The sequence below is a fragment of the Telluria sp. ZT3P25 genome, assembly GCF_059685895.1.
In genome coordinates this window covers 225,632-283,302 of record NZ_JCASIJ010000001.1, presented here as the reverse complement: position 1 = coordinate 283,302, position 57,671 = coordinate 225,632, and the positions used below count along the sequence as shown (strand labels likewise).

The 57,671-nt window shown below is 64.7% G+C and carries 49 protein-coding genes and 1 other RNA gene (2 of these 50 running past the window's edge); 14 read left to right on the top strand and 36 right to left on the bottom strand.

The features are described from left to right. The 3 genes from AC56LY_RS01325 to secA form a co-directional block, all read right to left on the bottom strand. A protein-coding gene (locus AC56LY_RS01325) for an ATP-binding protein (protein ID WP_499575822.1) crosses the window boundary here: on the bottom strand, positions 1–877 show its 5' portion. It extends 14 nt beyond the left edge of the window; the window shows 877 of its 891 coding nt (coding positions 1–877); its start codon is at positions 875–877; the stop codon falls past the left edge of the window. Continuing rightward, a complete protein-coding gene (gene argJ / locus AC56LY_RS01320) occupies positions 877–2,115 on the bottom strand; it encodes a bifunctional glutamate N-acetyltransferase/amino-acid acetyltransferase ArgJ (RefSeq protein ID WP_499575819.1) in 1,239 nt (412 codons plus the stop codon). The genes AC56LY_RS01325 and argJ overlap by 1 nt, the downstream gene beginning before the upstream one ends. A 129-nt stretch (positions 2,116–2,244) precedes the next feature. Continuing rightward, the gene (gene secA, locus AC56LY_RS01315) at positions 2,245–5,031 is read right to left on the bottom strand and encodes a preprotein translocase subunit SecA (protein WP_499575816.1); all 2,787 of its coding nucleotides are present in this window, start codon (positions 5,029–5,031) and stop codon (positions 2,245–2,247) included. A 280-nt stretch (positions 5,032–5,311) separates the two neighbouring features. Between secA and AC56LY_RS01310 the strand changes: the two genes are divergently transcribed. Then, a complete protein-coding gene (locus tag AC56LY_RS01310; RefSeq protein WP_499575813.1) occupies positions 5,312–5,803 on the top strand; it encodes a DciA family protein in 492 nt (163 codons plus the stop codon). A 28-nt stretch (positions 5,804–5,831) separates the two neighbouring features. Here AC56LY_RS01310 and lpxC read toward each other — a convergent pair whose 3' ends face one another. The 18 genes from lpxC to mraZ form a co-directional block, all read right to left on the bottom strand. Beyond that, complete coding sequence (gene lpxC / locus AC56LY_RS01305; RefSeq protein ID WP_499575810.1) at positions 5,832–6,767, bottom strand: UDP-3-O-acyl-N-acetylglucosamine deacetylase; 936 nt, start codon at positions 6,765–6,767, stop codon at positions 5,832–5,834. Between the two features lie 51 nt (positions 6,768–6,818). After that, entirely contained in the window at positions 6,819–7,661 is an 843-nt protein-coding gene (locus tag AC56LY_RS01300; RefSeq protein ID WP_499581908.1) for a DMT family transporter, read from the bottom strand. A 110-nt stretch (positions 7,662–7,771) separates the two neighbouring features. Continuing rightward, positions 7,772–8,275, bottom strand: a complete 504-nt coding sequence (locus AC56LY_RS01295) for a peroxiredoxin (protein WP_499575808.1) — start codon at positions 8,273–8,275, stop codon at positions 7,772–7,774. Between the two features lie 127 nt (positions 8,276–8,402). Beyond that, on the bottom strand, positions 8,403–9,602 hold the full coding sequence (gene ftsZ / locus AC56LY_RS01290) for a cell division protein FtsZ (RefSeq protein ID WP_482897502.1): 1,200 nt from the start codon (positions 9,600–9,602) through the stop codon (positions 8,403–8,405). A gap of 163 nt (positions 9,603–9,765) precedes the next feature. Beyond that, entirely contained in the window at positions 9,766–10,998 is a 1,233-nt protein-coding gene (gene ftsA, locus AC56LY_RS01285; protein ID WP_183557224.1) for a cell division protein FtsA, read from the bottom strand. A gap of 13 nt (positions 10,999–11,011) precedes the next feature. Then, positions 11,012–11,848: a cell division protein FtsQ/DivIB gene (locus AC56LY_RS01280; RefSeq protein ID WP_499575804.1), complete on the bottom strand. Its 837-nt coding sequence runs from the start codon at positions 11,846–11,848 to the stop codon at positions 11,012–11,014. A 5-nt stretch (positions 11,849–11,853) separates the two neighbouring features. Continuing rightward, positions 11,854–12,843: a D-alanine--D-alanine ligase gene (locus tag AC56LY_RS01275; protein WP_499575801.1), complete on the bottom strand. Its 990-nt coding sequence runs from the start codon at positions 12,841–12,843 to the stop codon at positions 11,854–11,856. Between the two features lie 2 nt (positions 12,844–12,845). Continuing rightward, complete coding sequence (gene murC, locus AC56LY_RS01270) at positions 12,846–14,234, bottom strand: UDP-N-acetylmuramate--L-alanine ligase (protein ID WP_499575797.1); 1,389 nt, start codon at positions 14,232–14,234, stop codon at positions 12,846–12,848. Then, positions 14,231–15,316, bottom strand: a complete 1,086-nt coding sequence (gene murG, locus AC56LY_RS01265) for an undecaprenyldiphospho-muramoylpentapeptide beta-N-acetylglucosaminyltransferase (RefSeq protein WP_499575794.1) — start codon at positions 15,314–15,316, stop codon at positions 14,231–14,233. Before murG ends, murC begins: the two co-directional genes overlap by 4 nt. Then, complete coding sequence (gene ftsW / locus AC56LY_RS01260) at positions 15,313–16,530, bottom strand: putative lipid II flippase FtsW (protein WP_499575792.1); 1,218 nt, start codon at positions 16,528–16,530, stop codon at positions 15,313–15,315. Before ftsW ends, murG begins: the two co-directional genes overlap by 4 nt. Beyond that, positions 16,530–18,023: a UDP-N-acetylmuramoyl-L-alanine--D-glutamate ligase gene (murD, locus tag AC56LY_RS01255; protein WP_499575791.1), complete on the bottom strand. Its 1,494-nt coding sequence runs from the start codon at positions 18,021–18,023 to the stop codon at positions 16,530–16,532. Before murD ends, ftsW begins: the two co-directional genes overlap by 1 nt. Beyond that, a complete protein-coding gene (gene mraY / locus AC56LY_RS01250) occupies positions 18,023–19,192 on the bottom strand; it encodes a phospho-N-acetylmuramoyl-pentapeptide-transferase (protein ID WP_482897495.1) in 1,170 nt (389 codons plus the stop codon). The genes murD and mraY overlap by 1 nt, the downstream gene beginning before the upstream one ends. Position 19,193: 1 nt before the next feature. Beyond that, positions 19,194–20,564, bottom strand: a complete 1,371-nt coding sequence (locus AC56LY_RS01245; protein WP_499575789.1) for a UDP-N-acetylmuramoyl-tripeptide--D-alanyl-D-alanine ligase — start codon at positions 20,562–20,564, stop codon at positions 19,194–19,196. Continuing rightward, positions 20,564–22,099: a UDP-N-acetylmuramoyl-L-alanyl-D-glutamate--2,6-diaminopimelate ligase gene (locus AC56LY_RS01240; protein WP_499575786.1), complete on the bottom strand. Its 1,536-nt coding sequence runs from the start codon at positions 22,097–22,099 to the stop codon at positions 20,564–20,566. The genes AC56LY_RS01245 and AC56LY_RS01240 overlap by 1 nt, the downstream gene beginning before the upstream one ends. Continuing rightward, on the bottom strand, positions 22,099–23,874 hold the full coding sequence (locus AC56LY_RS01235) for a peptidoglycan D,D-transpeptidase FtsI family protein (RefSeq protein WP_499575784.1): 1,776 nt from the start codon (positions 23,872–23,874) through the stop codon (positions 22,099–22,101). Before AC56LY_RS01235 ends, AC56LY_RS01240 begins: the two co-directional genes overlap by 1 nt. After that, positions 23,871–24,143, bottom strand: a complete 273-nt coding sequence (gene ftsL, locus AC56LY_RS01230; protein ID WP_499575782.1) for a cell division protein FtsL — start codon at positions 24,141–24,143, stop codon at positions 23,871–23,873. Before ftsL ends, AC56LY_RS01235 begins: the two co-directional genes overlap by 4 nt. After that, positions 24,140–25,099, bottom strand: coding sequence for a 16S rRNA (cytosine(1402)-N(4))-methyltransferase RsmH (rsmH, locus tag AC56LY_RS01225; protein WP_499575778.1), 960 nt, complete (start codon positions 25,097–25,099; stop codon positions 24,140–24,142). Before rsmH ends, ftsL begins: the two co-directional genes overlap by 4 nt. A gap of 7 nt (positions 25,100–25,106) precedes the next feature. Then, on the bottom strand, positions 25,107–25,535 hold the full coding sequence (mraZ, locus tag AC56LY_RS01220) for a division/cell wall cluster transcriptional repressor MraZ (protein ID WP_499581906.1): 429 nt from the start codon (positions 25,533–25,535) through the stop codon (positions 25,107–25,109). A gap of 502 nt (positions 25,536–26,037) precedes the next feature. Here mraZ and AC56LY_RS01215 point away from each other — a divergent pair. The 4 genes from AC56LY_RS01215 to udk all read left to right on the top strand — a co-directional run bounded on the left by AC56LY_RS01215 (position 26,038) and on the right by udk (position 28,471). Then, positions 26,038–26,673 carry a response regulator gene (locus tag AC56LY_RS01215; RefSeq protein ID WP_499575776.1) on the top strand — a complete coding sequence of 212 codons (636 nt, stop codon included), beginning with the start codon at positions 26,038–26,040 and terminating at the stop codon, positions 26,671–26,673. Positions 26,674–26,824: 151 nt separating this feature from the next. Continuing rightward, positions 26,825–27,214: a response regulator transcription factor gene (locus AC56LY_RS01210; protein WP_499575773.1), complete on the top strand. Its 390-nt coding sequence runs from the start codon at positions 26,825–26,827 to the stop codon at positions 27,212–27,214. 283 nt (positions 27,215–27,497) lie between these two features. Continuing rightward, positions 27,498–27,755, top strand: coding sequence for a hypothetical protein (locus tag AC56LY_RS01205; RefSeq protein ID WP_499575770.1), 258 nt, complete (start codon positions 27,498–27,500; stop codon positions 27,753–27,755). A 74-nt stretch (positions 27,756–27,829) separates the two neighbouring features. Beyond that, positions 27,830–28,471, top strand: coding sequence for a uridine kinase (udk, locus tag AC56LY_RS01200; protein WP_499575767.1), 642 nt, complete (start codon positions 27,830–27,832; stop codon positions 28,469–28,471). A 39-nt stretch (positions 28,472–28,510) separates the two neighbouring features. Here udk and AC56LY_RS01195 read toward each other — a convergent pair whose 3' ends face one another. Together AC56LY_RS01195 and AC56LY_RS01190 are read right to left on the bottom strand one after the other, a co-directional pair. Further along, the gene (locus AC56LY_RS01195; protein WP_499575765.1) at positions 28,511–28,921 is read right to left on the bottom strand and encodes a response regulator; all 411 of its coding nucleotides are present in this window, start codon (positions 28,919–28,921) and stop codon (positions 28,511–28,513) included. Positions 28,922–29,073: 152 nt separating this feature from the next. Beyond that, on the bottom strand, positions 29,074–30,609 hold the full coding sequence (locus tag AC56LY_RS01190; protein WP_499575763.1) for a sensor domain-containing diguanylate cyclase: 1,536 nt from the start codon (positions 30,607–30,609) through the stop codon (positions 29,074–29,076). A 296-nt stretch (positions 30,610–30,905) separates the two neighbouring features. Between AC56LY_RS01190 and AC56LY_RS01185 the strand changes: the two genes are divergently transcribed. Next, positions 30,906–33,200, top strand: a complete 2,295-nt coding sequence (locus AC56LY_RS01185) for a putative bifunctional diguanylate cyclase/phosphodiesterase (RefSeq protein ID WP_499575761.1) — start codon at positions 30,906–30,908, stop codon at positions 33,198–33,200. Between the two features lie 19 nt (positions 33,201–33,219). On the opposite strand, the gene AC56LY_RS01180 is transcribed toward AC56LY_RS01185, so the two are convergent. The 6 genes from AC56LY_RS01180 to rnpB form a co-directional block, all read right to left on the bottom strand. Next, the gene (locus AC56LY_RS01180) at positions 33,220–34,233 is read right to left on the bottom strand and encodes a Csu type fimbrial protein (protein WP_499575758.1); all 1,014 of its coding nucleotides are present in this window, start codon (positions 34,231–34,233) and stop codon (positions 33,220–33,222) included. Between the two features lie 4 nt (positions 34,234–34,237). Then, positions 34,238–36,691 carry a fimbria/pilus outer membrane usher protein gene (locus AC56LY_RS01175; RefSeq protein ID WP_499575755.1) on the bottom strand — a complete coding sequence of 818 codons (2,454 nt, stop codon included), beginning with the start codon at positions 36,689–36,691 and terminating at the stop codon, positions 34,238–34,240. A gap of 14 nt (positions 36,692–36,705) precedes the next feature. Further along, the gene (locus tag AC56LY_RS01170; protein ID WP_499575752.1) at positions 36,706–37,461 is read right to left on the bottom strand and encodes a fimbrial biogenesis chaperone; all 756 of its coding nucleotides are present in this window, start codon (positions 37,459–37,461) and stop codon (positions 36,706–36,708) included. 12 nt (positions 37,462–37,473) lie between these two features. Further along, on the bottom strand, positions 37,474–37,986 hold the full coding sequence (locus tag AC56LY_RS01165; protein ID WP_499581905.1) for a Csu type fimbrial protein: 513 nt from the start codon (positions 37,984–37,986) through the stop codon (positions 37,474–37,476). A gap of 176 nt (positions 37,987–38,162) precedes the next feature. Further along, complete coding sequence (gene glpK / locus AC56LY_RS01160; RefSeq protein WP_499575750.1) at positions 38,163–39,656, bottom strand: glycerol kinase GlpK; 1,494 nt, start codon at positions 39,654–39,656, stop codon at positions 38,163–38,165. 58 nt (positions 39,657–39,714) lie between these two features. Continuing rightward, an RNA gene (gene rnpB / locus AC56LY_RS01155) (RNase P RNA component class A) lies at positions 39,715–40,062 on the bottom strand. Positions 40,063–40,208: 146 nt separating this feature from the next. On the opposite strand from rnpB, the gene AC56LY_RS01150 reads away from it, so the two are divergent. The 6 genes from AC56LY_RS01150 to yghU all read left to right on the top strand — a co-directional run bounded on the left by AC56LY_RS01150 (position 40,209) and on the right by yghU (position 47,351). After that, entirely contained in the window at positions 40,209–41,906 is a 1,698-nt protein-coding gene (locus AC56LY_RS01150) for a thiamine pyrophosphate-binding protein (RefSeq protein ID WP_499575746.1), read from the top strand. 99 nt (positions 41,907–42,005) lie between these two features. Beyond that, positions 42,006–43,145, top strand: coding sequence for a signal recognition particle-docking protein FtsY (ftsY, locus tag AC56LY_RS01145; RefSeq protein WP_499575744.1), 1,140 nt, complete (start codon positions 42,006–42,008; stop codon positions 43,143–43,145). A gap of 15 nt (positions 43,146–43,160) precedes the next feature. Further along, a complete protein-coding gene (locus AC56LY_RS01140; protein WP_183557109.1) occupies positions 43,161–43,832 on the top strand; it encodes a cell division ATP-binding protein FtsE in 672 nt (223 codons plus the stop codon). After that, positions 43,829–44,749: a permease-like cell division protein FtsX gene (ftsX, locus tag AC56LY_RS01135; protein WP_499575742.1), complete on the top strand. Its 921-nt coding sequence runs from the start codon at positions 43,829–43,831 to the stop codon at positions 44,747–44,749. Before AC56LY_RS01140 ends, ftsX begins: the two co-directional genes overlap by 4 nt. 598 nt (positions 44,750–45,347) lie before the next feature. Next, the gene (gene rpoH, locus AC56LY_RS01130) at positions 45,348–46,238 is read left to right on the top strand and encodes an RNA polymerase sigma factor RpoH (protein ID WP_499575740.1); all 891 of its coding nucleotides are present in this window, start codon (positions 45,348–45,350) and stop codon (positions 46,236–46,238) included. A gap of 270 nt (positions 46,239–46,508) precedes the next feature. Next, entirely contained in the window at positions 46,509–47,351 is an 843-nt protein-coding gene (gene yghU / locus AC56LY_RS01125; protein WP_499575738.1) for a glutathione-dependent disulfide-bond oxidoreductase, read from the top strand. Positions 47,352–47,438: 87 nt separating this feature from the next. Here the strand turns inward: yghU and AC56LY_RS01120 are convergent, their stop codons facing one another. The 6 genes from AC56LY_RS01120 to pstS all read right to left on the bottom strand — a co-directional run bounded on the left by AC56LY_RS01120 (position 47,439) and on the right by pstS (position 54,564). Beyond that, positions 47,439–47,948, bottom strand: a complete 510-nt coding sequence (locus AC56LY_RS01120) for a hypothetical protein (RefSeq protein WP_499575736.1) — start codon at positions 47,946–47,948, stop codon at positions 47,439–47,441. Further along, on the bottom strand, positions 47,942–49,387 hold the full coding sequence (locus tag AC56LY_RS01115) for a hypothetical protein (RefSeq protein ID WP_499575735.1): 1,446 nt from the start codon (positions 49,385–49,387) through the stop codon (positions 47,942–47,944). Before AC56LY_RS01115 ends, AC56LY_RS01120 begins: the two co-directional genes overlap by 7 nt. A gap of 5 nt (positions 49,388–49,392) precedes the next feature. After that, the gene (locus tag AC56LY_RS01110) at positions 49,393–49,962 is read right to left on the bottom strand and encodes a hypothetical protein (protein WP_499575734.1); all 570 of its coding nucleotides are present in this window, start codon (positions 49,960–49,962) and stop codon (positions 49,393–49,395) included. Between the two features lie 108 nt (positions 49,963–50,070). Continuing rightward, entirely contained in the window at positions 50,071–52,731 is a 2,661-nt protein-coding gene (locus AC56LY_RS01105) for a bifunctional diguanylate cyclase/phosphodiesterase (protein ID WP_499575732.1), read from the bottom strand. 51 nt (positions 52,732–52,782) lie between these two features. Next, positions 52,783–53,445: a winged helix-turn-helix transcriptional regulator gene (locus AC56LY_RS01100; RefSeq protein ID WP_499575730.1), complete on the bottom strand. Its 663-nt coding sequence runs from the start codon at positions 53,443–53,445 to the stop codon at positions 52,783–52,785. 90 nt (positions 53,446–53,535) lie between these two features. Continuing rightward, positions 53,536–54,564: a phosphate ABC transporter substrate-binding protein PstS gene (gene pstS / locus AC56LY_RS01095; protein WP_183557097.1), complete on the bottom strand. Its 1,029-nt coding sequence runs from the start codon at positions 54,562–54,564 to the stop codon at positions 53,536–53,538. 177 nt (positions 54,565–54,741) lie between these two features. Here pstS and AC56LY_RS01090 point away from each other — a divergent pair, with 177 nt between their 5' ends. After that, the gene (locus AC56LY_RS01090) at positions 54,742–55,170 is read left to right on the top strand and encodes a hypothetical protein (protein WP_482897471.1); all 429 of its coding nucleotides are present in this window, start codon (positions 54,742–54,744) and stop codon (positions 55,168–55,170) included. Then, positions 55,171–56,937 (top strand): gamma-glutamyltransferase, encoded by a 1,767-nt coding sequence (gene ggt / locus AC56LY_RS01085; RefSeq protein WP_499575728.1) that lies wholly within the window; start codon positions 55,171–55,173, stop codon positions 56,935–56,937. Between the two features lie 156 nt (positions 56,938–57,093). Here the strand turns inward: ggt and AC56LY_RS01080 are convergent, their stop codons facing one another. After that, a protein-coding gene (locus tag AC56LY_RS01080) for a PAS domain-containing protein (protein WP_499575727.1) crosses the window boundary here: on the bottom strand, positions 57,094–57,671 show its 3' end. Its footprint extends 2,269 nt past the window's final position; 578 of the gene's 2,847 nt are visible here — the last part of the coding sequence; its start codon lies beyond the right edge, outside the window — the gene reads right to left on this strand; the stop codon is at positions 57,094–57,096.

Sequence of the window (57,671 nt, the reverse complement as noted above, 5' to 3'; positions counted from 1 at the left end):
CCGGCAGCTTGCCTGCGTAGTCCTTCGCGAACTGCCAGGCCACGCGGCCCGAGCGCGAGCCGCGCTGCAAGGCCCACTGCAGCGCTTCGGGCCGCGCCGCCGCGATCTGCTCCGGCGTGCAGCCGAAGCTGGCCAGCCAGTGGCCGGCGATCGCGAGGTAGTCGTCCTGGCGGAACGGATAGAACGACAGCCACAAGCCAAACCGCTCGGACAGCGAGATTTTCTCTTCGACCGTCTCGCCCGGATGCAGGTCGCCATCCGTGCCATGCTGGTAGCCGGCGTTGTCCGACATTTTCTCGGGCATCAGGTGGCGCCGGTTGGACGTCGCGTAGATCAGCACATTGTCGGACTGCGCCGAGATGCTGCCATCGAGCGCCACCTTCAGCGCCTTGTAGCCGGCCTCGCCCTCTTCGAACGACAGGTCGTCGCAAAAGATCACGAAGCGCTCGGGCCGGCCGGCGACCAGGTCGACGATGTCGGGCAGGTCGGCCAGATCGGCCTTGTCGACTTCGATCAGGCGCAGGCCCTGGTCGGCGTAGCCGTTCAGGCAGGCCTTGATCAGCGACGATTTGCCAGTGCCGCGCGCGCCGGTCAGCAGCACGTTGTTGGCCGGGCGGCGCGCGACGAACTGGCGCGTGTTCTGCTCGATCTGGCGCTTTTGCGCGGCGACGTGGTGCAGGTCGTCCAGGTTGATGGTGGACGCGTGCAGCACCGGCTGCAGGTAGTTGCCGGCACCGCCCGCGCGGCGGCGCCAGCGGAAGGCCGTGCTGCGCTTCCAGTCCGGCTCGCGGGCATGTGCGGCCGGCAGCACCGCCTCGAGGCGCTCGAGCAGGCCTTCGGCGCGGCGCAGGAACTGGTCCAGTGGCGACGTCACCATCAGGACCGGTAGTCGGCGTTGATCGTGACGTAGTCGTGCGACAGGTCGCAGGTCCAGACCGTGGCCGTAGCGTCGCCGCGCGCGAGCTTGACGCGCACCGTGATCTCGGACTGCTTCATGATGCGCTGGCCGTCTTCTTCCCTGTAGTCGGGATTGCGGCCGCCCGCCTTGGCGACCCAGACGTCGTCCAGATACAGGTCGAGCTTCGTGACATCCAGGTCGTCCACGCCGGCATAGCCGACGGCGGCCAGGATGCGGCCCAGGTTCGGGTCCGACGCGAAGAACGCGGTTTTCACCAGCGGCGAATGCGCGATCGCATAGGCGATCTTGCGGCACTCGGCCACGTCGGCGCCTTCGTCGACCGTGATGGTCATGAACTTGGTGGCGCCCTCGCCGTCGCGGATGATCTGCTGCGCCAGGTTGCGCGAGATGTCGGTGACGGCTTCCTTCAACGCTTCATAATCCGCGCCTTCGGCCTTGTCGATCACGAGCGAACCGGCGCCGGTGGCGACGATGATGAACGAGTCGTTGGTCGACGTGTCGCCATCGATCGTGATCGCATTGAACGAGTGGTCGGCTGCATGCTTGACCAGTTCATCGAGCACTGGCTGCGCGACCTTGGCGTCGAACGCCAGGTAGCCCAGCATCGTGGCCATGTTGGGCTTGATCATGCCGGCGCCCTTGCTGATGCCGCTCATCGTGACGGTGTGCCCGCCGATGGTGACGGTGCGCGACGCGGCCTTCGGCTGGGTGTCGGTGGTCATGATCGCCTCGGCGGCGTTGTACCAGTTGTCCGCCTTCAGGTTCGATACTGCGGCCGGCAGGCCGGCGACGACTTTCTGCAGTGGCAGCTGTTCCAGGATCACGCCGGTCGAAAACGGCAGCACCTGGCCCGGCTCGATGTCCAGCAGCTTGGCCAGCTCGGCGCAGGTGGCCTGCGCATTGGCCAGGCCCTCTTCGCCCGTGCCCGCATTGGCGTTGCCGGTATTGACCACCAGCGCGCGGATCGGCGCGCCGCCATGCTTCACGGCGGCCAGGTTGGCCTTGCTGACCTGGACCGGCGCAGCGCAGAAGCGGTTCAGCGTGAACACGCCGGCGACAGTGGCGCCTTCGGCCACGCGCATCACGAGGATGTCCTTGCGGTTGGGCTTCTTGATGCCGGCTTCGGCGAAACCGATCTCGATGCCGTTGACGGGTTTCAGGTCGGCTGCGATTGGCAGGGGGGAATTGACGGCCATGGTGATCTCGTTGGAAAAATTGCGAATCTCTTATTGTAACGGCACCGTCATCCGGTACGAAATTGCGGGCCAAAATAAAAAGCGGCCGGGTTTCCCCGGCCGCTTCTACATGCTACCTGCATGCTGCGCTTACGCCAGCTTGCCGTGGCACTGCTTGAACTTCTTGCCGCTGCCGCAAGGGCATGGATCGTTACGGCCGACCTTCACGCCCATATAGCTGCTGTGGTCTTCCGCCGAAACCGCGTCGCCTTCGCCGTCCTTGTTCGGGTTCGGATTGAACAGCTCTTCCGGCGCGGCCGACGGGTTGTAGTCGGCGTGCTGGTAGTTGACGTTCTCGAGCTGGGCTGCCTGCGCTGCCATCGCCGCTTCGGCTGCTTCGACTTCTTCGCGCGACTGGATGTGGACCGTCATGACCGTGCGGATCACTTCGTTCTTGATCAGATCCAGCATGTTCGAGAACAGCTCGAACGCTTCGCGCTTGTATTCCTGCTTCGGGTTCTTCTGTGCGTAGCCGCGCAGGTGGATACCCTGGCGCAGGTGGTCCAGCGCCGCGAGGTGTTCGCGCCAGTGGGTGTCGACGCTTTGCAGCATGACGTTGCGCTCGAAACCGCCGAACGATTCACGGCCCACGATGCCGACCTTGCTGTTGTACGACGTTTCGGCCGCCGTCAGCACGCGCTCGAGCAGTTCGTCGTCGTTCAGGTTCGGCTCGTCCTGCAGCATCTGCTGCAGTGGCACGTTCAGGCTCCACTCGCCTGCCAGCGTCGTTTCCAGCGCCTTGACGTCCCACTGTTCTTCGACCGATTCGGCCGGCACATGGATGCGCACCTGGTCGGTGAACACGCCCACGCGCAGCGAATTGATCATCTCGCTGATGTCGGTCGCTTCGAGCAGTTCGTTACGCTGGGTGTAGATCACCTTGCGCTGGTCGTTGGCGACGTCGTCGTACTCGAGCAGCTGCTTACGCACGTCGAAGTTGCGGGCCTCGACCTTGCGCTGGGCCGACTCGATCGAGCGCGAGACGATGCCTGCTTCGATCGGTTCGCCTTCCGGCATTTTCAAGCGGTCCATGATCGCGCGCACGCGGTCGCCCGCGAAGATGCGCAGCAGCGCGTCGTCCAGGCACAGGTAGAAGCGGGATGAGCCCGGATCGCCCTGACGGCCCGAACGGCCGCGCAGCTGGTTGTCGACGCGGCGCGATTCGTGGCGCTCGGTGCCGATGATGTGCAGGCCGCCTGCATTGACCACGTGGTCGTGCAGTGATTGCCATTCGTCGCGCAGCGTCTGCGACTGGGCCGCTTTTTGCTCCGGGCTCAAGCTGCCATCGGCTTCGATGAGCTGGATCTGCTTGCCCATATTGCCGCCCAGGACGATGTCGGTACCACGGCCAGCCATATTGGTGGCGATGGTGATCATCTTGGGACGACCCGCCTGCGCCACGATCTCTGCTTCGCGTGCGTGCTGCTTCGCGTTCAGGACGTTGTGCGGCAGATTCGCCTTGGTCAGGATGCCTGACAGGAGTTCGGAGTTCTCGATCGAGGTGGTACCCACCAGGACCGGCTGGCCGCGCTCGTAGCAGTCGCGGATGTCCATGACCATCGCGTTGTACTTCTCGTCGGACGTCTTGTAGACCTGATCCTGGCGGTCCTTGCGCTGCGACGGCCGGTTCGGCGGGACGACGACGGTTTCGAGGCCGTAGATTTCCTGGAATTCGAATGCTTCGGTGTCGGCGGTACCGGTCATGCCGGCCAGCTTGCCGTACATGCGGAAGTAGTTCTGGAACGTGATCGAGGCCAGTGTCTGGTTCTCGTTCTGGATGCGCACGCCCTCTTTCGCTTCGACGGCCTGGTGCAGGCCATCCGACCAGCGGCGGCCCGTCATCAGGCGGCCGGTGAATTCGTCGACGATGACGACTTCGTTGTTCTGCACCACGTAGTGCTGGTCCTTGTGGTACAGGACGTGGGCGCGCAGCGCCGCGTACAGGTGGTGGATCAGCGTGATGTTGCCGGCGTCGTACAGCGACGCGCCTTCAGGCAGCAGGCCCATCTCGGTCAGGATCGCTTCGGCGTGCTCGTGGCCCGATTCGGTCAGCAGCACGGTGTGCGCTTTTTCGTCCTTCAGGTAGTCGCCCGGGACTTCGATCTTGCCCTTGCCGTCCGGCGTTTCTTCGCCGATTTGCTGGACCAGCTGTGGCGGCACCGCGTTCAGGCGGATGTACAGGTCGGTGTGGTTCTCGGCCTGGCCCGAGATGATGAGCGGCGTACGCGCTTCATCGATCAGGATCGAGTCGACTTCATCGACCACGGAGAAATTCAGGCCGCGCTGAACGCGCTCGCGCAGGTCGTAGACCATGTTGTCGCGCAGGTAGTCGAAGCCGAATTCGTTGTTGGTGCCGTACGTGATGTCCGAGCTGTAGGCTTTCTGCTTGCTGTCGTGGTCGAGCTGCGACAGGTTGACACCGGTCGTGAGGCCCAGCCAGCCGTAGAGCTGGCCCATCTGGTCGGCATCGCGCTGCGCCAGGTAATCGTTGACGGTAATGACGTGCACGCCCTTGCCCGACAAGCCGTTCAGGTAGACCGGCAGCGTGGCCATCAGGGTCTTGCCCTCGCCCGTGCCCATCTCCGCGATCTTGCCCTGGTGCAGGACCATGCCGCCGATCAGCTGGACGTCGAAGTGGCGCATCTTCATCACGCGCTTGGCAGCTTCGCGGCAGACGGCGAATGCTTCCGGCAGGATCTCGTCGAGGGTCGTGCCCTTGGCCAGCCGGTCCTTGAATTCAGGCGTCTTGGCTTGCAGTTCCGCGTCCGAGAGCTGCTCCATCTGTGGCTCGAGCGCGTTGATGACACGCACGGTCTTTTGATATTGCTTGAGCAGTCGCTGGTTGCGACTGCCGAAAATCTGGGTCAGGAATGACATGCTTGGTTTCTAGTATTAAATACGCCGCAATAGACGCCAATGAGGGAGCCAAGATGATATCAAACAGATTTCACCAAAGACCGCGTTAGGCAAATAACCACTGATTTTATCATGCGATTCGGCCACACTTGGGGATCGTGGGCAGGATAACAAGTCCCGCAGGGACAGAAACGTTATCAGACTGCCTCGTATGGCGTGCAAAATCCCACCCTGCATTGCCCGCGACCCGGCGCTGCGCCGGGGTTTCCCCATCTGCCGCGCGCTGTGGTATGTTCCGAGCATGCAGCAACCTCCCCCAAAGCGCCCGGTCCATATCTTCGGCACCAAGAACCGGCAGACCTCGCACGCCGCCACCGACTTCCTGCGCTCGAACGACCGCCTGGCCAGCCTGATGCCGGCCATCACGCGCATGGCGCGCCTGCAGTCCGATTGCGCCGCAGCGCTGCCGGCCGTGTTTCACAACTGCGATGTGCTGTCGTTCCAGGAAGGGGTATTGATTCTGGCCGTGCCCAGCTCGGCGCTGGCGGCGCGGCTCAAGCAGATGCTGCCCAAGCTGCAGACTACGCTCATCGGGCGTGGCTGGCAGGTGGAATCGACCCGCATCAAGGTGCAGGTCACGCGCGCGCTGCCCGACAAGCCCGAGATGCGCACGTTGGAGCTGCCACCGACGGCGGTGCGCGCGTTCGAGGAACTGGCAGCATCACTGCCGGACGACAAGCACAACCGCGACCTGGTGGCCGCGCTCAGGGCGCTGGCAGCAAAAAGAAAATGAGAGAAAATAAACGCAGGTAAAGCTGAGATCAGCTCTGCGCCCACTCGCGCGTCATCTGCTTGACGTACGACGGCGGCGCGGTATCGAGCGCATCGAAGCTGACGATTTCGTACGCATCCGGCTGCGCCAGCAAGGCGCGCAGCAGGTCGTTGTTGAGCGCGTGGCCCGACTTGTGGGCCGTGTAGCTGGCCAGCAGCGGATGGCCGACCAGGTACAGGTCACCGATCGCGTCGAGAATCTTGTGGCGCACGAATTCATCTTCGTAACGTAGACCGTCGGCATTGAGGATGCGGTATTCATCCATCACGATCGCGTTCTCGAACGAGCCGCCGCGCGCCAGGCCCATCCCGCGCAGGCTTTCCACGTCCTGCATGAAGCCGAACGTGCGCGCACGCGCGACGTCGCGCACATAGGTGATGTCGCCGAAGTCCACGCTCGCGCGCTGCATCGTGCCATCGACCGCCGGGTGATTGAATTCGATGAAGAAGTCGAGCTTGTAGCCATTGTGCGGCGACAGGCGCGCCCACTTTTCGGCCGCGCCGCTGCCCTGGCGCACTTCAACATCCTTCAGCACGCGGATGAACTTGCGGGCCGACGGCTGCTCTTGCACGCCCGCCTGCTGCAGCAGAAACACGAACGACGACGCCGAACCGTCCATGATCGGGATTTCCTCGGCCGTCACGTCGATGACGAGGTTATCGATGCCCAGACCGGCGCAGGCCGACATCACGTGTTCGACGGTCGAGACGCGCGCATCGTCCTTGATCAGGACCGACGCCATGCGCGTATCGCCCACGACGTGCGCGGAGCTGGGAATGGACACGATCGGGTCGAGATCGACCCGGCGAAACACGATGCCCGTGTCCGGACCGGCCGGGCGCAGCGTGAGTTCGACCTTGCGGCCCGAGTGCAGTCCGACGCCCGTGGCGCGGACCAGTTCCTTGATGGTTCGTTGTTTCAGCATGGATCGATTATAGCCCAGCGTCTCGGGCGCTGCTGCGGCCTCCCCTGCTCATCAAGGATGCTCGGCTTCGACGTGCTCTTTCTCGTGGCGGATCAGATACAGGCCGCTGCCGATGATGATCGCCGCGCCCAGCAGCGTGTAGCTGTCGGGCAGCGCGCGCCACAGCAGCCAGTCCAGGCCCACGCCCCAGGCCAGTGCCGAGTATTCGAACGGCGCCACGCTCGACGCTTCGCCGCGCGAAAACGCTTCGGTGATCGCCAGCTGGCCGATGAAACCCGAGACCGCCAGTCCGCACAGGATCGGAATGTCACGGGCCGACAGCGGCACCCAGGCGGGCGCCGCCAGGGCACCGGCGCCAATGGCGATCAGCACCATCAGCCAGAACACCGTGTGCTCGCTGCGGTCGGTCCGTGACAGCACGCGCACCGTGATCGCGGAGACGGCGTAGCAGGCCGCTGACCCCAGCACCGCCAGGCCGCCCACCGTCAGGAAGCCCGCGCCGCTGGGGCGCAGCACGACCAGCACGCCAATCAACCCGACACCGATCGCGACCCAGCGCGCCAGGTCGACGCGCTCGCGCAGCAGCAGCACCGACAAGGCCGTGATCAGGGCCGGCGCAATGAAGAAGATCGAATAAGCTTCGGCCAGCGACAGCTTCTGCAGGCCGAACGCGAACAGCGCCAGCATCAGGATGCCCAGCGCAGCGCGCAGCAGATGCATCGGCCAGCGCACGCGCAGGATGCCGGCAAACGCGCCGCGCCAGGCCACGTACAGCGCAATCAGGGGCAGCGAACAGATGGCGCGCAATGCGGCGACCTGCAGCGCCGGATAGCGCGCCGACAGCAGCTTCATGGTCGTGTCCATCAGCGCGAACATGAAGACGGCAAGCAGCATCGCGTAGATGCTGTACAGGTTTCCGGATGGGCGCGTCACGGTGAGTTGTCCTGGTTGTCGGTAAAAAAAACGGCGCCGCAGCGCCGTTCGTCATGCAGGTATTGGCGAAATCAGCCCAGCTTTTCCAGCATCGCTTCCGCGCTCGACGCTTCGACACCCTTGGCATCCAGGTCCAGCGTCTTGACCACGCCGTCCTCGACCAGCATTGCGTAACGCTTCGAGCGCACGCCCATGCCGTGGGCCGAGTAATCGTTGTCCAGGCCCAGCGCCTTGGTGAACGTGGCGTTACCGTCAGCCATCATGCGCACGATGCCGGTGGCTTTCTGGTCGCGGCCCCAGGCGCCCATCACGAACGCGTCGTTGACCGAGATGCACCAGATTTCATCGATGCCCTTGGCTTTCAGTGCGTCGGCGTGCTTGACGTAACCCGGCACGTGCTGCACCGAGCAACCCGGCGTGAACGCGCCCGGCAGGCCGAAGATGACGATCTTCTTGCCCTTGACCAGATCGGCGACCTGGAACGTGTTCGGGCCCAGGCTGCAGCCTGCGGTTTCGTTCTCGATGAATTCGGCCAGCGTGCCGTCGGGCAGGCGTTCGCCAATCTGGATGCTCATGTTCGCTCCTGTGAAGGTTGTGTGAATCCGGCCATTATCGCCGATCCGGGCCCCGGACGTAAAAAGGGCCAGCTCACGCCGGCCCCTTCAATCGCGGCCGGCGTGCGCCGGCCGTCATGCGTGCAACTCAGTCCGCCTGCTTGCGCAGGAACGCCGGAATGTCGTAGGTCTCGACGCCATTGCGCTGCATCGCCTGCACCTGCTCGGATGCCTGCTCGCGGCGCCACACGGCCGGCTGCTTCATGCCGCCCAGCGCGTCGGCGCTGGCCTTGCCCGCGGTCAGACCGCCGGCCACCGCTGCGGCGCCCTGCATCACTGGCGCATCGTAGGTACCGGTGCGCATGACTTGCTGCGGCTGGACCAGCTGGATCGACTTCTTGTTCTTGCCCAGGCCCGTCGCGACCACGGTCACGCGGATCTCGTCGCCCATCGCGTCGTCGTAGGCGATACCCTGTGCGATCGACGCGTCCGGCGCGGCGAAGGCGCGCACGGCGGCCATGACTTCCTTGATCTCTTTACCTTTCAGGCCACGGCTTGCGGTCACGTTGACCAGCACGCCCTTGGCGCCCGACAGGTCGATACCGTCCAGCAGCGGCGAAGCGACAGCCTGTTCGGCGGCGATGCGCGCGCGGTCGACGCCAGCGGCGGTCGCGGTGCCCATCATGGCCTTGCCCTGCTCGCCCATGATCGTCTTGACGTCGTTGAAGTCGACGTTGATATGGCCTGGCACGTTGATGATCTCGGCGATACCGGCCACCGCGTTGTTCAGGACATCGTCGGCGTGCTGCATCCAGTCGAGCATGCTTTCGTCTTCGTAGATGTCTTCCAGTTTTTCATTCAGGATAACGATCAGGGAGTCGACGTGCTTGGTCAGTTCTTCGAGGCCCGCTTCGGCCACGTCCATGCACTTCTGGCCTTCGTACGAGAACGGCTTAGAGACGACTGCGACGGTCAGCGCGCCCAGCGACTTGGCCACTTCGGCCACGATCGGTGCGGCGCCGGTACCGGTGCCGCCGCCCATACCGGCAGCGATGAAGACCATGTGCGCGCCGCGCAGTGCGTCTTCAATGCGCGAGCGCGATTGTTCGGCGAGCTGGCGACCGACTTCAGGACGCATCCCTGCGCCCAGGCCCGAGTCACCGATCTGGATGATGTTGTTCGCGCCCGATACTGCCAGCGCCTGAGCGTCCGTGTTCGCGGCGATGAACTCGACACCGGATACACCTTTATTGATCATGTGCTGAACCGCGTTGCCGCCGGCGCCACCGACGCCAACGACCTTGATCACGGTCCCCAGTGCTGCGTTATCGACCATATCGAACTCCATGATGTGCTCCCTAATTTTCAAAGTGCAGTTCCGGGAACGAGGCCTGTGCGTATCTGGTTCGCCGCCTCAAACCGGTATCTGCGATTGTATGTAAAAAACTGTAATTGGTGATGAAATTTCGCTACCTAATTTGTTACCAAGTGCTAGTGCGATTGCATGTGCGTCAGAAGTTCCCCGCGATCCACTCCTTCATGCGTTGCCAGACTGCCTTCACCGAACCATCCTGGCGCGTGACGATGTGTCCGCGCAGGTACTGTTTCTTTGCTTCGAGCAGCAAGCCAAGCACGGTGGCGTAGCGGGGGCTGCGCACCACATCGGCCAATTGCCCGCGGTAGTCCGGCGTGCCGAGGCGTGCCGGCTTGAGGAAGATGTCTTCCGCCATTTCGATCATGCCAGGCATGATCGCGCTGCCGCCAGTCAGGACGATGCCGGACGACAGCACGCCTTCGTAGCCCGATTCGCGCACGGCCTGGTGCACCATCGCGAACAGCTCCTCCACCCGGGGCTCGATCACGGCCGCCAAAGCCTGGCGCGACAAGGCGCGCGGGCCGCGGTCACCGAGACCTGGCACTTCGAGTGTCTCGCCCGGGTCGGCCAGTACCTGCTTGGCCACGCCGTAGCGGATCTTGATATCTTCGGCTTCGCCGGTCGGCGTGCGCAGTGCCATCGCGATGTCGCTGGTGATCTGGTCGCCCGCGATCGGGATCACGGCCGTGTGGCGGATCGCGCCGTCCGAGAACACCGCGATGTCGGTGGTACCGCCGCCGATGTCGATCAGCACCACGCCCAGTTCCTTTTCGTCGACCGTCAGCACCGCGTCGGCGGACGCCATCGGCTGCAGGATCAGGTCCGAGACCTCGAGACCGCAGCGGCGCACGCACTTTACAATGTTTTGTACTGCGGAGACCGCACCGGTGACAATGTGCACCCGCACTTCGAGGCGGATGCCGCTCATGCCGATCGGCTCGCGCACGTCTTCCTGGTTGTCGACGATGAATTCCTGCGGCACCGTGTGCAGCAATTGCTGATCGGTCGGGATGTTCACCGCCTTGGCCGTCTCGATCACGCGCGCCACATCGGTCGCCGTGACTTCCTTTTCCTTGATCGCCACCATCCCGCTCGAATTGAACGAGCGGATATGGCTGCCGGCGATGCCCGCGTAGACGTTGCGGATCTTGCAATCCGCCATCAGCTCGGCTTCTTCCAGCGCGCGCTGGATCGATTCGACGGTGGCCTCGATGTTGACGACCACGCCTTTCTTCAATCCCCTGGACTCGTGCTGACCCAGCCCGATCACCTCGTGGCGTCCGTCGGACATCACTTCGGCGACCACGGCCACCACCTTGGAGGTGCCGATGTCGAGACCGACGATCAGGTTTTTCGCGTCTTTTGTCATTGCTGTAGCCTGCTCAGATTTGCTTGGTTGTTGTATTGGTTTTTGTATTCGGTGCGGCTTTGGGCTTCTTGGCTGCCTTGACCGGCTTCGTCGCATCCAGCGGCACGTTCAGCGCCGCCGACGACAAGGCCAGTCCGTTCGGATAGCGCATATCGATCGTATCGATACGGCCCTCCTGCAGCCGGGCCACCAGCTGCGGGTACACGCCGACCAGACGCGCGACGCGCTTGTTCAACGTGTTGCGATCCTGTTCGCGTCCGAGTTCGACGCTCATGCCATTATCCAGCTTCACGGTCCATGCATAGCGATTCGATAGCGACAACGCGTGCGGCACCAGTGCCACCTTGGCAAACGACGTGCGCAATTCATTGAAGCGCGCCAGCACGTCCTTCTCGCTGCCCACCGGACCATCAAAGGCCGGCAGCGTCTGTTCATCGTCGGCTTCGGCGATATTGGCCGTAAACACGTCGCCCTTGACCGACAGCAGGCGGCCTTCGTCGCCCCAGGTGCCGAGCGCCTCGTGTTCTTCGACCTCGACCACTAGCGCGTTCGGCCACTCGCGGCGCACCGTGGCGCGGCGCACCCAGGGCACGGTCTCGAACGTCGCGCGCACCTGTTCCAGGTCGGCGGTAAAGAAGTTGCCGCGAATCTTGCCGACCACGCCGTTACGCACGGTCAGTTCGTTCACGTGTTTCAGGTCGATCGCGTACATGCTCTCCACCGTCACCGAGCCCAGTGCGAACATCGGGCGCTGCGACAGCCACCAGACGCCGGTCACCAGCGCGGCGAGCACCGTCAGCGCCGTCAGAAAACTGGCGGTTGCATTCAGGGAGCGGACGTCATGCCACATTGCTATCAGTCCTTCACGTCGGGTTTCGCACCCCGGTTGCCCATCTTGAGCCGCGCCGAGCGCAGGATCTCGACGCACAGGTCTTCGTAGCCGATGCCCACCGCGCGCGCCGCCATCGGCACCAGCGAGTGCGTCGTCATGCCCGGGGACGTGTTCACCTCGAGCAGGAACGGACGCATGTCGCTCTCGCGCACCAGCACGTCCACGCGCCCCCAGCCTTCGCAGCCCAGCGCGCGGTAGGCGTTCACGGCGTGACGCTGAATCTCCTGCGTCAGTTCGTCGGGCAGCGGCGCCGGGCAGTGGTATTGCGTGTCGTCGGTGAAGTACTTGTTCTGGTAGTCGTACTTGCCTTCGGGCGCGACGATCTCGACGATCGGCAGCGCGCGGGCGCCGGCGCCCTGCCCCAGCACGGCGACCGTGAATTCACGGCCGGTGACGAACTGCTCGATCAGCACCGCATCGTCCATGCTGGCCACGAGCGCGATCGCGTCCGCCAGCTGCGCACGGTCGGTGACCTTGGTGATGCCGATGCTCGAGCCTTCGAGCGGCGGCTTGACGATCAGCGGCAGGCCCAGTTCGGCCACCAGCGCATCCAGATCGGTGTCGGCGTCGACCGTCGCGTACTTCGGCGTCGGCACACCTTCCATCAGCCACAGCTTCTTGGTGGTGATCTTGTCCATGCCGACACTCGAGGCCATCACGCCGCTGCCGGTGTACGGAATACCGAGCTGCTCGAGGGCGCCCTGCAGGCTGCCGTCTTCGCCGTAGCGGCCGTGCAGCGCAATGAAGACGCGGTCAAAACCCTGCGCGGCCAGGTCGGCCAGGCTGTGCGTGCCCGGATCGAACGGGTGCGCATCGATGCCGCGGCTTTTCAGGGCCTGCAGCACGCCTTCGCCGGAAATGAGCGAGATTTCGCGCTCGGCCGAACGGCCGCCGAACAGGACGCCGACCTTGCCGAAGACGGTGGCATCGAGAAGTTGAATGGTCGTCGTCATGGTCAGCCTTTCGCTGTGGTCAGTTGTTGCGGAATGCCGCTGATCGAGCCGGCGCCCATGGTCAGCACGACGTCGCCGTCACGTGCCACGTTCAGGATGGCGTCGCGCATGTCGGCGATCGACTCGACGAAGATCGGCTCCAACTTGCCGGAAGTGCGCAGTGCACGCGCCAGGGCGCGCCCGTCGGCGGCCACGATCGGCGCCTCACCGGCCGGATACACGTCGGCCAGCAGCAGCACGTCCGGCGTGGCCAGCACCTTCACGAAGTCTTCGAACAGGTCGCGCGTGCGGCTGTAGCGGTGCGGCTGGAACGCCAGCACGAGGCGACGGCCCGGGTAGGCGGCGCGTGCGGCGGCCAGCGTGACTTCGGTTTCCACCGGGTGGTGGCCGAAGTCGTCCACCAGCGTGAAGCTGCCGCCGGACGCCAAAGCCACGTCGCCGTAGCGCGTGAAGCGGCGGCCCACGCCGCGAAATTCCAGCAGGCCCTGCGCGGTGGCCGCGTCGTCGATACCGATTTCGCGCGCGATGGCAATCGCCGAGCAGGCATTCAGAACGTTGTGCATGCCGGGCTGGTTCAGCACGAACTTCGTGTCCGGATAGCCTTCCTGGCGCACGGTGAAGTGCATGTGCGTGCCGTCGGCGTAGGCATCCAGCGCGCGCACTTCGGCATCGATCGAAAAACCGTAGGTGGTGACCGGCTTGGTCACCTGCGGCAGGATCTCGCGTACATGCTTGTCGTCGATGCACAGCATCACGCGGCCGTAGAACGGCAGGCGGTGCGTGAAATTGACGAACGCGCTCTTGAGCTTCTCGAAGTCGTGCTCGTAGGTTTCCATGTGATCGGCGTCGATGTTCGTGATCACTTCGATCATCGGCGACAGGTTCAGGAACGACGCATCCGACTCATCGGCTTCGGCCACGATGTAGTCGCCGCTGCCCAGCGCCGCATTGGCGCCGGCGGCGGTCAGGCGGCCACCGATGACGAAGGTCGGATCGAGCCCGCCCTGCGCCAGCACCGACGCGACCAGGCTGGTGGTCGTCGTCTTGCCGTGCGTGCCCGCAATCGCGATGCCGCGCTTCAGGCGCATCAGCTCGCCCAGCATGATCGCGCGCGGCACCACCGGCACTTTATTTGTGCGGGCGGCAACCACTTCCGGGTTGGCTTCGTTCACGGCGGTCGAGGTCACGACCACATCGGCGCCCGCCACATTGTCTTCGTGGTGGCCCAGGTGCACGGTCGCGCCCAGGTCGGCCAGGCGCTGGCTGGCGGCATTGCTGCCCAGGTCCGAGCCCGACACCTGGTAGCCGAGATTGAGCAGCACTTCGGCGATGCCGCTCATGCCGCTGCCGCCGATGCCCACGAAGTGGATGTTCTTGATCTTGTGTTTCATGCTGCTTTTACCCTTGCTGCCAGTTGTTCGAGTTCGCGCGCGATCGCCTCATTGGCGTCGCGCTGGCCGACGCGCGCCGCCGCCTGCGCCATGGCCAGGCATTGTTCGCGCGTCGTTTGCAGCAGACTTTTCAGTCGCTGTGGATTCAATTCACCCTGCGGCAGGTGCACGGCCGCGCCTTGCCCGTCCATCCAGATGGCGTTGTCGCGCTGGTGGCTCGTGGTGCTGGCCACGAACGGCACCAGCACGCTGGCCACGCCGGCCGCCGTCAGTTCGGACACCGTGATCGCGCCGGCGCGGCAGATCACCAGATCGGCGTCGGCATACGCCGCCGCCATATTGTCGATGAAGTCGACCACATTGGCCTGCACGCCTGCCTGCGCATACGCGGCGCGTAGCGCATCGATGTTCTTCTTGCCCGACTGGTGCGTGACGACCGGCCGCGCAGCCGGGTCGATCAGGGCCAGGGCTGCCGGCACGCCATCGTTGAGCACCTTGGCGCCCAGGCTGCCGCCCACGACCAGCACGCGCAGCACGCCCGTGCGACCGGCGAAGCGTTCGGCGGGCGCTGGCAGATCGAGGATCTGCTGGCGCACCGGGTTGCCGGTGACGACCGCTTTGCCGGCCGCCTTGCCGAAATCGGCCGGGAAGCCGAACAGCACGCGCTGCGCCAGTGGTGTGAGCGTTTTGTTCGAGAGCAGCAGCGCGGCGTCGGCATTGATCAGGGCCAGCGGGATGCCGGCGGCGCGCGCCATCACCCCGCCCGGCACCGTGACGTAACCGCCCATGCCCAGCACCACGTCGGGCCGGCGCGCGGCCAGGTAGCGCCGGCAGGTCGCAAAGGCAGCCGCCATCTTGAACGCGCCCTTGAGCGTGTGCGCCAGGCCCTTGCCGCGCAGGCCGGCGAAGTCGATCGTGTCCATCGCGATGCCGGCTTTCGGCACCAGATCGGTTTCCATGCCATGCGCGGTGCCCAGCCAGCTCACTTCCCAGCCGCGCGCGCGCATCGTCTGCGCAATCGCGATGCCGGGGAAGATGTGGCCACCGGTACCGGCAGCCATGATCATCAGTTTTTTGGTCATGTGCGGCCCCCGCGCATGCGCACGCGATTCTCGTAATCGATGCGCAGCAAAATCGCCAGGCCGACGCAGTTGAACAGCACGCCAGAGCCGCCAAAGCTCATCAGCGGCAAGGTCAGGCCCTTGGTTGGCAACAGGCCCAGGTTCACGCCCATGTTGATGAAGGTCTGCACGCCGATCCAGATACCGATGCCTTTCGCAGCAAGACCAGCAAACACCTGTTCGAGCGCAATCGCCTGGCGGCCGATGTCGAAGGCGCGCTTGACGAGCCAGTAGAACATCGCCACCACGACCAGCACGCCGACCAGGCCCAGCTCTTCGCCAATCACGGCCATGATGAAGTCGGTGTGCGCTTCGGGCAGGTAGAACAGTTTTTCGACCGAGCCGCCCAGGCCCACGCCGAAAAATTCGCCGCGTCCGAACGCGATCAGCGAGTGGGTCAGCTGGTACGCCTTGTCCAGTGCATTGCCCTCTTCCCACGGGTTCAGGTAAGCAAACATGCGCGCACGGCGGAATGGCGACAGCGCGATGATCGCGCTGAAGATCACGACCAGCAGCGCGCCAATGCCGCCGAACCAGATGATGTTGATCCCGCCCAGGAACAGGATGCCCATCGCGATGCAGACGATCACGCCGAAGGCGCCCAGATCCGGCTCCATCAGCAAGAGGCCGCCCACCAGGCCAATGGCCACGACCATCGGCACGAAGCCCTTGGTCAGCTTGTGCATGTACTCTTGCTTCCTCACCGTGAAGTCGGCCGCGTACAGCACCACGGCGATCTTCATGATTTCGGACGGCTGCACCATGAACACCTTCAGCGACAGCCAGCGGCGCGCGCCGTTGACCGACACGCCCAGGCCCGGAATCAGGACCAGTACCAGCAGCACCAGCGTGCCAATAAAAATCATCGGCGCATGCCGCTGCCAGACCGCGATCGGTACGCGGAACACGATAGCGGCGGCCACCATCGAGACGAGGATGTAGACCGCCTGGCGGTACAGGAAGTATTCGTTGCGGTCCTGCAGGTAGCGGAATTTCGGCGAATCGGGCAGCGCAATCGACGCCGAGTACACCATCACCATCCCGAACAGCATCAGGAGCAGCGTGACCCAGACCAGCGGCTGGTCGTAGTCCATCATTTTGGACGGCCGGCTGCGCCCGTCGACGGTGGCGTCGACGGCATTGCCGGAAAACTTGAAGGGCAGCTGGAAGGCCATCAGATCTCCTGCCCTTTATCGAGTGCGATGTCGCGTACGGTCTCGACGAACACCTGCGCGCGATGCGCGTAGTTCGTGAACATGTCCAGGCTGGCGCATGCAGGGGAAAGTAATACTGCATCGCCAGAACGCGCCAGACCCGCCGCGCGGCGCACTGCCTGCGGAAGGTCGTCGAGGTCGAACGCCGGCACGCCGGTCGCATCGATCGCGGCGCGCACGGCCGGCGCATCGCGGCCGATCAGCAGCACGGCGCGGGCATACGCCGCCACGGGCTGGGCCAGTGGCGAAAAGTCCTGCCCCTTGCCGTCGCCACCGGCGATCAACAGGATCTGCTGGTCGGCGCCGGCAAACGCCTTGCCCAGGCCCTGCAGCGCAGCGACGGTGGCGCCGACATTGGTGCCCTTGCTGTCGTCGTAATAGTCGACGCCGTCGATGGTGGCGACCAGCTCGACGCGGTGCGGTTCGCCCGCATACTCGCGCAAGCCATGCAGCAGCGGCGCGAGCGGCAGGCCGCAGGCGCGACACAGGGCCAGCGCAGCCAGCGCGTTGGCAGCATTGTGCAGGCCGCGAATCTTCAAAGCATCGGCCGGCATCAGGCGGTTCACGATGGCGTCGACCTGTTCGCGGATTTCGCCGCGTTTGAGTTTCCTGTCGCTCGCTTCGCCCGCCACGGCATTGGCCAGCCACAGCACGCCGCGCTCTTCGATCAGGCCGAAGCTGTCGGCATCCTTCGGTTCATCGGTACCGAAGGTGAACAGCGGCGCATCGACCGCCATGCGCATCACGCGTGCATCGTCGCGATTCAAGACGCGCACGGTATCCGGGCCGAAGATGCGCGCCTTGTCCGCTGCGTAGGCATCCATCGTGCCGTGCCAGTCGAGGTGGTCCTGGGTCAGGTTCAGCACCGTCGCAGCGTCGGCCTTGAGACTGAACGTTGTGTGCAACTGGAAGCTGGACAACTCCAGCACCCAGGCTTGCGGCAGTTCATCGGCATCGATCGACTCGCGCAGCACGTCCAGCGCGGCCGGGCTGATATTGCCGGCCACGCGCGCGGTCAAACCCGCGCGGCGGCACAGCAGGCCGGTCAGGCTCGTCACCGTCGTCTTGCCGTTGGTGCCTGTGATCGCGATGACCTTCGGCGCGTAGCCGCTCGTCTCGCGCAGGTGCGCCAGCGCCTGGGCAAACAGTTCGATCTCGCCCCAGACGGGGATATCGCGCGTAGCAGCGGCAGGCATGATGGCGGCCAGTTCGCGGCTAGGTGCCAGGCCCGGGCTGACGGCGACAAAGTCGACGCCATCGAGCAGGTCCGCGCCAAATTCCCCAGCAACGAACTGCGCATCCGGCGCGGCCGCGCGCAGCGCCGGCAGGCGTTGCGGCTCAAGCCGCGTATCGGCCACGCGCACGCGTGCGCCGCCCCGCGCGAGCCAGTGCGCCATCGCGAGCCCCGATTCACCGAGGCCCAGTACCAGTGCGAGTTTGCCGTCGTAGTTCATTAACGCAGTTTCAATGTAGAGAGGCCAACCAGGATCAGCACGATGGTCACGATCCAGAAGCGGACCACGACCTTGGTTTCGTTCCAGCCCTTTTGTTCAAAGTGGTGGTGCAGCGGCGCCATCAAAAATACGCGGCGGCCGGTGCCATAGCGCTTCTTCGTATACTTGAACCAGGTCACCTGGATGATCACCGACAGCGTTTCGGCCACGAACACGCCGCCCATGATGAACAGGACGATTTCCTGGCGCACGATGACGGCGATGGTGCCCAGCGCGCCGCCGAGGGCCAGCGCGCCGACGTCGCCCATGAACATCTGGGCCGGGTGCGCGTTGAACCACAGGAAGGCCAGGCCCGCGCCAGCCATCGCGCCGCAGAAGATCAGCAGTTCGCCGGCGCCCGGGATGTACGGGATCAACAGGTATTTCGAGAACGTCACGCTGCCGGTGAGATACGCGAACAGGCCCAGGGCCGCGCCGACCATCACGGTCGGCATGATCGCCAGGCCATCGAGGCCGTCGGTGAAGTTCACGGCGTTGGATGCGCCCACGATCACGCAATAGGTCAGCGCGATGAAGCCCCAGACGCCCAGCGGATAGCTGATGGTCTTGAAGAACGGGACGATCAGGTCGGCCTTTGGCGGCAGGCTCATCGAGAAGCCCGACTGCACCCAGGCGTAGAACAGTTGCGCGACTTCCCACGGGTTGGCGGCCGAGACCGAGAACGCCAAATAAAGAGCAGATGCGATGCCGATCAGCGACATCCAGAAGTATTTCTCGCGCGAGCGCATGCCTTCCGGGTCCTTGTAGACCACCTTGCGGTAGTCGTCGACCCAGCCGACGGCGCCGAAGCCCATCGTCACGACCAGCACCGGCCAGATCAGGCGGTTCGACAGGTCGCACCACAGCAGCGTCGAGATGCCGATCGCGATCAGGACCAGCACGCCGCCCATCGTCGGGGTGCCGTGCTTGGTCAGGTGGCTTTGCGGGCCGTAGGTACGCACGGCCTGGCCGACTTTCAGTTCGGTCAGTCTGCGGATGACGATCGGGCCGGCCACCAGGCCGATGGTAATGGCCGTGATGGTGGCGAACACCGCGCGGAACGTGAGGTAGTTAAACACGCGCAGCGGACCGAGATAGTCCTGAAAGTATTGTGCGAGCCAGAGAAGCATATTAGTGGGCGTCCTTGCCAAGGGGGGTTGATCCGGTCAGGTGCTGGACCACGCGTTCCATTTTCATGAAACGCGAGCCCTTCACCAGCACAGTCGCGTCCGTATTGCTGCCCAGTTTTTTATCCAGTGCTGCCAATAACTCGTCGAACTGCTCGTAATGCTGTGCTCCCGACGCGGCCAGATGGCGCGCCAGCTCGCCCGTCGCGAGCACGGTGTCGATGCCACGCGTCTGTGCGTAAGCCCCGATTTCTTCGTGAAATTCTTTTCCCTGCGCGCCGACTTCACCCATGTCGCCCACCACCAGGATGCGCGGCGCGGGATACGCGGCCAGCACGTCGATGGCGGCGCGCATCGAATCGGGATTGGCGTTGTAGGTGTCGTCGATGACAGTCGCGCCGCCGGCGGCCTGCTTGCGCTGCAGGCGCCCGCCGACTGGTGCGAAGGCTTCGAGCCCGCGCACGATGGCGTCCTGGTCGATGCCAGCGCCCAAAGCGCAGGCAATCGCGGCCAGCGCGTTGCGCACATTGTGTTCGCCAGCCGCGGCCAGCTTGATGGCAAACTGCGCGCCGCGCGCACTCACCTGCAGGTCGCTGCCGAAGCCGTTGCTCGTGTAGTCGGCGCGCACGTCGCAGGCGTCAGAGAGGCCAAACGTGATGACGTCACACGCGGCCAGGCCGCGCCACAGCGCAGTATACAGGTCGTCACCCGGGAACACGGCCACGCCGTGCGGGCCCAGGGCCTGCAGCACCGCGCCATTCTCGCGCGCCACCGCTTCCACCGTGTGCATGAATTCCTGGTGCTCGCGCTGGGCATTGTTCACCAATGCGACCGTCGGCGCGGCAATGGCCGCCAGGCGGGCGATCTCGCCCGGATGGTTCATGCCCAGCTCCACTACCGCCGCGCGATGGGCTGCCGTCAGGCGAAACAGCGTGAGCGGCACGCCGATCTCGTTGTTCAGATTACCCTGCGTGGCCAGGCGCGCGCTCTCGCCCACCGCCGCGGCCAAAATCGATGCGATCATTTCCTTGACCGTCGTCTTGCCATTGCTGCCGGTGACGCCGATGACGGGCAGATCGAACCCCGTGCGCCAGGCATGCGCAATGCGGCCCAGCGCAACCAGCGTGTCGGGCACGACGATCGCCGGCAGCGTCCAGCCTTCCGGCAGCGATGACACCACGACGGCGGCCACGTCGCGCGCTGCGACCTGGTCGAGGAAATCGTGGGCGTCGAACGACTCGCCGCGCAGCGCGACAAACAGCGCGCCGGCGTCGACCTTGCGGCTGTCGGTCGACACGCCGCCAAAGGCGACATCCGCGCCGACGAGGCGTGCGCCGGGAATGGCTGCCACGAGTTTTGCCAACGTACCTTGCATCAATGCGTCCTCAACATGGTAAGCCGCGCCGTCAATGCCAGCGAAGCGTGGTCCGTATCCGAAAACGGCATCTTGCGTCCCTTGATTTCCTGGTAGGGCTCATGGCCCTTCCCGGCCAGCAGGATCACGTCCTGCTTGGCCGCCTGTTTCACGGCCAGCAGAATGGCCGACGCGCGGTCTTCCACCGTCTGCAGGCGCGAGGCCGGGGCATTGGCATCCATCCCCGCCACGATCTGGGCGATGATGGCCGCTGGTTCTTCGCTGCGCGGGTTGTCGCTGGTAACCAGCACGTGGTCGGCGGTCTGCGCGATGCGGCCCATCTGCGGGCGCTTGCCCGGATCGCGATCGCCCCCGCAGCCGAACACGCACCACAGCTGGCCGCCGCGGTCAGCCGCCACCTGGCGCAGCGCGTCCAGGGTTTTTTCCAGTGCGTCCGGCGTGTGTGCGTAGTCGATCACGACCATCGGCGCATCCTGCCCGCCCATCTGCTGCATGCGCCCCGGCGCCGGCACCAGCGATTCGATCGCCTCGACCGCACTTTTGAGCGGCACGCCGCGCGCCAGCAAGGCGCCCAGCACCGCCAGCGTGTTGCTCACGTTGTAGTTGCCCACCAGGCGGCTGCGGATGGTCGCGCTGCCTGCGGGCGTCTCGACCTGGCATTCGGTGCCGGCGTTCTTGCTGCGCATGCCGCTGGCGCGCAGGACGGCCACGCCATCCGGCACAGCAGCAGTGGCGTCCAGCGTATAGCCGGTGACTGCCAGTGCCGGGAAATTCGTGCGCAGGTGCGCCACCAGACGCTGCCCGGCTGCATCGTCGAGGTTCACGACCGCGTGCTTCAGGCCCGGCCACTCGAACAGTTTGACCTTGGCCGCCTCGTAGCTGGCCATGTCGCCATGGAAGTCGAGGTGGTCGCGCGTCAGATTCGTGAAGATTGCGACGTCGACATGCATGCCGGCCGTGCGCTCTTGCACCAGGCCGATCGACGAGGCTTCGATTGCCAGCGCCGTGACGCCCTTGCCGTTCAGCTCCGCCAACGTCTGCGCCAGCAGCACCGCGTCCGGCGTCGTGTAGCCGGTGACGTCGAACTGCGCTTCGGTCCTGGCCTTGGGCGCGATGACGCCCACGCCCAGCGTGCCGATCACGCCAGCAGTCTCGCCCAGGCGCGCCAGCGCTTGCGCGGTCCACAACGCGCACGAGGTCTTGCCGTTGGTGCCGGTGACGGCGACGGTAAACATCGCGTTGTCCGGCTGGCCCAGCACCGCGTGCGCGATCGGACCGGCCAGTTGCTTGAGGCCGGCCACGGCCAGGCGTGGGGTGGCAATCGCATCGTCCCATGCGAAGTCCACGTCGTCATACACGATCGCGGCGGCGCCCGCGTCGGCAGCAGCGCCAATGAAGCGGCGGCCATCCTGCGCGTCGCCCGGATAGGCAAAGAACACGTCGCCCGGCTGCACGCGGCGCGAGTCGGAAACGAGACGGCCGCCCGGTGCGGCGGCGGCGATCCAGCTGCGGATGTCGTTCAGGCTGGGGCGCATCACATGCTCTCCTCGAGTGGGACTTCCGGAATGATGATGTCCGTGATGGAGGAATCGGGCGGTACGTTGGCTGCGCGCAGCGCGCTGGCAAACAGGTCGGCGGCCGTCGGTGCGGCCACGCTGCCGCCGGTGCGCAGGGCGCCGCTCGGATCGTCGACCATCACCGCAATGATGAAGCGCGGCTTGGACATCGGCCCGATGCCGGCGAAATAGCCGATGTTGTTGGTGCGCGAATAGCGGCCATTGACGATCTTTTCCGCCGTACCGGTCTTGCCGCCGATGCGGTAGCCGGCCACCTGCGCTTTGGACGCCGTGCCTTGCGGGCCGACCACCGATTCGAGCATCGTGCGCACCTGGGCTGCGGTCTTCGGCGAAATCACCTGCTGGCCGACCGGCTCTTCGTTGATCTTCACGAATGACAGCGGAATGATGTCGCCGTTGCGCGCGAAAATCATGTACGAGCGCGCCATCTGCAGCAGCGAGACCGACAGGCCGTGGCCGAAGGCCATGTTCGCGTACTCGATCGGGCGCCACGATTTCCATGGCCGCACGCGGCCGGCGGTTGCGCCCGGGAAGCCGAAACGCGGCGCCTGGCCGTAGCCGACCTTGGTGTACATCTCCCACATTTCCTGCGCCGGAATGCGCTGGGACACCTTGACGGCGCCGATATTCGACGACTTCTGGATGATGCCGCTGACCGTCTGCACGCCGTAGTTGTGGGTATCGCGAATGCGCTTGCCGGTAATCGTCATCCAGCCCGGGTTGTTGTCGAACACCGTGTCGGGCGTGATGCGGCCTGTATCCAGGCCCAGGCCGATGGTAATCGGCTTGATCGTCGAACCCGGCTCGAACGTGTCGGTGATGACGCGGTTGCGCAGCTGCTCGCCGGTCAGCTTGGAACGGTCGTTCGGGTTGTAGGTCGGGTAGTTCGCCAGCGCCAGCACCTCGCCCGTATGGACGTCGAGCACCACGGCGGCGCCGGCCTTCGCATTGAATTTCTCGACCGCGTTCTTGATGCTGGTGAACGCAATGTACTGCAGCTTGCTGTCGACCGACAGCGTCAGGTCGCGCCCCTGGTGCGGCTCGCGGAACATGCCCAGATCTTCGGCGATGTGCCCCAGGCGGTCCTTGATCACGCGGCGGCTGCCAGGCACGCCCATCAGCGTTTTCTGGTGTTGCAGCTCCATGCCTTCCTGGCCCTTGTCTTCCACGTTGGTGAAACCGACCAGGTGGGTGACGACTTCGCCCTGCGGGTAGAAGCGCTTGTATTCCTTGCGCGTGTCGAGGCCATTGATCTTGAGCTTTTCGATTTCGGCGATCACCGGCATTTCGACCTGGCGTTTCAGGTAGACGAAGGTGCGGTCCGAGTCGAGCTTCTTGCGGATGTCGGCTTCGGGCATGCCCAGCAGTTTGGCCAGTGCGGTGATTTTTTCCGGCGGCGAGGCCAGCACGTCTTCGGGGATCGCCCACACGGCGCGCACCGGCAGCGACGTGGCCAGCACGGCGCCGTTGCGGTCGAGGATGCGGCCACGGGTGGCCGGCAGTTCGAGCGTGCGCTCGTAGCGGCTCTTGCCCTGGCTTTGCAGGAACTGGTTCGACACGCCCTGCAGCCAGACGGCGCGCGCGCCCAGCGCGGCAAACGACGCGAACAGGACGAACAGCACCATGCGCGAGCGCCAGTCGGGCAGGCGCACGGCGAGCACCGGACTCTTGGTGAATGCAACGCCCTTCGAGGCAGCAACGCGTGCGCCGGATTTGGAAGCACCGCGCGTCATGGGGCGCCTTCGGTCAGGTATTGGGTACGGGCCGGCGTCACCGGCGCCATGTTCAACTCGGCGCGGGCGATCTGCTCGATGCGGTCGTTCTTGGCCAGGCGCGACTGGTCGAGCTGAAGCTGGTCCCAGTCGACGTCGAGCTGGTGCGCGTGCTGCTGCAGGCGTTCGAGTTCGATCAGGAGGTGGCGCGCCTGGTAGCGGGCGTTCACGACCGACAGCGCGCAGCCGACCAGCAGCGTGGTAAGAAACACGTTGACCTTCACGCTCATGTCGGCGTTCCCAGACGTTCGGCGACGCGCAGCACGGCCGAGCGCGAGCGCGGGTTGTCCGCTACTTCGGCGTCCGATGGCTTGGTCTTCATGATCAGCTTCATCAACGGCTGCGGCAGGTCAACCGCGCGGATCGGCAGACGCCGGTCCGGTTGCTCGACATTGGCCTTCGATGCGAAGAACTGCTTGACCATGCGGTCTTCCAGCGAGTGAAAGCTGATCACCGACATGCGCGCACCGGGCGCGAGCATGCTGTAGGCCGCCGTCAACCCCGCTTCGAGGTCTTCAAGCTCTTGATTGATGAAAATCCGGATAGCCTGAAAGGTCCTGGTTGCCGGATCTTTGCCTTTTTCCCTGCTTTTGACCGTGTTTGCCACGATTGCGGCAAGCTGTCGTGTGCTTGAAATTGGTTCGACTGCGCGGCGAGCAACAATCGCCTTTGCAATCTGAAAAGCAAACCGCTCTTCTCCATAATTGCGTATCACCTTTTCCAAATGGTTTTGCTCTGCCGTCGCGACCCATTCGGCCGCCGACATGCCGCGCGTGGTGTCCATGCGCATATCGAGGGGGCCGTCCTGGCGGAAGCTGAAGCCGCGGCTGGCGTCGTCGACCTGGGGCGACGAAATGCCCAGGTCGAGCAGGATGCCGTCGACCTGATGAATGCCGCGCGCGGCAAGCGCGTCGGCCATCGTGGCAAAGCTGTCGTGAACAATGCAGAAGCGCGGATCGTCGATCTGCTCCGCAGTTGCAATGGCTTGCGGGTCCTTGTCGAACGCGATCAGGCGCCCTTCCGGCGCCAGGCGTGACAGCAGCAGGCGGCTGTGACCGCCCCGGCCGAAGGTCCCATCTACATACGTACCCGAAGCACGCGCGCCCACCAGATCGAGCGCATCGACTGCTTCGTCAAGTAGCACCGTGCGATGCTGATAATCAGGCACCGTCAAAGAATCCGTCATCGGCGCCTCAGAAAGAAAAATTGGAAAGTACATCCGGCATGCCGCCAGCCACGGCTGCGGCCTCGTCCTCGGCCAACCTGGCGGCGTTCCAGATTTCGAAGTGACTGCCCATGCCGAGCATCATCACTTCCTTCTCGAGCCCGGCTGCAGCGCGCAGCTCGGGGGAGATCAGGATGCGTCCGGCGCTGTCAAGCTCGACATCGACGGCATTGCCTAGGAAAATACGCTGCCATGCGCGGGCCGACATCGGCCAGGCAGCAATCTGCTTGCGATGCTCTTCCCACACCGGGCGCGGGAAAAACAGCAGGCAGCCTTGCGGGTGCTTGGTCAGCGTCACGCGACCTTCGCACTGGAGTGTCAGGGCGTCACGATGCTTGGCCGGGATGGACATCCGGCCTTTTGCATCGAGATTGATTGCTGACGCGCCCTGGAACACGTATATGCCTAGCTTGGAAAATTCGGTTGGTCGTTGTTGTCTGGCGCCGGGATCTGGATTTCTTCCCACAAATCGACACTTTTTCACACTGTTTCCCACTTTAGTGGAAGCAATGTTGACGGTCAAGCGAATTCCCAACGGCACTTTTCTAATTTTGCCAATGAAACCAATGACTTAGGTGCATCTTAAGGGTACTCGACAATTCAAAATATTCCTTTAAATTAGGGACTTAGCAGTAAGAGTGAAGGTCAGGCCTCATTTGGAAACACTGTCGTTACGTTTGTGCCGGCGCAAAGCAAAGAATAATATTGACGTAAAGTAACAACTGACACTCGCCTGAAACCACTGTACGGGCATCCAGCACTCTGATGTACCCAAGAACTTGTCAATGCGCTATGCTCCCCGTTGGCGTTACCAGATAACGACTTTTGGTTTGGAAATTTGTCATTTTCCGGGTTAACTATTTTGACTTTGGGAAACTTAAAACGTAACATCGGCAAATATGAAAAATTCACTCGACCTGCAGCCGGCCGTACCGTACAACGCTGCGGAGTATTGCTCGACCAAGGAAGCAGCTGCTGTCCTTGGCGTGTCGCACCGCACGGTGCAACTGTGGGTGGAGAACGGCACGCTGCAGGCGTGGCGCACGGCAGGCGGCCATCGCCGCATCACGCTCGAATCGGTCAACCGCCTGGTCGACGGGCGCCGGATTGCCATCGCCGCCCACGCACCGCGCCCGGCGGCGCCGGTCGCCCCTGCATCGACGACGCGCCGCGTGCTGGTGGTGGACGATGATCCCCTGATGCTGCGCCTGTACGAGCTCGAAATGGCGGGCTGGGGCATGGATCTGGACGTCGTCAAGGCCAACAATGGCTTCGAGGCCCTGATCCGCATCGGTGAAGAGCGCCCTGACCTGCTGGTCAGCGACCTGAACATGCCGGGCATGGACGGGTTCCGCATGATCCGCACGCTGCGCGAGGACAGCGGCAGCGCCGGCATGAGCATGATCGTGGTCAGCGGCCTGGACCGTGCGACGATCAAGGCCATGGGCTTGCCCGTGGATATCCCGGTCTTCCCCAAACCGGTGCCGTTTGGCGAACTGCGGGCCGCTGTCGAACACGGCCTGGCGCGCGCTTGATCGCGAACTGAACTGCTATGCTCGGCGCACCGACGCGCCTTCCATGCCAGCCCACCCATGACCGTCCTCCAGGCCTTCCTGCCCGCCCTTCCGACGCTGCTACCCGCCCGGGTTGGCGCATGCATCCGGTATCGCCAGTGGGAGCGCGCCGATGCCTGCTAACACCATTCTTGTCGTCGATGATCAGGATGAACTGCGTCTGCTGATCTCGCTGAGCCTGCAAACGCTGGGCCGTATCGTCGAAGCAGCCAACGCCGAACAGGCGCTCGCCCTGTTTGCCGCCGAGCGGCCCGACGTGGTCGTGCTCGACATCTGGCTTGGCCCCGGCGCCAGCGGCCTCGAGGCCTGCGCCCAACTGCGGCAGGATCCCGCCAATGCGGGCGTCAAGATCGTGCTTCTCTCGGCTTGTGGCCAGCAGAGCGACGTTGCCGCCGGCATGGATGCCGGCGCCGACCTGTACATTGTCAAGCCCTTCAGTCCGATCGAATTGATCGACGCAGTAACGGGTTTGCTGGCAGATCTCCCTGAAAATACGGCTTGATATTTACTTTTTGAAACTAATATTGCTTTTAGAAACTATTCTCTAATTTTCTACAAACCAGCAAAAACGACAATCATTTTTATTTTTATTGCAACTGTTCGGGCGCTAATCGCTGGCCAGTGAAACGCATCCCGCCGAACCGGCAAGTAAATACCGCCAAACCCGAAATACCGCTACCTATACCTGGCGCATCATCCTGCACTGCGTTCGCGCACGCCGCCGTCAAAGTGGCTATGATGGTCTTCATCGATCATCTACCGGCTACCTGCCCCGAACACAAAGCATGTCGCGCTCCTTCCGTTTCCTTGCTGCTCTCCTGGCCACCGCCACCCTGACCCTGTCGGTCGGCGCGGATGCGCACGTGGTCTCGGCAAGCTTCGAAGCGCGCCTGACGGTGGTGGCAACCTGCTCGATCAATGCCGACGCCGCAGTGCAGGTGCAGTGCGCCAGCCCGGCCACACCGTATCTCCTCGATGCCCCGGCTGCACCAATGCTGCACAGCGCCGGCCCGGACGCCGGCCGCGTTACCGTCTACTTCTGACCCACTGACATTTGCGCAAGGCCATCGCCGGCCCTGCCCTGTCGGCCTGCGCGCCTCTCCGGTATCATGCAGGAATGAACCCCATTCCCTTTACGCCGTTCGTCATCGGTGTCGCCGGCGGCAGCGGCAGTGGCAAGTCCACGGTGTCCCAGCAAGTCCTGGCGTCGTTTGGCGCCGACATGGTCTCGATCGTGATGCAGGACGATTACTACCGCGACCAGTCTGATCTCCCCCCTGAAGTACGGCGCAAGCAGAACTACGATCATCCACATGCGTTCGACTGGCCATTGCTGATCCAGCACGTCCAGGCCTTGCGTAGTGGCGAAACGATTGCGATGCCCGAATACGATTTCACGATCGACAACCGTTCGGACAAGACCATCCCCGTCAAACCGGCCCCGGTGATCGTTGTCGAAGGGTTGTTTGCCTTGTATGACGCCGACCTGCGCGACATGATGTCGCTGAAGATCTTTGTCGATACGGCGTCGGACGTGCGCTTCATCCGCCGCATGCAGCGCGATATCGCGGAACGCGGGCGTACGCTGGAGAGCATCGTCGGCCAGTATCTGGACACGGTCCGCCCGATGCACAAGCAGTTCATCGAGCCCACCAAGCGCAATGCCGACGTGATCCTGCCCCATGGCGCGAACGGCCCGGCAGTGGACATGATCACCACCAAGGTCGCGAGCATCGTCGGCCGCCTGAAGCGGCCCTGAACCTGGCGGCGCCGGCCGCGCCGGCCGCGCCGGCAAGCATCAGATGTGCACGTGCTTTTCGACAGTGGCCTGCAGCAGGGATTTGTACTGCGCCAGGTCGGCCGACTTGTGGACATAGTCGGCGGCGCCAAGCTGGCGTGCCCGCGCGCGATCGGCCTCGAGATCCGAGTTGGTCAGGATGATCAAAGGTACGTTGTACTGCAACTGGTAGCCCCGCATCAGGATCATCGTCTCGAATCCGTCCATCCGCGGCATCTTCAGGTCCATCAGGATCAGGTCGAAATGACGGTCCTTCATCAGTACCAGCGCATCCCAGCCGTCGCACGCGACATCGACCTCGAACCGGCCCTCGTACTTTCCCAACGCCTGCAGCGTGAATTCGGCGTCGAACGCGAGATCGTCGACCACCAGGATCACTTTTTTGGCAACATTGTCCGTGTTGGTCATCATACGGTTCGACGTCGGGTGCGTCGCTTCATGGGGTCCTGCGGGGCATCGGTATCATCAATACAGTATAGACGAGCGATTGCCCTGGCGCCGTGCCATGTCCAGCGGATGTCCCGACAATCTGCGGCAATCATGGGGCTTTCCCGATCCGGCGCCTATGCCGCGGTGACCAGGCGATTACGCCCGTCCATCTTGGCCTGGTACAGCAGGCGGTCGGCCGCCTCGATGCAGGCCAGCGGCGTCCCGCAGGTGGGCTCGGCCTGATTGCAGGTATGCACGCCAAGACTGATGGAGACGTGGCCATAGGCACTCCCCTCGTGCGCCAGGCCAAGCGCCTGCACGGCGCAGCGGATGTTCTCGGCCACCGCGCGGGCGCCCTCATTGTCGGTGTCCGGCAGGATGATCGCGAATTCTTCGCCACCGTAGCGCGCCGTCAGGTCGGTCGGACGCCGGGGCCCCGAGGCGATTGCCCCCGCCACCCGGCGCAGGCAGTCGTCGCCGGCGACGTGACCATACAAGTCGTTGAACTTCTTGAAATGATCGACATCGAGCAGGATCATTGAAAACGGCAGCCCGCTGCGCCGCCCGCGTTCGTATTCCACGGCGAGCACTTCATCGAAGCGGCGCCGGTTGGCCAGCCCGGTCATGGCGTCGACGTCGGCCAGGTGGCGCAGCGATACATTGTGCAATTCGAGCGCGCTGCGCGCCGCGCGCAGTTCGGACTCCAGCGCCTCGCGCAGGCGCAACTGGCTGATCATGCGGTGCCCTCCCCAGCCGAGCATGCACACGGCAAACACGACCACGCAGCTCATCTTGATCACCGCCATCCACCAGCCATCCAGGATTTCGTCCTTCGACTGGGCTGTCGCCACCAGCAGCGGAAAGCCGTCCAGGTGGCGGTAACTGTACAGGCGTTCGACACCATCGATCCTGGAGGTCATCATCGCCGTGCCGACCGGCCCCGATTTGGCATACGTCTGGAATACGGGACCGTTGCTGATGCTGGTTCCCACCATCACGGCATTGAACGGGCGGCGGTACAGCAAGGTGCCGTCATCGATGGCCAGGATGATCGTGCCGGTGCGGCCGACGTCGAAGCTGTCATAGAACTTGCCGAAGTAATCGAGATTGAGCGATGCCATCGCGACGCCGCCGAAACTGCCATCAGGGCGGTTGATCCGGCGCGACACGGGAATCGTCTGGACGCCGGTGGAGCGGCTGAAGATCGGCTTGCCGATCCGCGTGCCCAGGTCGGTATGGGTCATGTGGTAACGGAAAAACTCGCGGTCCATATTGCTGCCCGGTAGCACCGATGGCAGCGAGGTCGCCAGACGCTTGCCATCGGCGTCATAGATGAACAGCTCGCGCACTTCCTCGCTGGTGCGGGTAATGCGCGCCATCCGTGCATGCAGGCGCCGAAGGTCGAGCGGCGTGGTTGCTGACTGCTCGACCCGTTCCACCATCTCCGCCAGAACCGAGTCGGCCACCGTCAGCGAGCGCTCGGCGTGGGACGCCAGTGCGCGTGCCATGTTTTCTGTGCTGATCGCCGTCTGGTCCAGTTCGCCCTGGCGCGACGCCCACAGGCTCCACGCGTGCAGGCCGATCAGCAACAGGCAAAAGCCGGCCATGAGAATGATCGACCGTACGACCAGCGGTGTGCGCCGCTCATCGAGGTGTTGCAGGCGAAGCAAGTTGGGATCGGCGGTAGGCGGCATGGTCAGGTGGAATACGACAGGTGAGATTATTTCCCGACAGCTTAATAGTTATCGCGAAAAATGTATTGCCGAAAAGAATGTAAATTCGTGCTCTGTTCATTACTTACAACGCCTGCCTGACCAATGAGCATGACGACTTGGCGGCACAGGTCGCAAATGCGCAACAGTGCCGGGAACAGGTGCCGGGCGGTCAATTGAATCGGGATACAAAGTGATAGAATGTTTCCCATATGAAATTAAAATGATAACGATTATCGTCATGGACAGCTTGGATGCCTCATAGAATCAATCGGGAACTGCTTCGGTGGCGCGTCCGCGCGTTTGCCAGGCTGATGTCGGCCGTGCTGGTACTGGCGCTGGTCGTTGCCGTGCCAAACGCGCTGGTCGCCGCCTACCAGGGCTACCCACAGGTCGCCCTGATGGACACGGTTGCACTGGCATGGATCCTGGCGATCTGGCGTCTGGACCGCCTGTCGCACACGGCCAGGGTCGTCAGCTTCCTTGCCATGATGTTTTTCGTGGCAGTCGGTTCGATGGTGACGGTCGGCGCGGTCGGCCTTTGCTACCTTCTCGCAACCCCTGTCATCGCCGTGATCCTGCTGGGCCAGCGCGCTGCGTATGTCACGATCGGGGCCGGTGCGCTGGCGATGGTCGTGCTTGGCATAGCTGGTTACAGCGAGCTGACGATTGGTAACTTCGCTCGTGACTCGGCCGTGGGCGTGCTGATTTTCGCGCTGAACTATGTGTGCGTGGGCACCCTGGGCACGCTGACGGCGGGCAGCGTGCTCAAAGGCTTGTCGCGCTCGCTGAACAAGGCCGACGCAGCGTCCGAGTCCCTCGAGCAGGAACGCATCGCACTGCGCCGTGTGAACCAGGAATGGCGCCTGACCTCGGCGGCACTCGCGGGCCTGCACGACATGGTGCTGATCGTCCAGGCGATTCCCGGCAAAGCCTCGCACCAACCGATCATCTTCGCCAACGCCGCGTTCGAGCGCCACAGCGGGTATCGGGTCGACGAAATCATCGGGCACAGCCTGCATGCGCTGCACGGCCCGGAAACCAGCACCGAAACCGTCGCTGCCCTGTCGGATGCGATGGCACGTTACGAACCCGCATCGGCGCAACTGGTCAATTACACGAAAGCCGGCGAACCGCGCTGGGTGGAAGTCGATATCGTGCCGTTCGCCAGCGAGGGCGGACCGATCACGCACTGGGTTGCCGTCGGCCGCGACATCACCGAAAAGCGGCAGTCCGCCGAATCGATCCGCAAGCTGGCGTTCTACGACGTGCTGACCGAACTGCCGAACCGGCGCCTGCTGATGGAGCGCCTGAGCGCCCTGACCGACAGGGCGCAGCGCGGCGAAGGGATCGGCGCCGTGCTGTACCTCGACCTCGACAACTTCAAGAGCGTCAATGACGCACGCGGCCATGCGACCGGCGACGCCTTGCTGAAACACGTCGCCGGCATCCTGCGCGATACCGTCCACCGGCGTGACACCGTGGCGCGCCTGGGTGGCGACGAATTCGTCGTGCTGGCCGAGCATCTTGGCGACGACCCCGGCGCGGCCACTGCGGCTGCGCTGGCGCTGGCAGAGCGCGTCGGCACTGCCCTGCGCAGCCCCGTCGACATCGATGGCCAGGTGTACCAGTCTTCGGGAAGCGTCGGCATTTCGCTGCCTACCCGCCCCGAACACACTGCGCAGGACCTGCTGCGCGAAGCCGATACGGCGATGTACCATGCCAAGGCCGCAGGCCGCAACGGGGCCGCGCTGTTCGAGACGACCATGCTTGCCGCTGCCGAAAATACGCTGATGCTCGAACGCGATCTGGGCAACGCGCTCGACAACGACGAGTTCGCACTGCATCTGCAGCTGCAGGTCAGTCCCGACGGCCAGCCGATCGGTGCGGAGTCGCTGTTGCGCTGGCGCCGTGCCGACGGCGTGCTGGTCCCACCCGATGTGTTCATTCCGATTGCTGAAAAAACCGGGCTGATCGTACCGCTGGGCACCTGGGTGCTGCGTCAGGCATGCCTGTCCTGGCTGCGCCTGTCGCATGCCGGCCACGCGCTGCCGCTGTCGATCAACGTCAGCCCGCGCCAGTTCCAGCAAGCCGACTTCGTCGACGTGGTGCGTTCGGTGCTGGACGAAACCGGCGTACCCGCCACCCAGCTGATCTTCGAACTGACCGAAGGCCTGCTGGTCGAGAACATGGACGCGACCGTCGTGCGGATGAACATCCTGGCCGGGATGGGCATCCGGTTCTCGATCGACGACTTCGGCACCGGCTACTCGAGCCTGGCCTATCTGCAGAAAATGCCGCTCTACGAACTGAAGATCGACAAGGGCTTCATGCGCGACATGCCGCACGACGTGAATGGTACGGCACTGGTCAAATCGATCCTCGCGATGGCCGGCCAGCTCGGCCTGCGCGTCGTCGCCGAAGGCATCGAAACCCGGGAACAGGCGCAGTTCCTCGCATCGCACGGCAAGCCCTGCATGCAGGGCTTCCTGTTCTGCCGCCCGATGCCGCTGGGCGAACTCATCAGCCAACTCGAAGCCGCTGCTTGAGTAGCGCACCAACCTTCCATCAGAACATCAGCAACACCGTCACCGTATCGCGGTAATCGCCCGGTGTCGGGGCGCGCTGGCGCGGCACGATACCGTGCATCATGACGGCCTGCACACTGCCGGTGCCGATGCCGCTGTAGACCGTGGTGCCCACCAGTCCGTCGCCCCACGCCGGGCCGTCGGGCGTGGCCGAGATCCGGTAGGTCAGCGTCTCCCCGGTCACGCTGTTCTTCATCGTGCGCGCCGCCGGATTGTTCGACACGCCGCCGTTCAGCACGATCTGATACGTGCTGTTGGCGGTGCACGCCACGCTCAGCGGCGCGCTGATGCGCTGGTCGGTGATCGGGCTGCCGCTGGCGAAAGCCAGGTTGCTGGTGCTGATCAGGCAATTGTTGACCGCCGTGGCGCGCGCCTGGAACGAGAATGCCGCACTGGCGCCGGCCGAGCACGGCACGCTGCCAAAGCCGTACTGGATAGTGCCGTGGCCCGCGAAGCTGGCGCCATAGACCGTGTCGGCATTGCCGACCGTGGGCACGCCCACCAGGCTCGCCGCCGCGATTTTGCCGTACACGGTGAAGCTTTGCGTCACCCCGCCCAACCCCAGCAAGCCCAGCAGCGTCGAGGTCACCGGCTTGGCGCCGATGGTACTGGCGGTACTGCCCCAGATCTTGGCCGCCGTGTACGAGCTGTCGGTATACAGATTGAAGGCCAGGCGGTTGCTGCCATTGAGCAGGTAGCGCGGGGCGCCGGTGCCGCCGCCCGGGCCCACGCCCAGGTTGACGCACACGTTCGCCGCCGGCAGCAGCAGTTGATTGGTCCCGATGGTCCAGTAACAGGTCACGGTCAGCGTGCCGCTGGCCGTGACGTCGCTGCCCACGATCGGACTGACCACGCCGAGGTCGACGTCGGTCATCGCGGCCACGCAGTTGTCGGCGCGCGCCGCGGTGGCGGCCAGCAACCACAGCATCAAGGTCAGGGTCATCAGGAGCAGGCGGCACAGGCGTGGCGCGAAGGGGCGGCGAAGTACGGTCATGAGGTCATTCTCCTTGCAGTGGCTGGCAAACCAGCGGTCCGATCACGGGCAGTTCGCCCGCTACCGGCGTGTACTCGAAACGCACTTCGCACAGGTCCTTGCCGCTGCCGATGCGCACCCGGTTTTGCGCGCGCAAGCCTTCGACGAACAGCACGCCATCGTAACCGACCATGGCCGTCAGTTCGCTGCCGTCCAGCCGCGCCAGCGTGCCGACGTCGGGCACGGTGCCATCGGCGCGCACCAGCGTGAGCGTTGCGGCCGCGTAACGCTCGATCGCGAAGCGCGCCACCACGCCGGCGTTCTGGCGCGGGACGATCTCGAGCAGTGTGTGCGGGATGCGGGTATCGGACGGCAGCGACGACGGATCGATCGCGATCCGGCTGGCGGCGTAAGGTTGCAGGTCGGGTACCAGGAGGCGCCCGTTGCGGTCGGTGCGGCCGATCGGGCGATTGTCCTGCAGCACCGGCAGACCGGGCACGCCGCTCGAGACGAGCGCAAAGCCGCGGCCGACATTGCGCGCCGTGAGCACGGCGCCGTCCATCGCGACGATGGCGCCGCTGACATCCAGACTCGTGTTGCGGCTGTCGCCGACGCGCTGGGTCGAGACGATCGCGCGACCGTGCGAACCCAGGTATTGCACCTGGGCCTGGTCGTAGCGCTGCGCGCCGGTCTTGCCAGTCTGCACGGCCCAGCCGAGGCCGCCATCGAAGTCCGGCGCGCGCCCCATCGATACCGATGCCACCTGCTCGCCGCGCTGGCGCCCCGCATTGGCATTGACGGCCACGCGCGAATCGAACGCCATGCTGAAGGTGGCCGTGATGCCGCGTTCGGCACGCCGCTCCAGGTCCTGGAATGCGCCCAGGCTGAAGTAGCCACGCAGGCCGACGCTGCGCGACCAGGCCAGCGACACGGTGCGCGTCACCTGGGATGTGGCCGGGGCCGGGGTCTGAGCCAGCGCGGTCAGCCCGCCCAGCGGGTTGCCGAACGGGTCGAGCACCGGCACGAGGCTGGCCACCAGCGGTGTGCGCAGCCCGATCAGGTTGATGCTGAAGCTGTTGCCGCCGAACGCGGTGCTGATGCTGGCCCGGTCGAGCGCGCGCGGCACCGGCGTGCCTTCGAGCGTGCCCAGGTCGCCGAAGCCGGCGCTGGCGCGGATCGATTGCAGGTCGAGCGCAAAGCGCGGCGATACATACTGGTAACCAAGCGTGGCTTGCCAGCCACGATAGCGGCCGGCGCTGGCCGCCAGCGCGCCACTGACCACACCGGCGCCGGGTACGCGCGCGAGCACGCCGCCGCCCACCAGCACCTGCCCCTTGCCGGCCTCGGCATGCCCTTCGAGTGTCAGGCGATCGGTCCAGCCGTGGCGCACCGAGCCCACTGCCGCCGGCCCGCCGTAGCGGAACGAGTGCACCCCGTAGTCGCGCCGCAGCGCGCCGAGCGAGACAGCGAAATCGGTCAGCCCGCGTGCCAGCAACCGCGTGTCGACATACAGCGGCAGCGTGGTGGCAACTTCGCGCCCGAGCGCATCGCGCGTGATGACGGTGGCCTGGCCGGCGCCGTTCAGGCCCGCCACCTGGTCGACCACGAACGGCCCGGTCGGCACGCTGGTGCTGAACTGGCGCACGTTATTGACGAACAGGTCCACGCTGGTTGGCACGACGGCCGAACCGGCAATCGAAGCCACCGGATAGGTCACGAGATCCGGGCGCAGCTCGAAGTTGCGGCGCCACTCGATGCCGCCCAGGCGCAGCGCGCGCGACCAGCTCAGCGCCGGGGTGACGGTGTCGCCCAGTTGCACGGTGCTCAAGCGGTCCTGATCGGCGTGGGTCCAGGTGGTGTCGTAGCGCGTGTAGCCGCGCTCTTCGCCGCGCAGGATCGCCGCGCCGGTGCTGCTCAAGCTGCCGCGCGGGTCGAAATAACGCAGATCGAGGTTGCTGGCGACCGAGCCGCCGCTACTCTGGGCGAACACGTTGTAATTCAGAAGCATGCCACGGCTGGCCTGACCGGCGCCGCTGGCGCGCACCGTGCGCGCGCTGAGCACGCGCGCAACGCGCAGGCGATCCGCCAGGGTCAGCGCCAGCGTCTGGGCAGCACTGTCGTAGCGCCAGGTCATGCCATCGATCTCGTCGAGCAGAAAATCGGTGCGGTCGGCCACGCCGAAGCGCGCCGGGTCCAGGCCAAGTTCGCGCAGGCTCTCGACCGTCATGCGCAGGCTGGCGCCCTCCTGCATCACGGAGACAAGCAGGCCCGTGGGCTGGCCGTCGATCGAGACGTCCAGGTACAGTTCGTTGGGTTGGGTGGCGACGAGACCAGCCGGCGCTTCGGGCGCGGCGGGCGAGGCAGCGACCATGGCAGCCGCTGCGGCAATGGGGGTAACGGGTGTGGTGGTGAGGGCCAGCAGGCAGGTGGACAGGGACGACGACCGCAGGGCCCGCCACGCCCGGTGGCGCGTGTGCATGGCTGCCCCGGTCGTCAGTCGCGCGCGACGGCCGCCTTGGCGGACTGCGACTTGGCGTTGACGGTGGTGTCGATGGCGAGCGACGCCGGCAGTGCGCCGGCGACATCGGCGGGCAGCGCCCATTCGCGCGTGCGGCCCGGCAGCGCGTAACCCAGCAAGCCTTTGCTGAGCACGACGTCGCGACTGCCGACCGTCACGCTGGTGGCGCCGATCTGCGCATGCAGCGCGCCGGTGTTGCGGGCGCGCAGGTGCCAGGCACCGGCGCGCTGGAAGGTGCTCCATTCGAGTTGCGGTGCGGCCTGGGTGTCAACGGGCAGCACGAAGGCCGGCACCGAATACTGCAGGCGGATCGCGACATTGCCCTGCTGGGTGTCGCCGCGCGGCAGTTCGTCGATCAGGATGCGGTAGGTCTGTTCCGCGCCGCCCGGCGTCACTGCGGTGCCAGCTGCGGTGCCAGCTGCGGTGCCAGCTGCCCCGCGGCGCACGAGGCGGATCGTCTGGGCGCTCTTGCCCGCGATCTCGATGATCGGCGGGCTGGCCACGAGCTGCGTGGTCGGGGTCAAGGCATCGACGCCGTCACGCTGGTCCCAGGCATACACCCGGACCTGGCCGTACAGCGGCGTGTCACCATTGTTCTGCAACTGGATGCCGGCCGCATTCTGCCCCGGCTGGAAGCTGATCGACACCGGCGAAATCTGCAGATTGGCGCCCTGCGCTGCCGTACCGGAACACAGTGCTGCCACCAGCACGATGGAGAAGTAACCCCGCATGCACGATTCCGATCAGAAGTAGATGGTCGCGGTAATCGTCGATTTGTAGTTGTCGGGCGTCGGCGACTTCTGGACCGGGATTTCACCGTACACGGTCAGCGTCTGCGCGTTGCCGGTACCGGTGCCGGCCAGCGTGTCGGTGCCCTGGGTATTGCCCCACAGGCCAGAACCGGCGTTGCGGTACAGGTTGACGGCGACCGTGTCGACGTTCGCGCCGGTGCCGTTCAGGAAGCGCGTGGTACCGGCCGAACCGGCGCCGGTGCCGGCGTCCAGACCCACGTTGTAGGGCGTGGTATTGGTGCACGTCACATTGATGTTCGACGAACCCGTGATTGCAGAGGTGATCACGCCGGTCTGGCCAAAGTCGATGCCGTTGGCGGCGATGGTGCAGTCAGCCACGACACGCATGGTGACATCGAAGCTGCTGGTCTTGCTCTTGGAATACACCGCGGCGCCCGTGGTGAACGGCATCACGGCAGCGAGAACGGCGGCCAGGACGCGGATACGTTTCGGGGTGGTCATCATCATATTCTCCAGATTCAAGGGCGCTGTCACCGCGACGCGCATCGTCTTGCTCAACTCAGAAAATATGATACATGTGTTTCCATGTGGAATCAAAGCGAATTGTGTGATTCTGCCGAATATGCGCGCTTTGCTGATTTTTTACAACAGTCGTTGTATTCCTGGCATGCTACTCCGGCTTACTTTGCCGGTTCGGTCCATGACCGTGCATGCGCAACCGCACGCGCCCAGCGCGCCATCAGTGCCGCGCGGCGCTCTGCGTCCATCCGCGGCTCGAAACAGGTATCGACCTGCCACTGGTGTTCGAGTGCCGCAGGCGATTCCCAGATGCCGCACGCCAGACCGGCAAGCCAGGCGGCGCCCAGCGCCGTGGTTTCGGTCACGCGCGGGCGCACCACCGGAATGCCGAGCAGGTCGGCCTGGAACTGCATCAACAGGTCGTTGCGGGCCGCCCCGCCATCGGCGCGCAGTTCGGTGACGGCGCAGGCGGCGTCCTTCTGCATCGCCGTCAGGAGCTCGGCGCTCTGGTAGGCAATGGCCTCGAGCGCGGCGCGCGCGATGTGAGCGGCGGTGGTGCCGCGCGTCATGCCGAGGATGGTGGCGCGTGCGTACGGATCCCAGTGCGGCGCGCCCAGGCCGGTGAAGGCCGGCACCAGCATGACGCCGCCGCTGTCGGGCACGCTCGTGGACAGCGCCTCGACGTCGCGCGACTGGCGGATGATGCCCAGACCGTCGCGCAACCACTGCACCGTGGCCCCGCCCATGAAGACACTGCCTTCGAGCAGGTAGTCGGTGCGCCCGCCGATCGTCCAGCCGACGGTCGAGAGCAGCCGGTGATGCGATACCGGAGGCGCGGCGCCGGCATGCATCAGCATGAAGCAGCCGGTGCCATAGGTATTCTTGGCCATCCCCTTGCGATGGCACGCCTGGCCGAAGGTGGCCGCCTGCTGGTCGCCGGCGATGCCGGCGATCGGGATGGCGTGGCCGAACCATTCGGCAGCGGCATGTCCGACGAGGCCGCTGCTGGGCACGATCTCGGGCAGCACTGCGCGCGGGATGTCGAACAGCGCCAGCAAGGCGTCATCCCAGGCCAGCGTGTGGATGTTGAACAGCATCGTGCGCGCGGCATTGCTGGTGTCGGTCACGTGGCGCCCGCACAGGCGGTACACCAGATAACTGTCGACGGTGCCAAACGCCAGCTCGCCCCGCTCGGCCCGCTGGCGCGCGCCCGGGACATGGTCGAGCAACCATTGCAGCTTGGTCGCGGAAAAATACGCGTCCAGTTCCAGGCCGGTCAGCTCGGCGATCGTCGCCGCCCTGCCCGCCTCGCGCAGTCTGTCGCACGCGCCGGCCGTGCGCCGGTCTTGCCAGACGATGGCATTGGCCACGGGTTCTCCCGTGGCGCGGTCCCACAGGAGTGTCGTTTCGCGCTGGTTGGCAATGCCGATCGCGGCGATCCGCGCGGGATCGATGCCGCTGTCGGTCAGCGCCCCGCGCGCGCAGGCGAGCTGGCTGGCCCAGATGTCCGCCGAATCGTGCTCGACCCAACCGGGCTGCGGGAAATGCTGGGGAAATTCACGCTGGCAGCTGGCGACGGCCACGCCGGCATCGTCGAACACGATCGCACGCGAACTGGTGGTGCCCTGGTCGAGGGCAAGGATGTAGTGGGTCAATGCGGTCTCCGGGACGACCGGGGAAAACGCGCACCGAGCGGTGCGCGTCATGAATTATGTGTAAAGCAGGCCGATAGGCCGGATTCTGTGTAATGCCACCTTACGGCGACACTTGGACAATCATTCCTCTAGGCGCTGAATTACTCCAGCGCTCAAGCTTCCTACCCGCACGCTCCGCGAGCAACATCAACGCGTGCCTATTTGGAATTGCTCCGAGTGGAGGTTACCGCGTTTCACCGTAACTAAATACGCTCGTCTCTGTGGCCCTATTCCTCGCCTTGTACCACTGGCTTGCGCCAGCGGATTTCGGCGGACGGCCGTTAACCGTCACCCTGCTCTATGGAGTCCGGACCTTCCTCCCGTCCACGACCTTGCGGCGTGGACCAGCGACTGCCTGGCCTGCTTCACGGGGGGCATTGTAACCGATATCCCTCTGGCCAAGCCCGGCGCCGCGCCCGTGTTTTCTGAAATTTGATGTCGCCATTCCAAAAGCCGCGTGCAGGCCGCTCACTTAGAATACTTGCAAGCGAACCCTATAAGGACGACCCTCCCATGACGCACCCTTCCCGCACCGGCGGCCAGATCCTGGTCGATGCCCTCTCCGTTCACGGCGTCGATACCGCCTTTGGTGTCCCGGGTGAAAGCTACCTGGACGTGCTCGACGCACTGCACGATTCGAATATCCGGTTCGTGATCAATCGCCAGGAAGGGGGCGCGGCGTTCATGGCCGAGGCCTACGGCAAGCTCACCGGCAAGCCGGGTATCTGCTTCGTCACGCGCGGGCCGGGCGCCACCAATGCGTCGATCGGCGTGCACACGGCGTACCAGGATTCCACGCCGATGATCCTGTTCATCGGTCAGGTGGGCAACGACTTCGTCGACCGTGAGGCGTTCCAGGAAATCGACTACCGCCGCATGTACGGCCAGATGGCCAAATGGGTCGCCCAGATCGACCGCGCCGACCGCATCCCCGAATACATGGCGCGCGCATTCCAGGTCGCCACCAGCGGCCGTCCGGGTCCGGTGGTGCTGGCGCTGCCTGAAGACATGCTGGTGTCGCTGGCGGAGGTCGCCGACACGCGTGCCTATACGCCTGCGCATGGCGCGCCGTCGATTGACCAGATCGCGCAACTGCGCACGATGCTGGCCGGGGCCAAGCGCCCGGTCGTGCTGCTTGGCGGGGGCACCTGGACTGCGCAGGCGTGCGCCGATATGGCGCAGTTTGCTGAGCGCAATCACCTGCCGGTGGGCTGCACGTTCCGCTTCCAGGACCTGCTCGACAACGCGCACCCGAACTACATTGGCGACGTGGGCATCGGCATCAATCCGAAGCTGGCCGCGCGCGTGAAAGACGCCGACCTGATCATCGCCATCGGCCCGCGCCTGGGCGAGATGACGACCGGCGGCTACACCTTGCTGGCCGCGCCCGTGCCGGCCCAGCGCCTGGTGCACATCCACCCCGATCCGGAAGAACTGGGCAGCGTGTACCAGGGCGAACTGATGATCGCGGCCGGCATGCCGCAGGCGTGCGCGATGCTCGCCGCGATGGAACCGGTCGACGCAAGCTGGCAGGCCAGTGTGACGCAGGCCAGGGGCGATCTGGCAGCGTGGCAGGCGCAGCCTGCCTTGCTGCGCGAAGGCGTCCCGCTCGATCTGTGGCAAGTGGTGCAGGATCTGCAAAGTGCGCTGCCGCCCGACGCCATCATCACCAACGGCGCCGGCAATTACGCCTCGTGGGCGCATCGCTTCTACCGGTATGGCGGCATGCGCACGCAGCTGGCGCCGACCAATGGTGCGATGGGGTATGCGGTGCCAAGCGGCGTCGCGGCCAAGATCGTGCATCCCGAGCGCGCCGTGGTGACCTTTGCCGGCGACGGCGAATTCATGATGACCGGCCAGGAACTGGCCACCGCCGTGCAGTACGGCGCCGGTGTCGTGATCCTGGTCTTCAACAACAATATGTTCGGCACGATCCGCATGCACCAGGAGCGCACCTATCCGGGCCGCGTGTCGGGCACGAACCTGCACAATCCGGATTTTGCAGCGCTGGCACGCGCCTATGGCGGCCATGGCGAAGTGGTCGACCAGACCGCCGACTTCGCACCGGCCCTGGCGCGCGCGCTGGCCTACACGGCGCAGGAACATTTGCCGGCCGTGATCGAGCTGCGCTACGATGGCAATCTGATCACGCCGAACGCGACGCTCGAGATGATGCGCGCGCAGGCCGAAGCCGCAAAAGGAGCACGCTAACGCGCAAAGCGGGAACGTATTGCTGCTCTGGTAAAATATTCGCACGTTTTTTCATCGCCGGCCCCGCCGGCGTTCGCACGAAGTCCCCCACCAGACACTATGTTCAGCTTCTTCAAAAGAAAGAAAGCGCCCGATACCCCGGCGCCGGAACCTGTTGCACCTGCTGCACCCGCTGCACCCGCGGCGCCTGTCACCAGGCCCGCGCCACCGGCGCCGCCCGTGGCCAAGCCCGCCATCAAACCGGACGCCAAGCCCGAGGTCAAGACCGAGGTCAGCGTGCTGCACGAAGGCAGCAACCTGTTCCCGGAAACCGCCGAGCGCCCTACCACCGAGCAGGAAAAGAAACACTCGTGGATGGCGCGCCTGAAGGCCGGCCTGTCCAAGACCTCGAGCAATCTGTCGCTGCTGTTTGTCGGTGCGCGCATCGACGAAGACCTGTACGAAGAACTCGAAGCGGCGCTGTTGATGTCCGACGCGGGCATCGCCGCCACCGAGCACCTGCTCACCGAGCTGCGCCGCAAGGTCAAGGAAGACAAGCTGCTCGACGCCGCCGCCGTCAAGGCCGCGCTCAAGGCCCTGATGATCGAGATGCTGCTGCCGTTGCAAAAGCCACTCGAACTGGGCCGCCACGATCCGCTGGTGATGATGATCGCGGGCGTGAACGGCGCCGGCAAAACCACCACCATCGGCAAGCTGGCCAAGCACATGCAAAGCTTCGACCAGTCGGTGCTGCTGGCTGCGGGCGACACGTTCCGCGCCGCCGCGCGCGAGCAATTGATGGTCTGGGGCCAGCGCAACAACGTCACCGTGATTTCGCAGCAGTCGGGCGATCCGGCCGCCGTCGCGTTCGATGCGGTCCAGTCGGGCAAGGCGCGCGGCACTGACGTCGTCATGATCGACACGGCCGGCCGCCTGCCGACCCAGCTGCACCTGATGGAAGAGCTGAAAAAGATCAAGCGCGTGATCGGCAAGGGCATGGCGGGTGCGCCCCATGAAATCCTGCTCGTCATCGACGGCAACACCGGCCAGAACGCGCTGGCGCAAGTCAAGGCGTTCGACGATGCGCTGGGCCTGACGGGCCTGGTCGTTACCAAACTCGACGGCACCGCCAAGGGCGGCGTGCTGGCCGCGATCGCGCAGAACCGCCCGATTCCCGTGTACTTCATCGGCGTGGGCGAAAAGCTGGAAGATCTGCAGCCGTTCAATGCCGAAGAATTCGTCGACGCCCTGCTTGGCTGATCGAACAAGGACACCATGATTGCATTCCAGTCAGTATCGAAGCAGTACACGCACGGCGACGCACAGGGCAGCTACGCGCTGCACGACGTCACGCTCGCCATCGGCAAGGGCGAGCTGGTCTACCTGGCCGGGCCGTCGGGCGCGGGCAAGTCGACCCTGATGAAAATGGTCGCCGGCGTCGAGCGCCCAACCAGCGGCAAGGTAATCGTCAGCGGCCATGACGTCGGCCGCATCAAGCCGGCCGGTATCCCTTTCCTGCGTCGCAATATCGGCATCATCTTCCAGCAGCAACGCCTGCTCAACGACCGCAATATCCTGGCCAATACGATGCTGCCAATGCTGGTGACCGGTGCGCGCACGGCCGAAGCCGAGCAGCGCGCCCGCGCCGCGCTCGACAAGGTCGGCCTGCTCGACCGCGCGCGCGCGATGCCGCTCGAACTGTCCGGTGGCGAACAGCAGCGTGTGGCCGTGGCCCGCGCGATCGTCAATCGGCCGCAGATCATCCTGGCCGATGAACCCACCGCCAACCTCGACCGCGTCGCGGCCGACAAGGTGCTCGATGCGCTGCGCTCGTTCCATGCAGTGGGCGTCACGTGCGTGATCTCGACCCACGACGACTATGTGCTGGAGCGCGCCGAGCGCGTCATCCGCCTGGAAAATGGCCAGCTGGTCGGAGGTGCAGCATGAGCCCGTGGTTGCGCCAGCACCGTTTCGCCCTCGTGGCTGCGCTGTCGACCGTGCGCAAGTCGCCCGGCAGCTTCCTGTTCAACGTGCTCGTCGTCGCGCTCGCGCTGACGCTGCCGTTCGCGGGCCTGACCTTGCTCGATAATGTACGGCCACTGTCCGAGCAGTTATCGGTCGACCCCGAGATCAGCCTGTTCATGCGCGAGAATGTCAGCCGCCCCGATGCGCAGGCATTGCTGCCGCAGATTCGCCAGATCGTTGCGCAGGGCAAGGGCGAGGTTACGTTCGTGCCGCGTGAAGAAGCGCTGGAGTCGCTCAAGGAACGCAGCAGCCTGGGCGGCGTGCTGGAGACACTGGGCGAAAATCCGCTGCCGGACAGTTACGTGATGAAGCTGGACGGCTTTGCCAGCGCCGGTGCTGCCGCGCAGGTCGACGCCATCACCGAGCGCCTGCGCGCCCTGCCGGGCGTCGAGACGGTGCAGGTCGACTCGGCCTGGGTCAAGCGCCTGGCCGCCCTGCTCGGCATCCTGCGCCTGGCCCTCTTGCTGCTGGCCGGCACGCTGGGCATTGTCGTGATCGCGGTGGTGTTCAATACCATCCGCCTGCAGGTGCTGACGCAGAAAGAAGAAATCTCCGTCTCACAATTGCTCGGCGCGACCAATGACTTCATTCACCGCCCGTTCTTTTATACCGGCGCGCTGCTCGGCCTGTGCGCTGGCGGCGTGGCGCTGGGCGTCGTCATGCTGGCGTTGCATCCGCTGAACGGCGCCATCGCCGAGTTTGCGCGGCTGTACGGCTCGCAATTCCAGCTGGCACCACTGGGCGGGCTGGCCATTGCCGGTTTGCTGGCCGTCAGTGCCGGACTGGGCTTGATCGGCGCGCTGCTGTCAGTACGGCGTCACCTGGCGCGGGCACGCTGATGGGCCAGGGAGTGCCGGCAGCGGCACTCCTACAATATTGCTGGATAAAAAAGATGGTCTAAGGGTATTGAAAACACCCGAAGTGGCACCATTTCCAGTGCAGGGCGAGGCGACCGTTGCGCTGCCTCCCTTATTACCTGGCTGTCGGAATGCGCCGCAGTGCGCTGATACTCCTACGGTCACTTCGAACTTCCCTACGCTGTCTTGCGTCGAACTCCTACAGGCCTCCCCAGTTGTACGTGCGCTATTCAACAGAGAGCTTGTCTCGTGCGCCGTAGTCTGAACCTGTACGCGACTTCCACTGTTTATCAGCTCGAATGTAAGCCTGATTTTGAGCTGGATCAAACGAATACCCAAACGCTGTTCTAGAGTGGATTGCTTGCGGAATTAATTCCTATAAGCAATACTTTGGACAGTCTTAAGTTCTGGCCACGTTCTGGCACTCTCTTTGGGAGAGTGCTAATATATGGTCCAAGGCAATCGAATTTCAAGTAAAAGTATCCGTACAAGACGAAGCAACATGCGCTTCGCGATGGCGTCACCGGCATGAGGCCGAGGCCCGTCAGGATGCAGCAAGATTATTAAAAGGGAAATAAACATGTCCGCACAATCCGCATTGGTCCCGACCGGCAATCGTGCTCTGGGACTAGGTTTCACCGGCAATCTCGGCAATATCGATGCGTACATCTCGGCGGTGAACCGCCTGCCGATGTTGACGCACGAAGAAGAGATGTCGCTGGCAAAGCGGCTGCGCGACGATAACGATCTCGACGCAGCGCAAAAAATGGTGTTGTCGCACCTGCGCCTGGTGGTGTCGATCGCGCGTGGCTATCTGGGCTACGGCCTGCCGCACGCCGACCTGATCCAGGAAGGCAATATCGGCCTGATGAAAGCAGTCAAGCGTTTCGACCCGAACCAGGGCGTGCGCCTGGTGTCGTACGCGATGCACTGGATCAAGGCCGAGATGCATGAGTACATTCTCAAGAACTGGCGCCTGGTCAAAGTCGCGACGACGAAGGCGCAGCGCAAGCTGTTCTTCAACCTGCGCAGTAACAAGACCGGTCTGGATGCGATGTCGCCAGGTCAGGTCGACGATCTGGCGAAGCTGCTGGGCGTCAAGCGCGAAGAAGTGATCGAGATGGAAACCCGTCTGTCGGGCCGCGATATCGCGCTCGAGTCGCCAACCGACGACGAAGACGACAAGTTTTCACCGATCGCCTACCTGTCGTCGGAACAGCAAGAGCCGACCAAGGTCATCGAAGCGCAGCAAGTCACGCGCCTGCAGTCTGAAGGCCTGGAATCGGCACTTGGCAAGCTGGACCCGCGTTCGCGCCGCATCATCGAAGCGCGCTGGCTGGCCAACGACGACGGTTCGGGTGCAACGCTGCACACGCTGGCCGAAGAATTCAGCGTGTCGGCTGAGCGAATTCGCCAGATCGAATCGGCTGCACTGAAGAAAATGAAGGGGACGCTGACGGCATTCGTTTAAAGCCGCCCTGCTCTCTGCAAAACCCCGCCTCGGCGGGGTTTTTTTTCGGCTTCGTTCTCTTCAACACCAGCCCTGTGGTTCAGCTGTAGGGTGGACGGGTTCCCGTCCACGCGTTCGAACCCACCGGTTTTTTCCGCGTCAGCGTTGGATCGTCACGCGCCTTGAACGAATGCACAGCGTCGTGGGCCCGGCCCATTAAAGCAGCCGCCAACACGTTTGCCGTCCATTGGCTAGAATGGTTCTTCTGACACGTCAGCTCAAGGAAAAGCCATGCCTGATTCAACGCCGTATGTTCCACCAGCCGTCTGGACCCCGCCCGCCACCCCGGGCGGCGCTTTTGCCAGTATCAATCGCCCGGTCGCCGGATCGACCCACGAGGCGGCACTGCCAGTGGGTGAACACCCACTGCAGCTGTATTCACTGGCCACGCCCAATGGCGTGAAGGTCTCGATCATGCTCGAAGAACTGCTGGCCGCCGGCCATGCGGGTGCCGAGTACGATGCCTGGCTGATCCGCATTAACGAAGGCATGCAGTTCTCGAGCGGCTTCGTCGACGCCAACCCGAACTCGAAGATCCCGGCCCTGGTCGACCGCAGCGGCGCGGAGCCGGTGCGCGTATTCGAATCCGGCGCGATCCTCGTGTATCTGGCCGAAAAATTCGGCGCGTTCCTGCCGAAGGACGGCGTGGCGCGCACCGAGACGATGAACTGGCTGTTCTGGCAGATGGGCTCGGCGCCCTTCATGGGTGGCGGCTTCGGCCACTTCTACGCCTATGCGCCGGAAAAGCTGCAATACCCGATCGACCGCTACGCGATGGAAACCAAGCGCCAGCTCGATGTGCTCGACCGCCATCTGGCCGACAACCGCTACATGGCTGGCGACGACTACACGATCGCCGACATGGCCATCTGGCCATGGTATGGCGGCATGGTGCTGGGGCAGCTGTATGACGCGGCCACGTTCCTGTCGGTGGACGAGTACAAGCACGTCAAGCGCTGGGCCGATGCGATCGCAGCGCGCCCGGCCGTCGTGCGTGGGCGCAAGGTCAACCGGTCGTTCGGGCCGGCGGAAGACCAGGTGCTGGAACGCCACAGCGCTGCCGACCTCGACTGACGTCCCTGCCCTTTCCTGGGCATGCTCCGCTGCATGCCCAGCCACCGTGCCCGCCCCGCCTCATGGCCTGGGCGCGCGCTTCTTGTCCTAGCGCTTCGTCGCGCGCGCCTTGTGCTGTTCCCAGCGGGCGGCTGGCAGACGCGCATCCTGCAGCGCGCTGGCACGCGTGTCGTGGTAATACGGCACGTCGGCCCACGCTACTTCGACCACCACTTCACGGACATCGGCTAATTGCTGCGTCTCGAACGCGAGCTCGCCAGATTCGGCGGACCCGGCAGACCCGGCAGAGCGCGACAGCTTGACGATCTTGTCGGGCACGCTCAGGTGGATCTCGGCTTCGCTGCCCGGATCGACATGCCGGAACAGGGGCAACTTGCCAGCAAGACCAGGAATGACTTCGCGGCCTTCGTCGGACAGCGCCAGCGTCAGCGTGCGCGTGGTCGGATCGTAGCGCATCGCGCGCACGTCGGCCACATAATGCAGCGCCCTTGCCGCCTTGTTGTGCAGACGCACGACGACCTGGAGGCGTGTATCTACCGGCGCCACCGACTGGATGGCTGCAGTCAGGTCGCCGGATTTGCTGTCGTCGCTCACCATGTATCCCCCTTGTCCATCGTCTGCAATCGGCCCAGCACGCCCGCCACGGCCGTGATATCGGGAAACCGCTCGCCCAAGCGCTGCCGAAAGCGGGTTTTACCCTTTGTTGTCTGCAGCAGCGCACGCTCGCAGAACCCCAGCTCGCGGCGTACCTGCGCGGCCGGCAACGCCGCCCATAATGTGCTGATCGGCACTTCGGGCGCCCATGCATCGAGCGCTTCGGTGAATGCGCGGCCGATCGCCGGGGCGTCGGCGCCAGCCAGATACCGGGTCAGCAGCGTGTGCATCAGCCTGACCGGCGCAACCAGCGCCCACTGCATGTAGGGACTGGGCCAGGCGTGCTCGCGTAGCAGTGCCATCAACTGCGCCGGCGCCTCGGTGGACTGCCCGACCCCGCTCTCCCAGAAGGCATTGGTACGCAGCAAAGCCGCATGGCGCAGCTCGGCGTGACCGCGATCGGCGTGCAGCGCGATGAATGCAGCGCCCAGCTGCGTGCTGCTCATGACGCGGCGGCCCCGCTCGACCATGACGTTCCAGAAGTCGAGCAAGGGATCGACGAAGCCTTCGAGCAGCTGTTGCCGAAGCGACTGATCGCCCGCCATGAACGTGCAGGCCTGTGGTGAAAACGCGTAATAGTCGCGAAAAAAATGGTCGAAGAACGCATGCCCGACCTCGGTCCCGCGCACGAAGTGGTCGCGCGCGCAGCGCAGCCTCTGTACTTGCTGCGACCGGGGCGACCTGGACACGAGCGTGGCGATGATGCAGCAGCTTTCACAGTCCGATTCGACCTTGCCGCAATGGTTGCCAGGGTCGCGCAGCGTCGCGCTGGCACCTTGCCGGCTGGCCAGGTCGGTGCGCAGGTCGTTCTCGTCGATGATGGCGGCGCGTTCTTCGGGTGACGACGGATCGCAGACGCCAGTCAGGGCCAGCAAGCTGTTGGTGACGATGCGAAAGGCATGGGAAAATTCGTGGTACAGCGCGACAGGCGGGGATACGGGCAAATCGAGCGAGCCGCCCGAGTCCGCGCTGGCCACGCAGATGGTCAGCTGCGTATCGTAGATGACGAGGCACTGCTCGGTGGGGTTGAGACTGGCGCCAGGCAAGCCGCTCGACTTGGGCGGCAAGGCCGTGCCATTGTTGGCCATCGGTGTGCCATCGTCGAGTACCAGCGACTTGAGGCCGGCAACGACGATGGTGTCGACGTTGTTCGCGCCGCTGCCATAGTCGGGCGAAAACGCCGTGTTGATCATTGCGTCGAGACGCAGCCGGGGCGGGCCGTTGCCGGTGCGGGTGTAGGTCATGCGCTGCCTGCCCGCTGCCGGGTCGGCCATGCCCAGACCGGTATCGTTGGCGATGATCGTCATGTCGATGAAGCCTTGTGCCGGGTCGAGGTCGTCGGACCCGATGCCGGTCGCATCCTGCAGGATGAACGTGGCCATGGCGGCTACCCGATCGGCCGGTGTGGCGGCGGCAGCGGCTTCCAGTCCTGGCCCGTCGGCTGGCGCTCGCGGTACACCGGTGGCGGGCACATGGCCGGGCAAGGCTCTTGCCGCGGTGGCTCGGGCGGGCAGCAGGCCTGCACCTGCTCCAGGAGTTCGCGCTGACGGTCGACATCGCCGGCCTCGAGCGCATGCACGCGCTCGCTGATGCCCTCGATGCGTACCAATGATGCCTGCAGCGCCTCGTCAATGTGTAGCTGCCGGGCCAGCTTGCGCAGGATGCTGCACAGCAGCGTGTTGCTGTTGGCAAGTTCGCAGATGATCGTGTCGTTCTGCTTGCGGTTGTGGTCGAGCAGGCTGGCGGCAATGACCTGGACCTGGATCAGCGCAAACAAGCCTTGCGACAGATTGGCGAAACCCGTCGCCAGCGTGGCATCGATCTGCAGCAGGCGGCTGTTGGTTTGCACCAGCTCGTTGCGGATGTCGGCCGTGTTGTTCGCCGTGTTGACGGTGTTGGTCGAGATCTGGTCGAGCCGCGCGTTGATCTGGTCGGCGACGTCCTGAAGGTTCGGCATGGGATCCTTTCGCACCGGGCATGTCCGGTGCAGCCACTGTATGCTGCCCCTGCATCCCGGCACCAATGCCGCTCAAGCGTCACCACGGAACTTCGCTGACAGCCTCGCTTACGGCGCCGCCGCCGCGACCTCGAGCAGGTAACGCTGTGCCATCAGCACCGCCATCTCGTGCGCCGGCATCGGGCGCGCAATGAAGTAGCCCTGCACTTCATTGCAATCCAGGCCGCGCAGGATGGCCAGTTGCTCGGCAGTTTCCACGCCCTCGGCCACGACCGACATGCCCAGTGCGTGCGCCATCGAGACGATCGCCTGGAAGAACACCTTGCCCTCTTTCGACCTGGCCAGCTCGTTGGTGAAGGCGCGGTCGACCTTGAGCACGTCCATTTTCAGGCGCTGCAATTGCGACAGCGACGAGTAGCCGGTGCCGAAGTCATCCACGTGCAGCTTCACGCCCAGCGCGCGCAGCGCCGCCAGTTCGGCCAGGATGTCGTCCTGGTCGCCCATCATCGCCGACTCGGTGATTTCCACCTCGATCAGGCTGGCCGGGACGCGGTAGCGCACCAGGGCCGCATGCAATTGCCGCTGCACGCCGCCACGCATGAACTGCTTGGGCGAGACATTGATCGATACGGGCACGAGCGGCACGCCGGCCTCGCGCCAGATGGCCAGTTGGGCACAGGCCTTGTCGATCACGGCCTCGCCAATGCGGATGATCAGGCCTGTCGCTTCGGCCAGCGGAATGAAGTCGCCGGGCGCCACCATCCCCAGCGTCGGATGGCGCCAGCGCACCAGCGCCTCCATGCTCAGCAACTCGCCACTGCGGGCGTCGACGCGCGGCTGGTAGTGCAGCACGAACTGGTCGCCCTCGAGCGCCTCGAGCATGCTTTGCTTGAGCCGCGCGCGCGAATTGAGCGTCGTCGACAGCGACGGATCGAAGAACCGGTATTGCCCCTTGCCGTCGTTCTTGCCGACATACATGGCGATGTCGCTGTGGCGCACCAGCGTCTCGGCATCGACGCCGTCGCGCGGGTACATGCTGATGCCGATCGACGCGCCCACTGCGTGCAACTCGTCGCCCAGCAGGAACGGAACGCCGAACGCATCGACGATGCGCGCCGCGACCGACGCCGCCTGGCGCTCGCCATCGCACGGCGTGAGCAGGACGACGAATTCGTCGCCGCCGAAACGCGCCACCTGGTCCGACGGTCGCAGCAGCGACAGCAGGCGCTGGGCCGCGCACTTGAGCACCGCGTCGCCGGTGGCGTGCCCATGCGAATCGTTGACATGCTTGAATTCATCCAGGTCGATGAACAGCAGCGCGGCGCCCATGCTGGCCCCCTGCGCCTGCGTCAGCATCGCGGGCATGCGCTCCAGGAAAGCGTGGCGGGTGGCCAGCCCCGTCAATGTATCCTCGTTGGCCAGACGCTCGAGCTGCGACTCGTGGGCCTTGCGCTCGCTGATGTCCTGCAGCGTGACGGCCAGGCCATGACCGACCCGCACCAGGCGGCGCCGGCCCCAGCTGATGTTCAGGCGATTGTCGCTCGGCATCCTGCGGTCGTCTTCATGGAAACCCGTCTCCATCGCCTTGCGGTAGGTGGCCAGCAAATCTTGGCCGAACAGGCCCGCGTCGATCTCGGCCAGGCTCGCGCCGACCAGATCGTCACGCGTCATGCCGTAGAAGAAGGCGCCCCGCTCATTGCAATCGACGATGCGAAAGTCGACGATCTGCCCGTCGCGCCCGCGCATGGCAGCGGCCATGTAGAAGCCGTCATTGCCGCTTTCGGTGGCAGTGCGGTAGGCGCGCCGCACATCGTCCTGTTCCTTGCCGCGCTGCAGGGCGCGCTGCGCCAGCACGGCCCCGACCGCACCCAGCAGCATCAGGCACAGCGTCGCGGCAATCGCTCGGTCGCGGCTGTCGGTCCAGTAGAGATTGCTTGCAGCCAGCGTTTCAGGGCTTGGCAGGCCGACCAGCGCGACCAGTGGATAGACCGGCGACTGGCGCCAGCCCAGGACGCGCGACTGGCCGTCGGCAAACCCGTCGGCCCCGTCGATCTCGCGCACGCCCTGCTCGCCCGACCAGGCGGCGCCGCGGCGCGGCAGCGTGGCCGTGTCGAAAAACGCGGCGCCGTCGCTGCGCTGCTCGACGCGCAGGCGCCCTTCGCTGCCGGCCAGCGCCACGATGCCGCCGGCGCCAAGTGTGGCCGGGCTGACAAACGACGTGAAATAGCGCGCATCGACCGCCATCATGACCACGCCGTCGAATTCGTCTTCGCGGTCGTCGAGGCGGCGCGTAAACAGCACCACGTCGTCGGCTGCACCGATCTGTACCGGCGTGGCGCCGACCCGCAGCGCCGTCGAGTTGTTGTCGCGGTGGTGCGAAAAATACGGGCCGTCGGCCAGGTTGGTGCCGACCAGTGCGGGCCGCGTGCTCGAACGCACGATGCCACTGCGGTCGAGCACGGCGACCAGGTGGAAAGCGCTGTCGGTGAACATGCCGTCACGCCGCATGTCCGCCAGCAGTTCCGGCTTGCGCGAGTTCTCCCAGCTGAACTTGAGCTGCATCGTGATCTGGTCCATCTGCGCGACCGAGCGCGTGATGTACTGCTCGTAGGCTTCGGCGTAGGCGGCGGCGTCCTTGCGGACCTGACCGGCAACGCGCGCCTGTTCGGCGTCCACCCGCACCAGCGTCGCGCCCCACAGCGCGATGCAGAGCAGCAGGGCAAGCAGCGGCCATGCGAGCACCAGATAGCGCTTGCTTTGGTGTGGCATGGCGGAAGGGGCAATCCGGGGGTGGCTCATGCTGCCAGCGAACGCTGCATGTCAGGTCGGTGCCAGCATGTAACCAGCGCCGCGCACGGTCTTGATCAGTGATTTGGCGCGGCCCAGCGCCTTGCGCAGACGCAGCACGTGGACGTCGACAGTGCGCTGGTCGAGCGACTGGTGCGCGTCCCAGAGTTGTTCAAGCAATTGCGAGCGCGAAAAAACCTGGCCCGGATGGCACAGCAAAAAACGCAGCAGACGATATTCGGCGTGGCGTACTTCGACCCGGCTGTTGCCGACCTTGACGCTGCAGCTGAGCGGATCGAGCACCAGGCGGCCCGAGCGCAGCAGGCGCGATTCGGGTGACAGCTCGCGCGCATCGCCAATCGGCGGCTGCGGGATGAATTCGGGATGCGTCACCGCTGCCGGCAATGCCGGCGGACGCTCGCCTTCGGCGCATTCGGCTGCCAGCAGGATGACGGGCTGCTCGCGCAGGCGCCGGTCGCCGCGCAGGCGTGCCAGCAGGCGCATGCCGCCTTCGTTGCGCAGCATCGATTCCTGCAGCAGGAGTGCAGGCCGTTCGCGGCCGATGAAGTCCCAGGCTTGCGCCAGACTCGGCACGTTATGCCAGACCCACTCGTCCTCGTGCAGCGAAAATTTGAGCAATTCGGCGATGGCCGGCTTGTCGTCAATCACCAGGACGATCGTGTTCGCCATTGTCATGGGATACCCAGTCTGTGAGATGCCGAGGTTGGAGGTACTGATAAAAAAATCCGGCAGTCAAGCTGCCGGATGGTTACATCACCTGCCTGATTACATGATCGCCTTGCCCGATGCATCTTTCAGGTTGGCTTTCCAGGCATCCTGCACTTGCTTGACGACGCTCGCTGGCATCGGGACGTAGTCCAGTTCAGCTGCTGCTGGTGCGCCGTTCTTGAAAGCCCAGTCGAAGAACTTGACGACTTCCTTGCCCTTGTTGGCATCAGCCTGTTCCTTGTGCATCAGGATGTACGACACGCCGGTGACTGGCCAGCTCTGCTTGCCGGCGCCGTCGGTCAGGACCACGCCGAAGCCTGGGGTCTTGTTCCACTCGGCGTTCGCGGCAGCTGCCTTGAACACGTCGTCGCTAGGTTGCAGATCGACGCCTTCCTTGTTGCGCAGCTGGGTGTGCGACAGCTTGTTCTTCTTGGCGTAAGCCCACTCGACGTAGCCGATCGAACCCTTGATACGCTGCACGTTGGCGGCGACGCCTTCGTTGCCCTTGCCACCCACGCCCACGGCCCACTTCACGGTGGTGCCCGAACCGATGCTTTCTTTCCAGGCCGGGCTGGTTTTTGCCAGGAAGTCGGTCCACAGGAACGAGGTGCCCGAGCTGTCGGCGCGGTGCACGACGGTGATGTCGGTATCCGGCAGCTTGACGCCCGGGTTCAACGCAGCGATCGGCGCAGCGTTCCACTTGGTGATCTTGCCCATGTAGATGTCAGCCAGGACCGGACCGGTCATTTTCAGCTGGCCTGGGGTCACGCCGTCGACGTTGACCACGGCAACCACGCCGCCCATGATGGCCGGGAACTGCATCAGGCCTTCCTTGTCCAGCTCATCTGCTTTCAGTGGCATGTCCGACGCGCCGAAGTCGACGGTCTTGGCCTTGATCTGCTTGATACCGGCGCCCGAACCCACCGACTGGTAGTTCAGACCATTGCCGGTCGCTGCCTTGTAACCCTCGGCCCACTTGGCGTAGATCGGGTACGGGAAGGTAGCGCCTGCACCGGTCATGTCGGCGGCAAACGAGGTCGTCATCACGAGTGCGGCAGCGGCGCCGGCGAGGATCTTTTTGAACATTGTTATTCCTTAGTTGAGGGATATGTTTTGCACTACGGGACAGAGAATAGCCTGCGAATATGACCTGTTTATGACTTCACAATCGCCGTGTTCATGACGCCCGGGCGCATCATGCCGCGCCGCTGCGCTTGCGCTTTTGCTATCATGGGTTTTCCCTGTCAAACACTGGATGACACCATGCGCCCCTCGATCTTCCGTCCGGCCCGCGTCTTCTCCATCGCCGCCGTCTGCCTCGGCGCTGGCCTGTTGTCCGGCTGCGCCGCGCCCGAGCGCCTGCCTGACGCGCAATACAACCTCAGCGAGAGCCAGAGCCTGCTGCTGGCGCCCGAACAGCGCCTGAGCCTGACCTACGAAGGCGCCGACGACACCCGCTGCCCGGACAACGCACGCTGCATCGTGGCCGGGCGCGTGGCCTACCGCTTCACGCTGCGTATCCAGAATGTGGCGCAGGCGTTCTGGCTGGTGCCGGGCAAACCGGGCTTCACGTCGCCGGCGCTGCGCGGCGCGCGCGTCGAGCTCGACCGGTCGTTCGAGCCGCCGGCGCGGGGCATGATCGAGGCGAAGCCGGCGTCGTACCCGGTGGTGCTCAATATGTACGGGACCTAAGTGACGGCCCGCTCGCCGGTCACCGCCGCACTGGCCTGCGGCCTGGTCCTGTCCATTGTCGTTGCGCCCGCCACCGGCGCGCCTGTCGCGACGGGTCACGGCGGCGCCGTTGCCACGATCAGCGCGCAGGCCTCGCAAGCGGCACTGACCATCCTGAACAACGGCGGCAACGCGGTCGATGCGGCCGTCGCCGCAGCCGCCACGCTGGGCGTGACGGATCCGTTCAGCTGCGGCATCGGTGGCGGCGGCTTCATGGTCATCTACCTGGCCAAGGACAAACGGGTGATCACGATCGACCACCGCGAGACGGCGCCGGCCAAGGCCGGCCCCACGCTGTTCGAGCGCGATGGCAAGCCGATCGACTTCGACACGGCTGTCGCCAGCGGCGCGGCAGTGGGCGTGCCGGGCACGGTGCGTGGCTGGCACGAGGCGCTCGAACGCTACGGCAGCATGCGCTTCGCGCAGGTGCTGGCGCCGGCCATCGCGGTGGCCGACACGGGCTTCCGGGTCAACGCCACGTTCAATGGGCTGGTCGACCAGAACCTGGCCAAGTTTCGCCAGTTCACACCTACCAGCGCGCTGTATCTGCACAATGGCAAGGCCATTCCTACCGGCACGCTGCTGCGCAATCGCGATATAGCGCGGGCCTACCGCGCCATCGCCTCGGGCGGCGTGAAGGCATTCTACGAAGGCCCGATGGCGCGCGCGATCGTCGACACCGTCAACCGCCCGCCCGTGGCCAAGGGCGTCAATGTCCGCGCCGGCACGATGACGCTGGCCGACCTGGCCAACTACGAGGCGCGCATACGCCCTGCCCTGCGCAGCACCTACCGCGGCTATGAACTGTATGGCATGCCGCTGCCCAGCAGTGGCGGCGCGACGGTCGCGCATGCGCTCAACATCCTCGAAGGCTACGACCTGAACGCCCTGCCGCGTGCGCAGGCCGAGCACCTGTACATCGAAGCGAGCCGCTTCGCGTTCGCCGACCGCAATGCATATCTGGCCGATCCCGAATACGTCGATGCACCGCTGGCGGGCTTTCTGTCGAAGGACTTCGCCGCCACGCGCCGCGCGCTGATCTCGCTGCAGCAGGCTGCGCCGGGCGCGGTGGCAGCAGGCAATCCGTATGCATTCCAGAATGATCCCAGCGTGCCGCTGCTGCCACCCGTGCGCGCCAGCATCCGCCCTCCGCCGGAAAGCCTGCACACGACACACCTGACGGTGTCAGACAAGGATGGCAACGTGGTCGCGTACACGTTCACCATCGAATCGTGGGGCGGCAGCGGGATCGTCGTGCCGGGCTACGGCTTCCTGCTCAACAACGAAATGACCGACTTCGACTTCGCCGGCCCGCACCCCAACGTGCCCGAGCCCGGCAAGCGGCCGCGCTCCAGCATGGCGCCGACGATTGCGCTCAAGGATGGCAAGCCGGCGTTTTCAGTGGGCAGCCCGGGCGGCGCGACCATCATCACGACCGTGCTGCAAACGATCGTCAACTACGTCGACTTCGGCATGCAGATGCACCAGGCAGTGGATGCTCCGCGCATCAGCCAGCGCAACGCGCCCGACACATCGGTCGAACCAGGCTTTGCCGGCAGCGCGCAGGCAACGGCGCTCGCGCGCTTCGGTCAGCGCTGGGAATCACCACCGGAAGAAATCGGCGCCGCCAATGCGCTGGTATTCAACCCGGATGGCACCGTAACCGCAGTCAGCGAAAGCAAGCGCCATGGCGTCGGCACAGCGCTGGTACAGCAGCGCGGACATTAACCCAAAAGCCGGGGTCAGGTCTGACATTCGGACACGATCACATCAGTACCGGTGGTGCGGAAAGGCAGCCGTGGCATTCGGCGCGAGAGAAGTGGCGAACTAATGTAGAGGCCGTGTCCGAATGTCAGACCTGACCCCGGCTGTGGTGGCCGGCCATCACCCGTGCCGCGCTACCATGTCGCGTACCTGCTGCGCCATCGTGTCGATGGAAAACGGCTTGGTCAGGATTGCCATGTCGGGCCCTAGCTGCCCGTTGTCGAGCAGGGCTGTCTCGGCATAGCCGGTAATGAACAAGACCTTCAGTTCCGGCCGCGCCACCCGCGCGGCGTCGGCCATCTGCCGCCCGTTCATCATCCCGGGCAAGCCGACATCGGTGATCAGGAGATCGATGCGCGTGGCGGACTGCAGCACCTTCAAGCCGCTGGCGCCATCTTCCGCATCCAGCACGTGGTATCCCAGGTCTTCCAGCAGATCGACCACCAGCATGCGCACGCTCGGCTCGTCGTCGACCACCAGGATCGTCTCGCCGCAGCCATCCGGTGACGTCAGCGCCACGGGCGGCGCGGCATCGATACCCTCGGCCTGGCCGCAGTGGCGTGGCAGGTAAATGCTCACCGTGGTGCCCCGCCCTACCGCCGAATCGATGTGCACCTGGCCGCCAGACTGCTTGGCGAAGCCGTAGATCATCGACAGGCCCAGCCCCGTGCCCTGTCCGATCGGCTTGGTCGTGAAGA

Coding starts and splice junctions, on each gene's coding strand:
- lpxC (WP_499575810.1), bottom strand. CDS start 6,767: ATGCTGAAACAACGAACCATCAAGGAACTGGTCCGCGCCACGGGCGTC.
- AC56LY_RS01165 (WP_499581905.1), bottom strand. CDS start 37,986: ATGATGACCACCCCGAAACGTATCCGCGTCCTGGCCGCCGTTCTCGCT.
- argJ (WP_499575819.1), bottom strand. CDS start 2,115: ATGGCCGTCAATTCCCCCCTGCCAATCGCAGCCGACCTGAAACCCGTC.
- AC56LY_RS01310 (WP_499575813.1), top strand. CDS start 5,312: ATGCAGCAACCTCCCCCAAAGCGCCCGGTCCATATCTTCGGCACCAAG.
- ftsL (WP_499575782.1), bottom strand. CDS start 24,143: ATGAGCGTGAAGGTCAACGTGTTTCTTACCACGCTGCTGGTCGGCTGC.
- secA (WP_499575816.1), bottom strand. CDS start 5,031: ATGTCATTCCTGACCCAGATTTTCGGCAGTCGCAACCAGCGACTGCTC.
- AC56LY_RS01110 (WP_499575734.1), bottom strand. CDS start 49,962: ATGCCGAACCTTCAGGACGTCGCCGACCAGATCAACGCGCGGCTCGAC.
- AC56LY_RS01245 (WP_499575789.1), bottom strand. CDS start 20,564: ATGCAAGGTACGTTGGCAAAACTCGTGGCAGCCATTCCCGGCGCACGC.
- AC56LY_RS01185 (WP_499575761.1), top strand. CDS start 30,906: ATGCCTCATAGAATCAATCGGGAACTGCTTCGGTGGCGCGTCCGCGCG.
- AC56LY_RS01240 (WP_499575786.1), bottom strand. CDS start 22,099: ATGCGCCCCAGCCTGAACGACATCCGCAGCTGGATCGCCGCCGCCGCA.
- mraY (WP_482897495.1), bottom strand. CDS start 19,192: ATGCTTCTCTGGCTCGCACAATACTTTCAGGACTATCTCGGTCCGCTG.
- murG (WP_499575794.1), bottom strand. CDS start 15,316: ATGACCAAAAAACTGATGATCATGGCTGCCGGTACCGGTGGCCACATC.
- AC56LY_RS01300 (WP_499581908.1), bottom strand. CDS start 7,661: ATGCTGCTTGCCGTCTTCATGTTCGCGCTGATGGACACGACCATGAAG.
- AC56LY_RS01195 (WP_499575765.1), bottom strand. CDS start 28,921: ATGATGACCAACACGGACAATGTTGCCAAAAAAGTGATCCTGGTGGTC.
- AC56LY_RS01170 (WP_499575752.1), bottom strand. CDS start 37,461: ATGCGGGGTTACTTCTCCATCGTGCTGGTGGCAGCACTGTGTTCCGGT.
- AC56LY_RS01205 (WP_499575770.1), top strand. CDS start 27,498: ATGTCGCGCTCCTTCCGTTTCCTTGCTGCTCTCCTGGCCACCGCCACC.
- AC56LY_RS01105 (WP_499575732.1), bottom strand. CDS start 52,731: ATGCCACACCAAAGCAAGCGCTATCTGGTGCTCGCATGGCCGCTGCTT.
- AC56LY_RS01120 (WP_499575736.1), bottom strand. CDS start 47,948: ATGGTGAGCGACGACAGCAAATCCGGCGACCTGACTGCAGCCATCCAG.
- AC56LY_RS01210 (WP_499575773.1), top strand. CDS start 26,825: ATGCCTGCTAACACCATTCTTGTCGTCGATGATCAGGATGAACTGCGT.
- yghU (WP_499575738.1), top strand. CDS start 46,509: ATGCCTGATTCAACGCCGTATGTTCCACCAGCCGTCTGGACCCCGCCC.
- AC56LY_RS01090 (WP_482897471.1), top strand. CDS start 54,742: ATGCGCCCCTCGATCTTCCGTCCGGCCCGCGTCTTCTCCATCGCCGCC.
- rsmH (WP_499575778.1), bottom strand. CDS start 25,099: ATGACGGATTCTTTGACGGTGCCTGATTATCAGCATCGCACGGTGCTA.
- AC56LY_RS01140 (WP_183557109.1), top strand. CDS start 43,161: ATGATTGCATTCCAGTCAGTATCGAAGCAGTACACGCACGGCGACGCA.
- AC56LY_RS01115 (WP_499575735.1), bottom strand. CDS start 49,387: ATGGCCACGTTCATCCTGCAGGATGCGACCGGCATCGGGTCCGACGAC.
- AC56LY_RS01100 (WP_499575730.1), bottom strand. CDS start 53,445: ATGACAATGGCGAACACGATCGTCCTGGTGATTGACGACAAGCCGGCC.
- AC56LY_RS01235 (WP_499575784.1), bottom strand. CDS start 23,874: ATGACGCGCGGTGCTTCCAAATCCGGCGCACGCGTTGCTGCCTCGAAG.
- murC (WP_499575797.1), bottom strand. CDS start 14,234: ATGAAACACAAGATCAAGAACATCCACTTCGTGGGCATCGGCGGCAGC.
- AC56LY_RS01275 (WP_499575801.1), bottom strand. CDS start 12,843: ATGACGACGACCATTCAACTTCTCGATGCCACCGTCTTCGGCAAGGTC.
- rpoH (WP_499575740.1), top strand. CDS start 45,348: ATGTCCGCACAATCCGCATTGGTCCCGACCGGCAATCGTGCTCTGGGA.
- ftsA (WP_183557224.1), bottom strand. CDS start 10,998: ATGACAAAAGACGCGAAAAACCTGATCGTCGGTCTCGACATCGGCACC.
- AC56LY_RS01215 (WP_499575776.1), top strand. CDS start 26,038: ATGAAAAATTCACTCGACCTGCAGCCGGCCGTACCGTACAACGCTGCG.
- ftsW (WP_499575792.1), bottom strand. CDS start 16,530: ATGGCCTTCCAGCTGCCCTTCAAGTTTTCCGGCAATGCCGTCGACGCC.
- ftsY (WP_499575744.1), top strand. CDS start 42,006: ATGTTCAGCTTCTTCAAAAGAAAGAAAGCGCCCGATACCCCGGCGCCG.
- AC56LY_RS01280 (WP_499575804.1), bottom strand. CDS start 11,848: ATGTGGCATGACGTCCGCTCCCTGAATGCAACCGCCAGTTTTCTGACG.
- ftsZ (WP_482897502.1), bottom strand. CDS start 9,602: ATGGAGTTCGATATGGTCGATAACGCAGCACTGGGGACCGTGATCAAG.
- udk (WP_499575767.1), top strand. CDS start 27,830: ATGAACCCCATTCCCTTTACGCCGTTCGTCATCGGTGTCGCCGGCGGC.
- AC56LY_RS01150 (WP_499575746.1), top strand. CDS start 40,209: ATGACGCACCCTTCCCGCACCGGCGGCCAGATCCTGGTCGATGCCCTC.
- AC56LY_RS01180 (WP_499575758.1), bottom strand. CDS start 34,233: ATGACCGTACTTCGCCGCCCCTTCGCGCCACGCCTGTGCCGCCTGCTC.
- AC56LY_RS01175 (WP_499575755.1), bottom strand. CDS start 36,691: ATGCACACGCGCCACCGGGCGTGGCGGGCCCTGCGGTCGTCGTCCCTG.
- murD (WP_499575791.1), bottom strand. CDS start 18,023: ATGAACTACGACGGCAAACTCGCACTGGTACTGGGCCTCGGTGAATCG.
- ftsX (WP_499575742.1), top strand. CDS start 43,829: ATGAGCCCGTGGTTGCGCCAGCACCGTTTCGCCCTCGTGGCTGCGCTG.
- pstS (WP_183557097.1), bottom strand. CDS start 54,564: ATGTTCAAAAAGATCCTCGCCGGCGCCGCTGCCGCACTCGTGATGACG.
- AC56LY_RS01295 (WP_499575808.1), bottom strand. CDS start 8,275: ATGAGCATCCAGATTGGCGAACGCCTGCCCGACGGCACGCTGGCCGAA.